The following is a 57,671-nucleotide window of genomic DNA, read 5'->3' as shown; positions in this document are numbered from 1 at the left end:
CACGCCAACGCAGATCATCGCCACGCCAGCCAGTTGCTGGATCAGCAGGGTGATGTTCATCGCCAGGCTCGACAGCACCTTCACCCGCAGCTCAAGGCGGCTGAGGGTGCCGAGGGTCTGTTCCCACATGTACTGGCGTTCGCTTTCGGCATTGTTGACCTTCACCGCGTCCAGGCCGGCCAGAGTCTCGATCAGGCTCGACTGGCGCTCGGAGGCCAGTGCCATGGTTCGCTCCATGGTTGCCATCAGCGGCCGCTGCAGGGCGTAGCCGATGCCCAGGGCCAACGGGAAGGCGAGGATCGGGATCCACACCAGGTGCCCGCCGATGATGGCGATCACCAGCAGGATGATCAGGGTGAACGGCAGGTCGATCAGGCTGGTCAGGGTCAGCGAGGCGAGGAAGTCGCGCAGCCCCTGGAACTCGTGGATGTTCTGGGCAAAGCTGCCGACCCGCGCCGGGCGGTACTTCATCGACATGCCGACGATGCGTTCGAACAGGGTGGCCGAAATGATCAGGTCGGTCTTCTTGCCGGCCAGGTCCAGGCACAGGCCGCGCAGCCCTTTGAGAATCAGGTCGAACACATACGCGCCGGTGATACCGACGGCCAGCACCCAGAGGGTCGAGGTGGCCTGGTTGGGCACCACGCGGTCGTAGACGTTCATCACGAACAGCGGCGCAGCCAGGGCGATCAGGTTGATTACCAGGCTGGCGGCGATGGCGTCGATGTACAGCCACTTGCTGCGCAGCAAGGTGTCGCGGAGCCAGGACTTGGCGCGCGGAATCAGGTTGCCGTGGTTGACGTCGTACTTGTGCTGCGGCTGGGCGAAGAACACCTTGCCGCTGTAATCCCCGATCAGGGCTTCGCGGCTGACCAGCACCTCGCCGCCATCGCTCTCGCTGAGCAGCAGGCGCGCAGTGTCATCATTCTCCCAGCCCAGCAACACCGCGGCGCGGCCTTCCTTGAGCAGCAGCATGGCCGGCATGGCGATGCTCGGGATCTGCTCCAGCTTGCGCTGCAACAGGCGCCCCTGCAGGCCGGCGCGGGCGGCGGCGCGGGGCAGCAACTCGGCGTTCAGGCGCTGGGACGGCAATGGCAGCCCGGTGGTGAGCATCGCCCGGCTGGCAGGCTTTTGATGCAGGACGCACAGCGTCAGCAGGCTATCCAGGAGCGGATCGTCATGCTGACTGCGTGGATCGTGGTTGAGTTGGACTCGACTGACTTCGGATTCCACGCGGTGCTCTCTTCAACCTGGCGGGTAGGTGGATGGGTGCGCCTCAGTTCAAGCCTGGCAGGTTCACCCTGGGTTTCAAATCGTTCTGCACAACGGTGGCCATCGGCGCGACAACGCCCTGGCTCTTGAGCAGCTGGCCAATGGTCGCCTTGATTCGGTACTGAGTAAACAACTGAATATTCTTCACTTCTACCAAGCGGCGCTGGGCGGTGAAGGTTTCGTTCTCGCTGTCGAGCAGGTCGAGCAAGGTCCGCTCACCGAGGCTGAACTGCTGCTGGTAGGCGCTGCGCACGCGGTTGCTGTGGTCGACGTACTGCTGGGCGATCGGCACCTGGGCGTTGGCGTTTTCCTGCGCGTTCCAGGCCAGGCCCAGTTCTTCGTTCAGCTGGCGCAGGGCATTGTTGCGAATGTCCAGGGCCTGGCCGGCCAGGTGCGACTTGGCTTCCAGCTCGGCCTTGTTGCTGCCGCCAGCGTACAGGTTGAAGTTCATTCGCACCATGGCTTCCCAATCGTTGTTGTGACCGGCGACACCGTCGATGTTGTTGTCGGCGGTGCGACCGAGTTCGGCATCGAAGCGCGGGTAGAAGCTGGACTTGGCGGCGTCGTACTGTTTTTCCGCCGCGGCGATGTCTGACTCGGCCGAGCGCAGCACCGGGCTGCTTTCTACCATCTGCGCGCGGGCCTCTTCCAGGCTGGCTGGCAGCAGGTCGATGAATGGCGCCGGGGCGCTCAGCTCATCCGGCATCTGCCCCACCACGCTGAGGAAGTTGGTGTTGGCGTCGGCCAGGTTGGTCTGCTCGGTGATCAGGTTGTTCTGGGCCTGGGCCAGGCGCGCTTCAGCCTGGTCGAGGTCGGCCAGACGGCCGACGCCACGGCTGGTGCGCAGCTTGATCTGGTCGAGGATGCGTTCATGGTTCTGCAGGTTCTCCTGGGCCAGGCGCACCATCTCGCGGCGCGACAGCACATCGAGGTAGACCTTGGCCACGTCCAGGCCAGTGCGCTCGGAGGTGTCCATCAGCGCGTAGGCACGGGCGTTGACGGTAGCCTGCTGGCGGCCAACTTCGCTGGAGGTGGCGAAGCCGTCGAACACCATCTGCCGCAGGCGGATGGCCGATTCGCCGCGGTTCAAAGTTTCCCAGCGGTTACCGGTGCTCGGGCTGTCACTGCCTTCACGGCCGTAACCGGCGGTGACGTTGACCTGCGGCAAATAGCCGCCCTTGGCGGCGCGCAACTGGTAGTCGGCGGCCACGCGCGCATTCACCCCGGCCTGGATCTCGGGATGCACTTCGAGGGCCTGCTGCATGGCTTCTGGCAGCGTTTGGGCGTGGACGAAAGTGGCGGCGAAAGCGAGTGGCAGAGCGATAAACAGTGGCGCACGCATTTTTTACGGATCCCCGAAGGCGCTGTTGTCCTGAATCACGGCGGAAGCTGTGCAGGTTTGGAAAATGGCAACCTGATCTGACCGATGAGCGAGCTTCCAACAGGGCACTTCGAGAGGCACTTCGGGAAGGAAAAGCACACGTTCAAATATCAATGTGACATTACTTCGCCAATTGTTTAGGATGGCACACTTAAGGTCAATAGTTTGGCATAAAGTTAATTCCAAGGAGTTATAGCCAAATAATTGACGTCAAAAGTCCAGACCTATTACCGATACATTTCCGCCTGATGCGGCGCCACAGACGCCGCTATGGGCCGGGACGTCCCATCATCGGATAAGCCGGAGAGTCCAATGAGCAGCGTTGTTGCGATCGTCAAGAGCATTGTTGGCCAAGTCATCGCAGTATCCCCAGAAGGCATCCGGCGCGTACTCATCGAGGGCGATCGCCTGTTCGCGGGCGAGCAGGTGCTCACCGGGGTGGGCGGGGCGGTGACCCTCGAACTGGCCGATGGCCGCCTGCTCGACCTGGGCCGCGACTCCCAATGGAGCGCGGATGCGCCGGATAGCAGCACTGACCTGGGCCAGGCCGCCGCACAAGCCGCCCCGTCGGTTGAAGAACTGCAGCAGGCGATCGCCGCCGGTGTCGACCCGACTACACAACTCGAAGCCACGGCTGCCGGCCCTTCGGCGGCAGGCGGTGGCGGCGCGGCAGGCGGCGGCCACAGCTTCGTAATGCTCGACGCCACGGCCGGCAGCGTGGACCCGACCATCGGCTTCCCTACGGCCCCGATAGGCTTCGCCACCGCAGCGACCACCGAGGAAACCGGGGGGGTCGACACCACCTCCAGTACGGCGGTCACGATGATCGCCACCGACCTCACCCTCAGCGCCACCCCTTCCATCACTGAAGCGGGTGGCGTCATCGTTTATACCGCCACCGTCGGCCAGGCTCCGGCGACCAACCTGACCGTGACCCTTTCGAACGGCGCGGTCATCGTCATTCCGGCTGGCCAGACCACCGGTACCGTCAACGTGCCGGTTGCAGGGAACGACACGCCGTATATCGATGGCGGGCAGATTTCCACCACCGTGACCGGCACCACCGGTGGCGGCAACGTGATCGTGACCCTGCCGCAGACGCCGGCAGTGACCGAAATCACCGACACCATCGATACCACCACCGCTACCCTGACCGCGTCGCCTAGCGTGACCGAGGGTGGCGTGATCACCTACACCGTGACCCTGAGCAACCCTGCCCAGACTCCGGTGACCGTGACCTTGTCGAACGGCCAGACCATCACCGTCGAAGCCGGCAAGAGCACCGGTAGCGTCGATTTCCAGACGCCGGCCAATGATGTCTACAACAATGGTTCGACTGTCAGCACCACCATCACTGGTGCCACTGGCGGCAACTTCGAGCAGCTGACGCCGAACCCGGCGCCTGCCGAGACCGTCATCAGCGACTCGATCGATACCACCACCGCAACCCTGACCGCGTCGCCTAGCGTGACCGAGGGGGGCGTGATCACCTACACCGTGACCCTGAGCAACCCGGCTCAGACTCCGGTGACCGTGACCCTGTCGAACGGCCAGACCATCACCGTCGAAGCCGGCAAGAGCACCGGTAGCGTCGATTTCCAGACGCCGGCCAATGATGTCTACAACAACGGTTCGACTGTCAGCACCACCATCACTGGTGCCACTGGCGGCAACTTCGAGCAGCTGACGCCGAACCCGGCGCCTGCCGAGACCGTCATCAGCGACTCGATCGATACCACCACCGCTACCCTGAGCGCGTCGCCTAGCGTGACCGAGGGGGGCGTGATCACCTACACCGTGACCCTGAGCAACCCGGCTCAGACCGCCGTGACCGTGACCTTGTCGAACGGCAAGACCATTACCGTTGAAGCCGGCAAGACTGTGGGCACTGTCGATGTGCAGACAGCAGCTAACGACGTCTACAACAACGGTTCCACCGTTTCTGTTTCGATCGAGAAGGCCGAAGGCGGCAACTTCGAAGCACTGGACGTCAACAAGACCCCGGTCGAAACCGTTATCAGCGATTCGATCGACACCACCACTGCGACCCTCTCGGCTACTCCGGGTGTCACCGAAGGCGGTGTGATCACTTACACCGTGACCCTGAGCAACCCGGCTCAGACTCCGGTGACCGTGACCTTGTCGAACGGCAAGACCATCACTGTCGATGCTGGCAAAACCGTGGGCTCCGTCGATGTGCCGACGGCCGCTAACGACGTCTACAACAACGGTTCAACTATCAGCGTCAGCATTGAAAAAGCCGAGGGCGGCAACTTCGAAGCCCTGGAGGCCGACAAGACGCCGGTTGAGACCGTGATCAGCGATTCAATCGACGCCACCACCGCCACGTTGACCGCTACCCCAGGCGTCACCGAAGGCGGTGTGATCACTTACACCGTTACCCTGAGCAACCCAGCTCAGACCGCCGTGACCGTGACCCTGTCGAACGGCAAGACCATCACCGTTGAAGCCGGCAAGACTGTGGGCACTGTCGATGTGCAGACAGCGGCCAACGACGTCTACAACAACGGTTCCACCGTTTCTGTTTCGATCGAGAAGGCCGAAGGCGGCAACTTCGAAGCACTGGACGTCAACAAGACCCCGGTCGAAACCGTCATCAGCGATTCGGTCGACACCACCACCGCCACCCTCTCGGCCACCCCAGGTGTCACCGAAGGCGGCGTGATCACCTACACCGTGACGCTGAGCAACCCGGCTCAGACCGCCGTGACTGTCACGCTGAGCAACGGCAAGACCATCACCGTTGAAGCCGGCAAGACCGTGGGCTCCATCGATGTGCCGACGGCCGCTAACGACGTCTACAACAACGGCTCCACCGTTTCGGTTTCGATCGAGAAAGCCGAAGGCGGCAACTTCGAGGCCCTGGACGTCAACAAGACTCCAGTCGAGACCGTTATCAGCGACTCGGTCGACACCACCACTGCGACCCTCTCGGCCACCCCAGGTGTGACCGAAGGTGGCGTGATCACTTACACCGTGACGCTGAGCAACCCAGCTCAGACCGCCGTGACCGTGACCCTGTCGAACGGCAAGACCATCACCGTCGAAGCCGGCAAGACCGTGGGCAGCGTCGATGTGCCGACGGCCGCTAACGACGTCTACAACAATGGTTCCACCGTTTCTGTTTCGATCGAGAAGGCCGAAGGCGGCAACTTCGAAGCACTGGACGTCAACAAGACCCCGGTCGAAACCGTTATCAGCGACTCGGTCGACACCACCACCGCCACCCTCTCGGCCACCCCGGGTGTCACCGAAGGTGGCGTGATCACCTACACCGTCACCCTGAGCAATCCGGCCCAGACCGCCGTGACTGTCACGCTGAGCAATGGCAAGACCATCACCGTTGAAGCCGGCAAGACCGTGGGCTCCGTCGATGTGCCGACGGCCGCTAACGACGTCTATAACAACGGCTCCACCGTTTCGGTTTCGATCGAGAAAGCCGAAGGCGGCAACTTCGAAGCCCTGGACGTCAACAAGACCCCAGTCGAAACCGTGATCAGCGACTCGATCGACACCACCACCGCCACGTTGACCGCTACCCCAGGCGTTACCGAAGGCGGCGTGATCACTTACACCGTGACTCTGAGCAACCCGGCTCAGACCGCCGTGACCGTGACCTTGTCGAACGGCAAGACCATCACTGTCGATGCTGGCAAGACCGTGGGCTCCGTCGATGTGCCGACGGCCGCCAACGACGTCTACAACAACGGTTCCACCGTTTCTGTTTCGATCGAGAAAGCTGAAGGCGGTAACTTCGAAGCACTGGACGTCAACAAGACCCCAGTCGAAACCGTGATCAGCGACTCGATCGACACCACCACTGCGACCCTCTCGGCCACCCCAGGTGTGACCGAAGGTGGCGTGATCACTTACACCGTGACGCTGAGCAACCCAGCTCAGACCGCCGTGACCGTGACCCTGTCGAACGGCAAGACCATCACCGTTGAGGCCGGCAAGACTGTAGGCACTGTCGATGTACAGACAGCAGCTAACGACGTCTACAACAACGGTTCCACGGTCAGCGTCAGCATCGAAAAAGCCGAAGGCGGCAACTTCGAAGCACTGGACGTCAACAAGACCCCGGTCGAGACCGTCATCAGCGACTCCATCGACACCACCACTGCGACCCTCTCGGCTACTCCGGGTGTCACCGAAGGCGGTGTGATCACTTACACCGTGACCCTGAGCAACCCGGCTCAGACTCCGGTGACCGTGACCTTGTCGAACGGCAAGACCATCACTGTCGATGCTGGCAAAACCGTGGGCTCCGTCGATGTGCCGACGGCCGCTAACGACGTCTACAACAACGGTTCAACTATCAGCGTCAGCATTGAAAAAGCCGAGGGCGGCAACTTCGAAGCCCTGGAGGCCGACAAGACGCCGGTTGAGACCGTGATCAGCGATTCAATCGACGCCACCACCGCCACGTTGACCGCTACCCCAGGCGTCACCGAAGGCGGTGTGATCACTTACACCGTTACCCTGAGCAACCCAGCTCAGACCGCCGTGACCGTGACCCTGTCGAACGGCAAGACCATCACCGTTGAAGCCGGCAAGACCGTGGGCAGCGTCGATGTGCCGACGGCCGCCAACGACGTCTACAACAACGGTTCCACGGTCAGCGTCAGCATCGAAAAAGCCGAAGGCGGCAACTTCGAGGCCCTGGAGGCTGACAAGACCCCAGTCGAAACCGTTATCAGCGACTCGGTCGACACCACCACCGCCACCCTCTCGGCCACCCCAGGTGTCACCGAAGGCGGCGTGATCACCTACACCGTGACCCTGAGCAACCCGGCTCAGACCGCCGTGACTGTCACGCTGAGCAACGGCAAGACCATCACCGTTGAAGCCGGCAAGACCGTGGGCTCCATCGATGTGCCGACGGCCGCCAACGACGTCTACAACAACGGCTCCACCGTTTCGGTTTCGATCGAGAAAGCCGAAGGCGGAAACTTCGAAGCCCTGGACGTCAACAAGACTCCAGTCGAAACCGTTATCAGCGACTCGGTCGACACCACTACCGCGACCCTCTCGGCTACCCCGGGCATCACCGAAGGCGGCGTGATCACCTACACCGTGACTCTGAGCAACCCTGCCCAGACTCCGGTGACCGTGACCTTGTCGAACGGCAAGACCATCACCGTAGATGCTGGCAAAACCGTGGGCTCCATCGATGTGCCGACGGCCGCCAACGACGTCTATAACAACGGCTCCACCGTTTCTGTTTCGATCGAGAAAGCCGAAGGCGGCAACTTCGAAGCCCTGGACGTCAACAAGACGCCGGTCGAAACCGTTATCAGCGATTCCGTCGACACCACTACCGCCACGTTGACCGCCACCCCGGGCATCACCGAAGGCGGTGTGATCACCTACACCGTGACCCTGAGCAATCCTGCTCAGAGCACCGTGACCGTGACCTTGTCGAACGGCAAGACCATCACTGTTGATCCTGGCAAAACCGTGGGCTCCGTCGATGTGCCGACGGCCGCTAACGACGTCTACAACAACGGTTCCACCGTTTCTGTTTCGATCGAGAAGGCCGAAGGCGGCAACTTCGAAGCACTGGACGTCAACAAGACCCCAGTCGAAACCGTGATCAGCGACTCGATCGACACCACCACCGCGACCCTCTCGGCTACCCCAGGCATCACCGAAGGCGGTGTGATCACCTACACCGTCACCCTGAGCAACCCGGCTCAGACTCCGGTGACCGTGACCTTGTCGAACGGCAAGACCATTACCGTTGAAGCCGGCAAGACTGTGGGCACTGTCGATGTGCAGACAGCAGCTAACGACGTCTATAACAACGGCTCGACGGTCAGCGTCAGTATCGAAAAAGCCGAAGGCGGCAACTTCGAAGCCCTGGAGGCCGACAAGACCCCAGTCGAAACCGTCATCAGTGACTCGATCGACACCACCACCGCGACCCTCTCGGCTACTCCGGATATCACCGAAGGCGGCGTGATCACCTACACCGTGACGCTGAGCAACCCGGCTCAGACCGCCGTGACTGTCACGCTGAGCAACGGCAAGACCATCACCGTCGAAGCCGGCAAGACCGTGGGCAGCGTCGATGTGCCGACGGCCGCTAACGACGTCTATAACAACGGCTCCACCGTTTCGGTTTCGATCGAGAAAGCCGAAGGCGGAAACTTCGAAGCCCTGGAGGCCGACAAGACCCCAGTCGAAACCGTTATCAGCGACTCGGTCGACACCACTACCGCGACCCTCTCGGCTACCCCGGGCATCACCGAAGGCGGCGTGATCACCTACACCGTGACTCTGAGCAACCCTGCCCAGACTCCGGTGACCGTGACCTTGTCGAACGGCAAGACCATCACCGTAGATGCTGGCAAAACCGTGGGCTCCATCGATGTGCCGACGGCCGCTAACGACGTCTACAACAACGGCTCCACCGTTTCTGTTTCGATCGAGAAAGCCGAAGGCGGCAACTTCGAAGCCCTGGACGTCAACAAGACGCCGGTCGAAACCGTTATCAGCGATTCCGTCGACACCACTACCGCCACGTTGACCGCCACCCCGGGCATCACCGAAGGCGGTGTGATCACTTACACCGTGACCCTGAGCAATCCTGCTCAGAGCGCCGTGACCGTGACCTTGTCGAACGGCAAGACCATCACTGTTGATCCTGGCAAAACCGTGGGCTCCGTCGATGTGCCGACGGCCGCCAACGACGTCTACAACAACGGTTCCACCGTTTCTGTTTCGATCGAGAAGGCCGAAGGCGGTAACTTCGAAGCCCTGGACGTCAACAAGACTCCAGTCGAGACCGTTATCAGCGACTCGGTCGACACCACCACCGCAACCCTCTCGGCCACCCCGGGTGTCACCGAAGGTGGCGTGATCACCTACACCGTCACCCTGAGCAATCCGGCCCAGACCGCCGTGACTGTCACGCTGAGCAACGGCAAGACCATCACCGTTGAAGCCGGCAAGACCGTGGGCTCCGTCGATGTGCCGACGGCCGCCAACGACGTGTACAACAACGGTTCAACTGTCAGCGTCAGCATTGAAAAAGCCGAGGGCGGCAACTTCGAAGCCCTGGAGGCTGACAAGACCCCAGTCGAAACCGTCATCAGCGATTCGATCGACACCACCACTGCGACCCTCTCGGCTACCCCAGGTGTCACCGAAGGTGGCGTAATCACCTACACCGTCACCCTGAGCAATCCGGCCCAGACCGCGGTGACCGTGACCTTGTCGAACGGCAAGACCATCACCGTCGAAGCCGGCAAGACCGTGGGCAGCGTCGATGTGCCGACAGCGGCCAACGACGTCTACAACAACGGTTCCACCGTTTCGGTTTCGATCGAGAAAGCCGAAGGCGGCAACTTCGAAGCCCTGGACGTCAACAAGACCCCAGTCGAAACCGTGATCAGCGACTCGATCGACACCACCACCGCCACGTTGACCGCTACCCCAGGCGTTACCGAAGGCGGCGTGATCATTTACACCGTGACTCTGAGCAACCCGGCTCAGACCGCCGTGACCGTGACCTTGTCGAACGGCAAGACCATCACTGTCGATGCTGGCAAAACCGTGGGCTCCGTCGATGTGCCGACGGCCGCCAACGACGTGTACAACAACGGTTCAACTGTCAGCGTCAGCATTGAAAAAGCCGAAGGCGGCAACTTCGAGGCCCTGGACGTCAACAAGACCCCGGTCGAGACCGTCATCAGCGACTCGGTCGACACCACTACCGCGACCCTCTCGGCCACCCCAGGTGTCACCGAAGGCGGCGTGATCACGTACACCGTGACGCTGAGCAACCCGGCTCAGACCGCCGTGACCGTGACCCTGTCGAACGGCAAGACCATCACCGTTGAGGCCGGCAAGACCGTTGGCAGCGTCGATGTGCCGACGGCCGCCAACGACGTCTACAACAACGGTTCCACCGTTTCTGTTTCGATCGAAAAAGCCGAAGGCGGCAACTTCGAAGCCCTGGACGTCAACAAGACCCCGGTCGAGACCGTCATCAGCGACTCGGTCGACACCACTACCGCGACCCTCTCAGCCACCCCAAGCGTCACCGAAGGCGGTGTGATCACCTACACCGTGACGCTGAGCAACCCGGCTCAGACCGCCGTGACCGTGACCTTGTCGAACGGCAAGACCATCACCGTCGAAGCCAGCAAGACCGTGGGTAGCGTCGATGTACAGACGGCGGCTAACGACGTCTACAACAACGGTTCCACCGTTTCGGTTTCGATCGAGAAAGCCGAAGGCGGCAACTTCGAAGCCCTGGAGGCCGACAAGACCCCAGTCGAAACCGTTATCAGCGACTCGGTCGACACCACTACCGCGACCCTCTCGGCTACCCCGGGCATCACCGAAGGCGGCGTGATCACCTACACCGTGACGCTGAGCAACCCGGCTCAGACCGCCGTGACTGTCACGCTGAGCAACGGCAAGACCATCACCGTCGAAGCCGGCAAGACCGTGGGCAGCGTCGATGTGCCGACGGCCGCTAACGACGTCTATAACAACGGCTCCACCGTTTCGGTTTCGATCGAGAAAGCCGAAGGCGGCAACTTCGAAGCCCTGGAGGCCGACAAGACCCCAGTCGAAACCGTTATCAGCGACTCGGTCGACACCACTACCGCGACCCTCTCGGCTACCCCGGGCATCACCGAAGGCGGCGTGATCACCTACACCGTGACTCTGAGCAACCCTGCCCAGACTCCGGTGACCGTGACCTTGTCGAACGGCAAGACCATCACCGTAGATGCTGGCAAAACCGTGGGCTCCATCGATGTGCCGACGGCCGCTAACGACGTCTACAACAACGGCTCCACCGTTTCGGTTTCGATCGAGAAAGCCGAAGGCGGCAACTTCGAGGCCCTGGACGTCAACAAGACTCCAGTCGAGACCGTTATCAGCGACTCGGTCGACACCACCACCGCCACGTTGACTGCCACCCCGGGCATCACCGAAGGTGGCGTAATCACCTACACCGTCACCCTGAGCAATCCGGCCCAGACCGCGGTGACCGTGACCTTGTCGAACGGCAAGACCATCACCGTCGAAGCCGGCAAGACCGTGGGCAGCGTCGATGTGCCGACAGCGGCCAACGACGTCTACAACAACGGTTCCACGGTCAGCGTCAGTATCGAAAAAGCCGAAGGCGGCAACTTCGAGGCCCTGGACGTCAACAAGACGCCGGTCGAAACCGTTATCAGCGACTCGGTCGACACCACTACCGCGACCCTCTCGGCTACCCCGGGCATCACCGAAGGCGGCGTGATCACCTACACCGTGACGCTGAGCAACCCGGCTCAGACCGCCGTGACTGTCACGCTGAGCAACGGCAAGACCATCACCGTTGAAGCCGGCAAGACCGTGGGCTCCATCGATGTGCCGACGGCCGCCAACGACGTCTACAACAACGGCTCCACCGTTTCGGTTTCGATCGAGAAAGCCGAAGGCGGCAACTTCGAAGCCCTGGACGTCAACAAGACGCCGGTCGAAACCGTTATCAGCGATTCCGTCGACACCACTACCGCCACGTTGACCGCCACCCCGGGCATCACCGAAGGCGGTGTGATCACTTACACCGTGACCCTGAGCAATCCTGCTCAGAGCGCCGTGACCGTGACCTTGTCGAACGGCAAGACCATCACTGTTGATCCTGGCAAAACCGTGGGCTCCGTCGATGTGCCGACGGCCGCTAACGACGTCTATAACAACGGCTCCACCGTTTCGGTTTCGATCGAGAAAGCCGAAGGCGGCAACTTCGAAGCCCTGGAGGCTGACAAGACCCCAGTCGAAACCGTGATCAGCGACTCCATCGACACCACTACCGTCTCTCTGTCGGCATCGGAAACCGTGGTCGAAGGTGGCAAGATCACCTACACCGCCACACTGACCAACCCAGCCCAGACCGCCGTCACCGTCACGCTGAGCAACGGCAAGAGCATCACCATCGAAGCTGGAAAAACCACCGGCAGCATTGAGCTTCAGACCGAGGCCAACGACGTCTATAACAACGCTCACACCGTAGAAGTGACGATCGATAAGGCTCAAGGCGGCAACTTCGAGAAGCTGGACATCGATCCTGCGTCAGCGAAAACATCGATAGTCGATTCGATCGACACCAGCACGGTCACCCTGACAGCCACCCCAAGCGTCAGCGAAGGTGGCGTGGTGACCTATACGGCAACCGTGACAGCGCCAGTAACCGGCTCACCGCTGGTGGTTTCGCTCGCCAACGGTCAGAGCCTCGTCATCAAGGTCAACGAGACCAGTGGCTCGGTAGACTTTGTTGCGCCGAACAATGTCTACACCACCAATGCACCGCTGACCAACAGCATCACCGGCGTCACCGGCGGCAACTACGAGAAACTGGTCACCGCCGGTACCCCAAGTACCACGGTCATCGATAACCCGAGCAACCTGGACACCACCAATGTCAGCCTGAGCGCTACCGGTACCGTTCAGGAAGGCGGCCAGATCACCTATACCGTCAAGCTGAGCAACCCGGCCGGCAGCGCCATGACCATCAACCTGAGCAACGGCTCGGTGGTCACCATTGCCAAGGGCCAGAGCGAAGGCACCGTCACCGTCGACGCGCCAAAGAACACCGTATACGTGGATGCCGGCAACGTCAGCGTGAGCATCACCGGCACCGCCGGCGGTGACTTCGAGAAGCTGAACGTCAGCGCGACCCCCGCGGTCACGGCCGTGACCGATACCCTCGACACCAGCACCGTGACCCTGACCGCGACCCCGAGCGTGACCGAAGGCGGCGTGGTCACCTACACCGCGACCGTAACCTCGCCGGTAACCGAGCATCCGCTGGTGATCAGCCTGGCCAACGGCCAGACCATCACCATCGGCGTCAACGAAACCAGTGGTTCGGTCAACTACACCGCACCCAACAACGTCTACATCACCAACACGCCGTTGACCAACAGCATCACCGGCATGACCGGCGGCAACTACGAGAAACTGGTGGCGGTCGGCACGCCAAGCACCACGGTGAACGATGGTCCGAACACCAAGGACCTGACCAGCCTGAGCCTGACGGCTACCCCGACCGTCGCCGAAGGCGGGCAGATCACCTATACCGCCAAGCTGACCAACCCGGCCGGCACCGAGATGAAGGTCACCCTGAGCAACGGTGAAGTCATCACCATCGCCAAGGGCCAGAGCGAAGGCAGTGTGACGGTCAATGCCCCTGGCGACGATCCTTACATCGACGCCAGCACACAGAAGGTCAACATCACCGGCGCCACCGGTGGCGACTTCGAGGTGCTGATCATCGATGCCGCTTATGCCGAAACCAAGGTCACCGACACCCTCGACAACACCGGCCTGAGCCTCAGCGCCACCCAGACCGTTGCTGAAGGTGGCCAGATCACCTACACCGCCACCTTGACCAACAAGGCCGACACCGCCATGACGGTGACCCTGAGCAACGGTGCGGTGATCCAGATCGATGCTGGCAAGACCACAGGCACCGTCACCGTTGCGGCCCCGGCCAACGACGTGTACATCAGTGCGGCCAACGTCTCGGCAACCATCACCGGCACCACCGGTGGCAACTTCGAGCAGCTGACCGTGAGCGACAAGGCTGCGGTCACCGCCGTGACCGACACCATCCAGACCACCACCCTGAGCATCGACGGCACCACCGCGGTGGCCGAGGGCGGCACGGCCACTTACACCCTGGCGCTGACCAACCCGGCACAGACCGATGTCATCGTGAAGCTGAGCTACAGTGGCACCGCCAGCAACGGCGCCGACTACACCGGCGTGGCCACCGTGGTGATCAAGGCCAACAGCTCGACGGCCACCTTCACTATCCCGACCATCAAGGACAACATCACCGAAGGCACCGAGCAGTTCACCGTCAAGATCGACTCGGCCACCGGTGGCAACTTCGAGAACCTGGCCATCAGCGGCAGCGCCGGTAGCGCCACCACGGTGATCTACGAACCGGCGCCCGTGCTGGACCTGGACGCCAACAATTCCAGCGGCAAGACCGGCGCCGACTACCAGACCACCTTCACCGAAGGCCAGGCAGGCAGCGGTGTGTCGATCGGCGATGTCGACGTGACCATCACCGACTACGACAGCTCGATGCTGACCGGCGCCACCGTCACCCTGACCAATCGTCAGCCAGGCGATGCGCTGAACCTGGGCAACAGCGTCAACGGCATCACCATCAACGCCAACAGCACCGACGGCAAGGTGGTACTGACCCTGAGCGGCACTGCGTCGCTGGCCGACTACATCCAGGCGATCAAGAACATCACTTTCATCAACACCAGCGAAGACCCGAGCACCACGCCGCGGATCATCACGGTGACAGTGACCGATGGTGTCAACACGTCGAACATAGCGACCACCACGGTCAACGTGATTGCCGTGAACGACGCGCCGACCACCACCGGCGGCGCGGTCACCGGCAACGAAGACACCGACCTGGTACTGGCCTGGAGCGACTTCAACGTCAGCGACGTCGATTCGCCGCTGAGCAGCCTGGGCGTGACCATCAATACCCTGCCGGGCGCCGGCAAACTGCAGCTGCTGGTCGGCTCGACCTGGACCGACGTCAAGGCCGGCCAGACCGTCAGCCAGGCCGACATCGCCGCCGGCAAGCTCAAGTTCGTACCGGCCACCAACGAGTCGGGTGTCGACGGCTACGGCGGCACCGGCGTGGGCAACAAGCAGGCCGACTACGCGCAGATCAAGTACACACCTACCGACGGCAAGGACGCGGGCAACCAGGCCACGCTGAAGGTCGACATCAAACCGGTCGCCGACGCCCCGTCGCTGAGCATCGGCAACAACAGCGTCAACTCGCTGGGCCTGACCAAGGAAACCTGGACCAGCCTCACCGGCCTGGGCACCAACGGCAACGGCATTACCGGTGACACGCTGAAGAACGTGTTCGCCAACTCCGGCAAGGCCGGCAAGACCGAAACCGTGACCACGGTCGACACCACGGCCAGCATCACTGCGGGCACGGGTTCGAAGACTTCCGGCCTGATCTACCTGGAAGCCGGCAAGACCTACACCTTCAGCGGCACCGCCGACGACAGCCTGCAGATCGTCATCGGCGGCAAGAACGTCGCCGGCGCCACCTGGGCCAACGCCAGCGGCAGCATCACGGGCAGCTTCACCCCGACCACCAGCGGCTACTACACCTTGGAGATCTACAGCGCCAACCAGGCTGGCCCTGGCAGCCTGGACGTCAACATCCAGGTGGGCAGCGGTGGGGTCACCGACCTCAGCAGCGCCAACATCCCGATGTACCCGAACGTCAGTGCGCTGGCGAATGCCGGTGTAACGGTGTCGGACCTGCATGGCAGCAACGGCGTGGGCTACTACGACGGCTACAAGCTCAACGAAGGCGGCGAGAACGGCGCCCCGATCAAGCTGGTGAGCATCAACACCGCACTGACCGACACCGACGGTTCGGAATCCCTGAGCGTCAAGCTCTCGGGCATCCCGGCAGGCTCGGTGCTGGCTGACAGCGCTGGCCACACCATTACCGTCGGCAGCGGCGCGGTAGATGTCACCGGCTGGAACCTGAGCAGCCTGACCATCAAGCCACCGGCCTACTACCAAGGCCAGTTCGACGTGAAGGTCAGCTCGACTTCGAGTGAAAGCGTCGGCGGCAGTACCGCTACCACCGAGGGCACCATCAAGGTCACGGTCTACCCGCAGGCCTACACCACCAGCAACCTGTCGTCCGACAGCGACTCCATCACCGGTACCGATGGCAACGACATCATCGTCTCGGACGTCAATGGCCTGCACGTGGTGCCGGGGCAGAACTACAACATCGCCTTCATCGTCGACACCTCGGGCTCGATGGGCTCGTCGGGCGTAAGCGCGGCCAAGTCTTCGCTGGAGTCGGTGTTCAAGACCCTGGCGGCCAGCGTCAAAGGCGCCCAGTCGGGTGTGGTCAACATCCTTCTGGTGGACTTCGCCACCCAGGTCAAGAGCACTGTTTCGGTGACCCTCAACGACGCGGGCCTGAAAACCCTGCTCGCGGCGCTGAACAACTTGTCGTCCGGTGGCGGTACCAACTACGAAGATGCCTTCAAGACCACCGCCAACTGGTTCGAGGCGCTCAAGGCAGCGGGCAGCACCGGCAGTAACCAGACGTTCTTCATTACCGACGGGCAGCCAACCTACTACCAGACCAACGAGAAGACCAACCCGACCCTGGGCAACTCCGGCGTCACCATGGACGACTACCTCGCCTCGATCAATTACAAGGCGGGCATGACGGTCAATGCCTACATCAACAACACCAACTACATCAGCATCGACAGCAGCGGCAACCTGCAGGTACAGACGTACAGCAACAGAGGCGGCTGGTCGTACAGTACCAGCGGCCAGTTGCATGCCGAAGGCAACGGCGGCTACGAGCTGTCGTCGCTGGCGGGTACCGGCAACTCCACCAACAGCGCCACCAGCACCAACTCGACCGATAGCTTCAAGATCCTCTCGGCCTTGTCCGACGTCGAAGCGATCGGCCTGAACAGCGGCGTCAACGCCAACGACCTGAAGCCGTACGACACCGATGGCAAGCCGCAGACCAACATCGACCCGAGCAAGCTCGCCGATGCCATCCTCGGTCACACCGAAGCCACCCTGCCGGGCAACGACACGGTCAACGGTGGCGACGGCAACGACATCATCTTCGGCGACCTGGTGACCTTCCCGTCCATCGCCGGCACCGGTGTCGAGGCCATCCAGGCCTATGTCGCCGGCAAGACCGGTGTCGATGTCGGTGACGTGGACGCGCGGGCGATGCACCAGTACGTCAGCGAACACTACACCGAGTTCGACATTTCGGGGGCCAACGACGGTGCCGATACCCTGCTGGGCGGCGCAGGCAATGACATCATCTTCGGCCAGGGTGGCAACGACTACCTCGATGGCGGCAAGGGCAATGACATCCTGCTCGGCGGCAGCGGCAACGACACCCTGATCGGCGGTCAAGGGAATGACATCCTGATCGGTGGCAGCGGTGCCGACCTGTTCGTGTGGAAGGCCGGTGATGTTGGCAACGACGTGATCAAGGACTTCAAGCCCAGCGAGGGTGACCGCCTCGACCTGCACGACCTGCTACAGGGCGAGACCGCCAGCACCATCGACAACTACTTGAAGATCACCACCGCCGCAGATGGCACTTCGACCTTGCAGGTCAGCTCCGAAGGCAAGCTCAACGCCGGTGGCAGCGCCGACGTGACCATCAAGCTCGAAGGCGTGAACTGGTCAAACACCACGGTCAACTCGTTGATCAGCGGTGCCGACCCGACCATCAAGGTCGATCACTGATCCCCGTCCCGCGGTGGCCAGCCCAGGCCACCGCGGGGGCGGCCTTCCCTGCCACCCCTCGCGCAGCGCATACTCACGCGCCGGGTTCACCTGCCTGGTGAACTTTGCCTATGCTGCGGATTACCAACTAAGGAACCATCGTGACGAGGGACGACGCCATGTTCTACGTGCAACGCGACGCCGACGGCCAGTTGCTGCGGGTAGAAGCTGCCCCCTATGCCGAATTCACGGAAATGCTCCCGGCCGACCATGCCGAGATCCAGGAATGGTTTGCCGACGATGTGGTCGAGAACAGCCTGCGCCAGCTCAAGCAGAGCGACCTGGACATGATCCGCGTGCTGGAGGATCTGATCGATGTGCTGACCACCAAGGGTGTGATCAGCATCACCGACCTGCCCGCCGGTGCCCAGGCCAAGCTGCTCAACCGCTCTACCGCGCGCAAGGCGCTGGGCAGCCTGAACAACCTGATTGAGGAAGAAGAAGACACCGGGTTGATCTGAGCGGCACTCTGCAAACCGACTCGGCCCCTGTGGGAGCGGGCTTGCCCGCGAAGCAGGCTCCGCAGTGTATGGCACCGGCTTCGCCGGTGTTCGCGGGCACGCCCGCTCCCACAGGGTACCCTCTACAAGGCCGTAAACCTCATCAGCGCTCGCGCAGGGCTTCGGTACGGGCTTTGATGATCGGCTTGAGCAAGTAGCTCATGATGGTTTTCTTTCCGGTCATGATGTCCACCGTGGCGACCATGCCGGGGATGATTTCCAGCGGCTTGGCGTCACTGCCCAGGTGACTCTTCTCGGTGCGCAGGCGGATCAGGTAGTAGGTGGTCTTCTTGTCTTCGTCGGTGATGGTGTCGGCGCCGATCTGCTCCAGCTTGGCCTCGAGGCCGCCGTAGATGGTGTAGTCATAGGCGGTGAACTTGACCATGGCCTCCTGCCCCGGGTGCAGGAAGGCGATATCCTTGGGCAGGATCTTCGCCTCGATCACCAGCGTATCGTCCAGGGGCACGATCTCGATGATGTCGCTGCCCGGCTGGATCACACCACCAATGGTGTTGACCAACAGCTGCTTGACGATGCCGCGCACCGGCGAAGTGACCAGTGTGCGGTTGACCCGGTCATCCAGCGCCTTGGTGGTGGCAGTCGCCTTGTTCAGGTCGGTGCGCGCCTCGTTAAGCTGGGTCAGGGCATCGCTGCGGAACTTGCCGCGGGTTTCCTCGATTTTGCTCTGCACTTCCTTCACCGCCGCCTCGGCGCGCGGGATAGCCAGTTCGGTGGCGCTCAGTTCGCCGCGTGTTTCCACCTCGGAGCGGCGCAGGCGCAGGATCTCGACCTGGGAAATCGCCCCCCTGGCCACCAGCGGCTCGGACATGCCGATTTCCTGGTTCAGCAACTGCAGGCTGCTGGCGTACTGGGCACGCTTGGAGTTGAACTCACGCAACTCCTGCTGCTTCTGCACCAGCTGCTGTTGCAGGCCATTGATCTCGTCATTCAACTGTTGACGCCGGCTGGCGAACAGCGACTCTTCGCTGGCCGCCTGGCTGGGAGCGGCCTCGCGCAGCTTGTCGTCGATCTTCAGCGGGCTGTCGTCGACCTCGGCACTCAGGCGCTCGACGCGCAGGGCCATGGCCACACGCTCGGCTTCGGTTTCGCCCTTGTTCGAGATAAAGCGGGTTTCGTCCAGGCGCAGCAGCGGCTGGCCGACCTCGACCACCTGCCCTTCCTTGGCGAAGATCTCGGCGACGATGCCGCCTTCGAGGTTCTGCACCTTCTGCACCTTGGACGAGGGAATGGCCTTGCCCTCGCCACGGGTGACTTCGTCGATGGGCGCGAAGCTGGCCCAGACGATCAGGAACAGGAAGAACGCGATCACGCCCCAGATGGTCAGGCGCACGACGCGCGGGGCGTCTTCGATGAGCGCTTTGTTGACCTCGGGCAGCGGCTGCCCGTGCAGCGAGTCGGAGCCCTTGAAGTAGCGGCGCAGGTTGTCTTTGAACTGTCCGATATCGAGCTTATGCAACACTGATCTGCCCCTTCTTCAGCGCATCCATGACGGAAGCTTTGGGGCCATCGGCAACCACCTGGCCGCGGTCGATGACGATCAGCCGGTCGACCAGGGTCAGCAGCGAGGCCCGGTGGGTCACCAGCAGCACAGTCTTGTTCTCGATTACCGCCTGCAGGCGCTGCTTGAGGCGCTCTTCGCCGGTGTTGTCCATGGCCGCAGTTGGCTCGTCGAGCAGCAGGATCTGCGGGTTGAGCAACAGCGCACGGCCCAGCGCGACGTTCTGCCGCTGGCCACCGGAGAGGTTTTGCCCGCGCTCGCCAACCTGCAACTCGTAACCGTCCGGGTGCAGCCGGGCGAACTCGTGCACGCCAGCCAGCTCGGCGGCTTGCAGGATCAGCTCGTCCTCGATGTAGCGGGCACCGCTGACCAGATTGTCGCGCAAGGTACCGGCCAGCAACTGGATATCCTGCGGCACGTAGCCGACGTTGTGACGCAGCTCGCTGACGTCGATCTGGCGAATGTCCACGCCGTCTACCAGCAACGAGCCGTTGTCCGCCTCATACAGCCCGACGATCAGCTTGGCCAGCGAACTCTTGCCCGAGCCACTGCGGCCGATGATGCCGACTTTCTCGCCCGGGCGGATGTTCAGGCTGATGTTCTTCAGGGCCATGTTCTGCTGGTTCGGGTAAGTGAAATCGACCCCGCGGAACTCGATCGCTCCCTGCAGCACCTGGCGGCTCAGTGGGCGTTCCTCGAAGTTGCGCTCTTGCGGCAGTTCCATCATCTGGTTGGTCGAGACCATGGTCACCTTGGCCTGCTGGTAGCGGGCCAGCAACCCGTTCAACTGCCCGAGCGGGCCGAGAGCTCGACCACTGAGCATGTAGCAGGCCACCAGGCCGCCCATGCTCAGGTTGCCATCGATGATCTGATACACGCCGACGCAGATCATCGCCACGCCAGCCAGTTGCTGGATCATCAAGGTGATGTTCATGGCCAGGCCCGACAGCACCTTGACCCGCAGTTCCAGGCGGCTGAGGGTCCCAAGGGTCTGCTCCCAGCGGTACTGGCGCTCGCTCTCGGCGTTGTTGACCTTGACCGCATCCAGGCCGGCCAGGGTTTCGATCAGGCTCGACTGGCGCTCGGAGGCCAGCGCCATGGTCCGCTCCATGGTCGCCATCAGGGGTTTTTGCAGGGCGTAGCCGATGCCCAGCGCCAACGGGAAGGCGAGCACCGGGATCCACACCAGATGGCCGCCGACGATGGCGATGACCATGAGAATGATCAGGGTGAATGGCAGGTCGATCAGGCTGGTCAGGGTCAGCGAGGCGAGGAAGTCACGCAGGCCTTGGAACTCGTGGATGTTCTGAGCAAAGCTGCCGACCCGCGCCGGGCGGTACTTCATCGACATGCCGACGATGCGCTCGAACAATGTGGCCGAGATGATCAGGTCGGTCTTCTTGCCGGCCAGGTCCAGGCACAGACTGCGCAGGCCTTTGAGGATGAGGTCGAACAGGTAGGCACCGGTAATGCCCACCGCCAGCACCCACAGGGTCGAGGTGGCCTGGTTGGGCACCACGCGGTCGTAGACGTTCATCACGAACAGCGGCGCGGCCAGGGCGATCAGGTTGATCACCAGGCTGGCGGCGATGGCATCCATGTACAGCCATTTGCTGCGCAGCAGGGTGTCGCGGAACCAGGACTTGGCGCGCGGAATCAGGTTGCCGTGGTTGACGTCGTACTTGTGCTGCGGCTGGGCGAAGAACACCTTGCCGCTGTAGTCCCCGATCAGCGCTTCGCGGCTGACCAGCACCTCGCCGCCATCGCTTTCGCTGAGCAGCAGGCGTGCAGTGTCGGCGTTTTCCCAACCCAGCAGCACGGCGGCGCGGCCTTCCTTGAGCAGCAGCATGGCCGGCATGGCGATGCTCGGGATCTGCTCCAGCTTGCGCTGCAACAGGCGCCCCTGCAGGCCGGCGCGGGCGGCGGCGCGGGGCAGCAGTTCGGCGTTCAGGCGCTGGGCCGGCAATGGCAGCCCGGTGGTCAGCATCACCCGGCTGGCGGGTTTCTGATGCAGTACACAGAGGGTCAGCAGGCAATCCAGCAGCGGATCGTCGTGCTGACTACGCGGGTCATGACTGAGCTGGGCTCGACGGACTTCGGATTCCACGTGGCGCTCTCTTCCTTGCGATAGTTGGAAGCAGGCCCCATCAACAATGGCCCGGTGTTCTTAAAGCTGACGACATCGCTATTCGAAGGTTTCAAATCGCCAAGAATTTCTGCACGTAGCCAACCTCCGCTGCGATAGGGAAAGACTAACGCGAGATACACAAGTCGCAACCCAGAAATTATACAAAGCCCTCTCCACGCTTGCCGAAGCCAGACAGGACGCGGCCTGTACGCCCGAACGCTGAAAAAGGCAGGTAACAGCGATACAACTAATACGAAAGTAAGAATTGGCAAGCGGCTATTTAACGTTATGACTTTAGATTGGCATCGCTCGCAAAATAGCGATGCAAGTCAATATTTCGACATTCTTTAAACGCGCAAGCGATAAAAGCACGGAAGTTTGACAGACCTATAAGCAGAGGCAATTTAATACTATTCCACTACCCGCCGGTTTTGAGCGCCGAAGGGGCATGGAAGGCACTGGTCGAGTCATCTGGAGAGCCCCATGAGCACCGTAGTCGCCATCGTCAAAAGCATTGTTGGCCAAGTCATCGCAGTATCGCCGGAAGGCATACGGCGCGTGCTCATCGAAGGAGACCGCCTGTTCGCAGGCGAGCAGGTACTGACCGGTGTCGGCGGTGCTGTCACCCTGCAACTGACCGACGGCCGCTATGTAGACCTGGGCCGCGATAGCCAATGGAGCGCCAGCACCGCCGACCACAGCACCGACATGTACCTGGCCACCGCGCAGGCTGCGCCGTCGGTGGAGCAGTTGCAACAGGCGATCCAGGCGGGTGTCGACCCGACCACGGCGCTGGAAGCTACCGCTGCCGGCCCGACCTCCTCGGGCGGCAGCGGCGGCGGTGCGCTTGGCGGCGGGCACAGTTTCGTCCTGCTCGAGGAAACAGCTGCCCGGGTCGACCCGAACGTTGGCTTTCAGACCGGGCCGCTGAACTTCAGCGAAAGCCTTGACTTCGATTTCGCCGCCGGGCGGCAGGCCGCCACCCCAACGGCGGTCGCCGAACTGGCCACCGCCGTGGTGCTGAGTGCAACGCCGTCGGTCAGCGAGGCCGGCGGCAGCATCGTCTATGTCGCCACGGTCGGCCAGGCGCCGCTCAGCGCGCTGACCGTGACCTTGTCCAATGGCGCGGTGATCGTGATCGCCGCCGGACAGACCAGTGGCTCGGTGAGCGTGCCGGTCACGCCAGGCACCACGGTGTACGCGGATGACCGTCACGTCTCGACCAGCATCACCGGCACCAGCGGCGGCGGCATCCTGGTCGCCATCGACGGCACGCCGGCCGAGACCCGCGTGGTTGGCACGGCCGATATCACCACCGCCACCCTCAGCGCCAGCCCGAACGTGACCGAAGGCGGTGCGATCACCTACACCGTGACCCTGAGCAACCCGGCCCAGACGCCAGTCACGGTCACCCTGTCGAACGGCCAGGTCATCAGCATCGGCGCGGGTCAAAGCAGTGGCAGCGTGGTGCTGCAGACGGCCAACGATGTGTACAAGGACGCGACCACCCTTAGCACCCATATCACCTCCGCCATCGGGGGCAACTTCGAGCACCTGGAAGCCAACCCGGCTCCCGTTCTGACCGTGGTCAGCGATTCGACCGATTCCAGTACCGTCACGCTGACCGCCACGCCCTCCGTGGCGGAAGGCGGCGCCATCGTCTACACCGCTAGCCTCTCGGCACCGGTGACTGGCACGCCGGTGGTAGTGACCCTGGCCAACGGCCAGACCATCACTGTGGCGGTCGGCCAGAGCAGTGGCATCGTCAGCGTGCCGGTCAGCAATGATGTTTATCAGGGCCAAGGCCAGGTCAGCACGAGCATCTCCGGGGTTACCGGGGGTAATTTCGAGAATCTGGTCGCTAACCCTGCGCCTGTCAGCACCACCGTCAGTGATATCCGGGACGTCACCACTGTCAGCCTGAGCGCGAGCCCGAGCGTGGCCGAAGGCGGCCAGATCATCTACACCGCAACCCTCAGCAACCCGGGCCAGACCGCCGTCACGGTGACTCTGAGCAACGGCCAGAGCATCACCATCGCGGCGAACCAGACCTCGGGCAGCGTCAGCGTGGCCGCACCTGCCGATAACCACTATGCCGATGCCAGCCTGGTCAGCGCGCGTATCACCAATGCCACGGGCGGCAATTTCGAAAGCCTGGCGGTCAACGGCACGCCAGCGGTGACCGCGATCACCGATACCCTCGACACCACGACTGTGACCCTGACCGCCACGCCGTCGGTGGCCGAAGGCGGCACCATTGTCTACACCGCCACCGTCAATGCCCCAGTCACAGGCTCACCTGTGGTGGTGAGCCTGGCCAATGGGCAGACCATCACCATCCCGGTCGGGCAAAGCACGGGAACGACGACTGCCTCTGTGGATAACGATGCCTACCAGGGGCATGCGCCGGTCAGCAACAGCATCACCGGGGTCACGGGCGGCAATTACGAAAATCTGGTGGCCAATACCGCGACCGTCAGCACTGCGGTGACCGATGTTCAGGACACCACCACCGTCTCGCTGTCGGCGACGCCGAGCGTGGCTGAGGGTGGACAGATCGTGTACACGGCGACGCTGACCAATGCTGCGCAGTCGCCAGTGACCGTGACCCTGAGCAATGGCCAGGCCATTACCATTGCTACCAACCAGACCACTGGCAGCGTCGCGGTCGCCACGCATGGCGATAACCCCTATCTCGATGCCGGCCAGGTCAGCGCCAGCATCACCACTGCCAGCGGGGGTAACTTCGAAAACATTGCCATCAACGGCACGCCAGCGGTGACCACCGTCACCGATACCGTCGACACCGCGACCGTGAGCTTGACCGCCACGCCTTCGGTGTCCGAGGGTGGGACCATCGTCTACACCGCCACGGTGACCGCACCGGTCACTGGCTCCGCCGTCGTGGTAACTCTGGCAAATGGGCAAACCATCACCATCCCGGTCGGGCAAAGCTCCGGTACCGCCACGGGCGCCGTGACCAATGACGTCTATCAAGGCCACGCGGCTGTTACCAACAGCATTACCAACGTCAGCGGCGGCAACTACGAGAATCTGGTGGCTGACAATACCCCGGTCAGCACCACCGTCAATGATGTGCAGGACACCACCTCGGTCTCGCTGTCAGCAACGCCGAGCGTTGCCGAAGGTGGCCAGATCGTGTACACCGCGACCCTGACCAATGCTGCACAGTCGCCAGTGACCGTGACCCTGAGCAATGGCCAGACCATCACCATCGGTGCCAACCAGACCACTGGCAGCGTTGCGTTCGCCACGCACGGCGACAACCCGTACCTCGATGCCGGACAGGTCAGTGCCAGCATTACCAATGTATCGGGCGGCAACTTCGAAAATCTGGTAGTCAACAGCACGCCAGCGGTGACCAACGTCACCGACACCGTCGACACTTCGACCGTGAGCCTGACCGCCACGCCATCGGTGGCAGAGGGCGGCACCATCGTCTACACCCGCCAGCGTGACCGCGCCGGTTACTGAATCTGCGGTAGTGGTGACCCTGGCCAATGGGCAAACCATCACCATCCCGGTCGGCCAAAGCTCCGGTACCGCCACGGGTGCCGTGACTAACGACGTCTATCAAGGCCACGCGGCGGTCACCAACAGCATCACCAGCGTCAGCGGCGGAAACTACGAAAACCTGATTGCCAACCAGGCGCCTGTCAGCACCGCCGTTACCGATGTCCAGGACACCACGACCGTCTCGCTGACGGCGACGCCCAGCGTGGCCGAGGGTGGGCTGATCGTTTACACCGCCACCCTGACCAATGCTGCGCAGTCGGCGGTTACAGTCGCGCTGAGCAATGGCCAGACCATCACCATCGGCGCCAATCAGACCTCTGGGAGCGTCGCCGTTGCCGCGCCAGCCGATGATCCGTACCTCGACGCCGGACAGGTCAGCGCACGGATCACCAATGTCTCGGGTGGCAACTTCGAAAACCTGGCGATCAACAGCACGGCGGCAGTCACCACTGTCAGTGATACCATCGACACCTCTACCGTTACGCTAACCGCGACCCCATCTGTGACCGAAGGCGGCACCATCGTCTACACCGCCACGGTGAATGCGCCGGTCACCGGTAGCCCGGTCGTAGTCGGCTTGGCCAATGGGCAAACCATCACCATCCCAGTCGGGCAGTCCTCCGGTACCGCCACGGGTGCCGTCACCAACGATGTCTACCAAGGCCACGCGGCAGTTACCAACAGCATTACCAGCGTCAGCGGCGGCAATTACGAGAACCTGGTCGCCAACCAGGCACCGGTCAGCACCTCCGTTACCGATGCCCAGGACACCACTAGCGTCACCCTGACCGCCACGCCGACCGTGGCGGAAGGCGGCACCATTATCTACACGGCAACAGTGGGCGCCCCTGTCACCGGCAGTCCGGTCGTAGTCAGCCTGGCCAACGGCCAGAGCATCACCATCCCGGTCGGCCAAAGCTCCGGTACCGCCACGGGTGCCGTGACTAACGACGTCTACCAAGGCCACGCGGCGGTCACCAACAGCATCACCAGCGTCAGCGGCGGCAACTACGAAAACCTGGTTGCCAACCAGGCGCCTGTCAGCACCACCGTTACCGATGTCCAAGACACCACCACCGTCTCGCTAACGGCAACGTCATCCGTGGCGGAAGGCGGGACCATTATTTATACGGCGTCAGTTGGAGCCCCTGTTACTGGCAGTCCGGTCGTAGTCAGCCTGGCCAACGGCCAGACCATCACCATCCCGGTCGGCCAGAGCTCCGGTACCGCCACGGGTGCGGTGAGCAATGACGTCTATCAAGGCCACGCAGCGGTCACCAACAGCATCACCAGCGTCAGCGGTGGCAATTACGAAAACCTGATTGCCGACCCGGCACCGGTCTCTACCACCGTCACCGACGTACAAGACACCACTACGGTGTCGCTGACGGCGACGCCCAGCGTGGCCGAAGGCGGCACTATCGTTTACACCGCTACAGTAGGTGCGCCCGTCACCGGCAGCCCGGTCGTAGTCAGCCTGGCTAACGGTCAGACCATCACCATTCCGGTCGGCCAAAGCTCCGGTACCGCCACCGGCGCCGTGACCAACGACGTCTACCAAGGCCATGCCGCGGTCACCAACAGCATCACCAGCGTCAGCGGCGGCAATTACGAGAACCTGGTCGCAAACCAAGCGCCTGTCAGTACCACCGTAACAGATGTCCAGGACACCACCACGGTGTCGCTGTCGGCAACGCCAAGCGTGGCCGAGGGTGGGGAGATCGTTTACACCGCCACTCTGAGCAATGCTGCGCAGTCGGCGGTAACCGTCACGCTAAGCAACGGCCAGACCATCACCATCGGTGCCAATCAGACCTCCGGAAGCGTCGCCGTTGCCGCGCCCGCTGATGATCCATATATCGATGCCGGCCAGGTGAGCGCCCACATCACCAATGCCTCGGGTGGCAACTTCGAGATCCTGGCGATCAACAGCACGGCGGCAGTCACCACCGTCAGTGACACCATCGACACCTCAACCGTCACGCTAACCGCCACCCCATCTGTGACCGAAGGCGGCACCATCGTTTACACCGCAACAGTGAATGCGCCGGTTACCGGAAGCCCTGTTGTAGTCAGCCTGGCCAACGGCCAGACCATCACCATCCCGGTCGGCCAAAGCTCCGGCACCGCCACCGGCGCCGTGAGCAATGACGTCTATCAAGGCCACGCGGCGGTCACCAACAGCATCACCAGCGTCAGCGGTGGCAATTACGAGAACCTGGTCGCAAACCAAGCGCCTGTCAGTACCACCGTAACAGATGTCCAGGACACCACCACGGTGTCGCTGTCGGCAACGCCAAGCGTGGCCGAGGGTGGGCAGATCGTTTACACCGCCACTCTGACCAATGCTGCGCAGTCGGCGGTAACCGTCACGCTAAGCAACGGCCAGACCATCACCATCGGTGCCAATCAGACCTCCGGAAGCGTCGCCGTTGCCGCGCCCGCTGATGATCCGTATATCGATGCCGGTCAGGTGAGCGCCCACATAACCAATGCCACGGGTGGCAACTTCGAGATCCTGGCGATCAACAGCACGGCGGCAGTCACCACCGTCAGTGACACCATCGACACCTCAACCGTCACGCTAACCGCCACCCCATCTGTGACCGAAGGCGGCACCATCGTTTACACCGCAACAGTGAATGCGCCGGTTACCGGAAGCCCTGTTGTAGTCAGCCTGGCCAACGGCCAGACCATCACCATCCCGGTCGGCCAAAGCTCCGGCACCGCCACCGGCGCCGTGAGCAATGACGTCTATCAAGGCCACGCGGCGGTCACCAACAGCATCACCAGCGTCAGCGGTGGCAATTACGAGAACCTGGTCGCAAACCAAGCGCCTGTCAGTACCACCGTAACAGATGTCCAGGACACCACCACGGTGTCGCTGTCGGCAACGCCAAGCGTGGCCGAGGGTGGGCAGATCGTTTACACCGCCACTCTGAGCAATGCTGCGCAGTCGGCGGTAACCGTCACACTAAGCAATGGCCAGACCATCACCATCGGTGCCAATCAGACCTCCGGAAGCGTCGCCGTTGCCGCGCCCGCTGATGATCCATATATCGATGCCGGTCAGGTGAGCGCCCACATCACCAATGCCTCGGGTGGCAACTTCGAGAACCTGGCGATCAACAGCACGGCGGCAGCCACCACCGTCACTGACACCATCGACACCTCAACCGTCACGCTAACCGCCACCCCATCTGTGACCGAAGGCGGCACCATCATCTACACCGCCACGGTGAATGCGCCGGTCACCGGCAGCCCGGTCGTGGTCAGCCTGGCCAACGGCCAGACCATCACCATCCCGGTCGGCCAAAGCTCCGGTACCGCCACGGGTGTGGTGACCAATGACGTCTATCAAGGCCACGCGGCCGTCAGTAACCAAATCACTGCGGTCAGCGGCGGCAATTATGAGAACCTGGTCGCCAATCAGGCGCCTGTCAGCACCACCGTTATCGATGTGCAGGACACCACCACGGTTTCGCTGTCGGCGACGCCAAGCGTGGCCGAAGGTGGGCAGATCGTTTACACCGCCACAGTAGATGCGCCCGTCACTGGCAGCCCGGTCGTAGTCAGCCTGGCTAACGGCCAGACCATCACCATTCCGGTCGGTCAAACCTCCGGTACCGCCACCGGCGCCGTGAGCAATGACGTCTATCAAGGCCACACGGCGGTAACCAACAACATCACCAGCATCAGCGGCGGCAACTACGAAAACCTGGTTGCGAACCAGGCACCGGTCAGCACTGCGGTCACCGATGTTCAGGACACCACCACCGTCACCCTGACCGCCACGCCGTCCGTGGCGGAAGGCGGCACTATCATTTACACCGCCACAGTAGGTGCGCCGGTCATCGGCAGCCCGGTCGTAGTCGGCTTGGCCAATGGGCAAACCATCACCATCCCAGTCGGGCAGTCCTCGGGTACCACCACGGGTGCCGTCACCAACGATGTCTACCAAGGCCACGCAACGGTCACCAACAGCATTACCAGCGTCAGCGGCGGCAACTACGAAAACCTGGTTGCAAACCAAGCGCCTGTCAGCACCGCCGTTACCGATGTCCAGGACACCACGACCGTCTCGCTGACGGCGACGCCAAGCGTGGCCGAAGGTGGGCAGATCGTTTACACCGCCACTCTGACCAATGCTGCGCAGTCGGCGGTAACCGTCACGCTAAGCAATGGCCAGACCATCACCATCGGGGCCAATCAGACCTCCGGAAGCGTCGCCGTTGCCGCGCCCGCTGATGATCCGTATATCGATGCCAGTCAGGTGAGCGCCCACATCACCAATGCGTCGGGTGGCAACTTCGAGAACCTGGCGATCAACAGCACGGCGGCAGTCACCACCGTCAGTGACACCATCGACACCTCAACCGTCACGCTAACCGCCACCCCATCTGTGACCGAAGGCGGCACCATCATCTACACCGCCACGGTGAATGCGCCGGTCACCGGCAGCCCGGTCGTGGTCAGCCTGGCCAACGGCCAGACCATCACCATCCCGGTCGGCCAAAGCTCCGGCACCGCCACCGGCGCCGTGAGCAATGACGTCTATCAAGGCCACGCGGCCGTCACCAACAGCATTACCAGCGTCAACGGCGGAAACTACGAAAACCTGGTCGCCAACCAGGCGCCAGTCAGCACTGCGGTCACCGATGTACAAGACACCACCACTGTCACCCTGACCGCCACGCCTTCCGTGGCCGAGGGTGGCACCATCATTTACACCGCCACTGTAGGGGCGCCGGTCACCGGCAGCCCGGTCGTAGTCAGCCTGGCTAACGGCCAGACCATCACCATTCCGGTCGGCCAGAGCTCCGGGACTGCCACAGGTGCGGTGACCAATGACGTCTACCAAGGCCACGCGGCCGTCACCAACAGCATCACCAGCGTCAGCGGCGGCAATTACGAAAACCTGGTTGCCAATCAAGCGCCAGTCAGCAGCAGCGTCACAGATGTGCAGGACACCACCACCGTCACCCTGACCGCAACGCCGTCCGTGGCCGAAGGCGGGACCATTATTTATACGGCGTCAGTCGAAGCCCCTGTTACTGGCAGTCCGGTTGTAGTCGGCTTGGCCAACGGCCAGACCATCACCATCCCGGTCGGCCAAAGCTCCGGTACCGCCACGGGTGCGGTGACCAATGACGTCTATCAAGGCCACGCGGCAGTTACCAACAGCATCACCAGCGTCAGCGGTGGCAACTACGAAAACCTGGTCGCCAATCAAGCGCCTGTCAGCACCACCGTTACCGATGTGCAGGACACCACCACGGTGTCGCTGTCGGCGACGCCAAGCGTGGCCGAAGGCGGGCAGATCGTTTACACCGCCACCTTGAGCAACGCCGCGCAGTCTGCAGTGACGCTCACCTTGAGCAATGGCCAGACCATCACCATCGGTGCCAATCAGACCTCCGGCAGCGTCGCCGTTGCCGCGCCAGCTGATGATCCGTACCTCGATGCCGGTCAGGTCAGCGCACACATCACCAATGCCTCGGGTGGCAACTTCGAAAGCCTGGCGATCAACAGCACGGCAGCCGTGACCAGCGTCAGCGACACCATCGATACCTCTACCGTCACGCTAACCGCGACGCCATCTGTGGCCGAAGGCGGCACCATTATCTATACGGCAACAGTGGGCGCCCCTGTCACCGGCAGCCCGGTCGTAGTCAGCCTGGCCAACGGCCAGACCATCACCATTCCGGTCGGCCAGAGCTCCGGGACTGCCACGGGTGCGGTGACCAATGACGTCTACCAAGGCCACGCGGCCGTCACCAACAGCATTACCAGCGTCAGCGGTGGCAATTACGAAAATCTGGTCGCCAATCAAGCGCCAGTCAGCACCAGCGTCACAGATGTCCAGGACACCACCACGGTGTCGCTGTCGGCAACGCCAAGCGTGGCCGAGGGTGGCACCATCGTCTACACCGCCACAGTAGATGCGCCCGTCACCGGCAGCCCGGTCGTAGTCAGCCTTGCCAATGGACAGACCATCACCATTCCGGTTGGCCAAAGCTACGGTACCGCCACGGGTGCCGTGACTAACGACGTCTACCAAGGCCACGCGGCGGTCACCAACAGCATCGCCAGCGTCAGCGGCGGCAACTACGAAAACCTGGTCGCCAACCAGGCGCCAGTCAGTACCACCGTGACCGATGTGCAAGACACCACGACGGTATCGCTGACGGCGACGCCAAGCGTGGCCGAAGGCGGCACTATCATTTACATCGCGACTGTAGGGGCTCCAGTCACCGGCAGCCCAGTGGTAGTCAGCCTTGCCAATGGACAGACCATCACCATTCCAGTTGGACAGAGCTCCGGTACCGCCACCGGCGCCGTGAGCAATGACGTCTATCAAGGCCATGCGGCAGTTACCAACAGCATCACCAGCGTCAGCGGCGGCAATTACGAGAACTTGGTCGCCAACCAGGCACCGGTCAGCACCTCCGTTACCGATGCCCAGGACACCACTAGCGTCACCCTGACCGCCACGCCGACCGTGGCGGAAGGCGGCACCATTATTTATACGGCTACAGTGGGCGCCCCTGTCACCGGCAGCCCGGTCGTAGTCAGCCTGGCCAACGGCCAGACCATCACCATTCCGGTCGGCCAGAGTTCCGGCACTGCCACGGGTGCCGTGACTAACGACGTCTACCAAGGCCACGCGGCGGTCACAGACAGCATCACCAGCGTCAGCGGCGGCAACTACGAAAACCTGGTTGCCAACCAGGCGCCCGTCAGCACCACCGTGACCGATGTGCAAGACACCACCACCGTCTCGCTAACGGCAACGTCATCCGTGGCGGAAGGCGGGACCATTATTTATACGGCGTCAGTTGGAGCCCCTGTTACTGGCAGTCCGGTCGTAGTCAGCCTGGCCAACGGCCAGACCATCACCATCCCGATCGGCCAGAGCTCCGGTACCGCCACGGGTGCGGTGACCAATGACGTCTATCAAGGCCACGCGGCAGTTACCAACAGCATCACCAGCGTCAGCGGTGGCAATTACGAAAATCTGGTCGCCAATCAGGCGCCCGTCAGTACCACCGTTACCGATGTGCAAGACACCACCACCGTCACCCTGACCGCCACGCCCTCCGTGGCGGAAGGCGGGACCATTATTTATACGGCGTCAGTCGAAGCCCCTGTTACTGGCAGTCCGGTTGTAGTCGGCTTGGCCAACGGCCAGACCATCACCATCCCGGTCGGCCAAAGCTCCGGTACCGCCACGGGTGCGGTGACCAATGACGTCTATCAAGGCCACGCGGCCGTCACCAACAGCATTACCAGCGTCAGCGGCGGCAACTACGAAAACCTGGTTGCAAACCAGGCGCCTGTCAGCACCGCCGTTACCGATGTCCAGGACACCACGACCGTCTCGCTGACGGCGACGCCCAGCGTGGCCGAAGGTGGGCAGATCGTTTACACCGCCACCCTGACCAATGCTGCGCAGTCGGCGGTAACCGTCACGCTAAGCAATGGCCAGACCATCACCATCGGGGCCAATCAGACCTCCGGAAGCGTCGCCGTTGCCGCGCCCGCTGATGATCCGTATATCGATGCCAGTCAGGTGAGCGCCCACATCACCAATGCGTCGGGTGGCAACTTCGAGAACCTGGCGATCAACAGCACGCCAGCGGTGACCAACGTTACCGATACTGTAGATACCTCGACAGTGAGCCTGACCGCCACGCCGTCGGTGGCCGAAGGCGGCACGATCATCTACACCGCCACGGTGACGGCGCCAGTCACCGGCTCCTCCGTCGTGGTAACTCTGGCAAACGGCCAGACCATCACCATTCCGGTTGGCCAGAGCTCCGGTACCGTCACGGGTGCGGTGACCAATGACGTCTATCAAGGCCACGCAGCGGTCACCAACAGCATCACCAGCGTCAGCGGTGGCAATTACGAAAACCTGATTGCCGACCCGGCACCGGTCTCTACCACCGTCACCGACGTACAAGACACCACTACGGTGTCGCTGACGGCGACGCCCAGCGTGGCCGAAGGCGGCACTATCGTTTACACCGCTACAGTAGGTGCGCCCGTCACCGGCAGCCCGGTCGTAGTCAGCCTGGCTAACGGCCAGACCATTACCATTCCGGTCGGCCAAAGCTCCGGTACCGCCACCGGCGCCGTGACCAACGACGTCTACCAAGGCCATGCCGCGGTCACCAACAGCATCACCAGCGTCAGCGGCGGCAATTACGAGAACCTGGTCGCAAACCAAGCGCCTGTCAGCACCACCGTTACCGATGTGCAGGACACCACCACGGTGGCGCTGTCGGCGACGCCAAGCGTGGCCGAAGGCGGGCAGATCGTTTACACCGCCACTCTAAGCAATGCTGCGCAGTCGGCGGTAACCGTCACGCTAAGCAATGGCCAGACCATCACCATCGGTGCCAATCAGACCTCCGGCAGCGTCGCCGTTGCCGCGCCAGCTGATGATCCGTACCTCGATGCCGGTCAGGTCAGCGCACACATCACCAATGCCTCGGGTGGCAACTTCGAAAGCCTGGCGATCAACAGCACGGCAGCCGTGACCAGCGTCAGCGACACCATCGATACCTCTACCGTCACGCTAACCGCGACGCCATCTGTGGCCGAAGGCGGCACCATTATCTATACGGCAACAGTGGGCGCCCCTGTCACCGGCAGCCCGGTCGTAGTCAGCCTGGCCAACGGCCAGACCATCACCATTCCGGTCGGCCAGAGCTCCGGGACTGCCACGGGTGCGGTGACCAATGACGTCTACCAAGGCCACGCGGCCGTCACCAACAGCATTACCAGCGTCAGCGGTGGCAATTACGAAAATCTGGTCGCCAATCAAGCGCCAGTCAGCACCAGCGTCACAGATGTCCAGGACACCACCACGGTGTCGCTGTCGGCAACGCCAAGCGTGGCCGAGGGTGGCACCATCGTCTACACCGCCACAGTAGATGCGCCCGTCACCGGCAGCCCGGTCGTAGTCAGCCTTGCCAATGGGCAGACCATCACCATTCCGGTTGGCCAAAGCTCCGGTATCGCCACGGGTGCTGTCACCAACGACGTCTATCAAGGCCACGCGGCAGTTACCAACAGCATCACCAGCGTCAGCGGCGGCAATTACGAAAACCTGGTCGCCAATCAGGCGCCCGTCAGTACCACCGTTACCGATGTGCAAGACACCACCACCGTCACCTTGACCGCCGCGCCTTCCGTGGCCGAGGGTGGCACCATCATTTACACCGCCACAGTAGGTGCTCCGGTCACCGGTAGCCCGGTCCTGGTCAACCTGGCTAACGGCCAGACCATCACCATTCCAGTTGGACAGAGCTCCGGTATCGCCACCGGCGCCGTGAGCAATGACGTCTATCAAGGCCATGCGGCAGTTACCAACAGCATCACCAGCGTCAGCGGCGGCAACTACGAAAACCTGGTTGCCAATCAAGCGCCAGTCAGCACCAGCGTCACCGATGTACAAGACACCACCACTGTCACCCTGACCGCCACGCCTTCCGTAGCTGAGGGCGGCACCATCATTTACACCGCCACTGTAGGGGCTCCGGTCACCGGCAGCCCAGTGGTAGTCAGCCTTGCCAATGGACAGACCATCACCATTCCAGTTGGACAGAGCTCCGGTACCGCCACGGGTGCCGTGACTAATGACGTCTATCAAGGCCACGCGGCAGTTACCAACAGCATTACCAGCGTCAGCGGTGGCAACTACGAAAACCTGGTCGCCAACCAGGCGCCCGTCAGTACCACCGTGACCGATGTGCAAGACACCACGACGGTGTCGCTGACGGCGACTCCCAGCGTGGCGGAAGGTGGCACTATCGTTTACACCGCCACAGTAGGTGCGCCGGTCACCGGCAGCCCAGTCGTAGTCAGCCTTGCCAACGGGCAGACCATCACCATTCCGGTTGGCCAAAGCTCCGGTACCGCCACGGGTGCTGTCACCAACGACGTCTATCAAGGCCACGAGTCAGTCACCAACAGCATCACCAGCATCAGCGGTGGCAACTACGAAAACCTGGTCGCCAATCAGGCACCGGTCAGCACCTCCGTGACCGATGTCCAAGACACCACCAGCGTTACCCTGACTGCCACGCCGTCCGTGGCGGAAGGCGGCACCATCGTCTACACCGCCACAGTTGATGCGCCCGTCACTGGCAGCCCAGTCGTAGTAAGCCTGGCCAACGGCCAGACCATCACCATTCCAGTTGGACAGAGCTCCGGTACCGCCACGGGTGCCGTGACTAATGACGTCTATCAAGGCCACGCGGCAGTTACCAACAGCATTACCAGCGTCAGCGGTGGCAACTACGAAAACCTGATCGCCAACCAGGCGCCCGTCAGTACCACCGTGACCGATGTGCAAGACACCACGACGGTATCGCTGACGGCGACTCCCAGCGTGGCGGAAGGTGGCACTATCGTTTACACCGCCACAGTAGGTGCGCCGGTCACCGGCAGCCCAGTCGTAGTCAGCCTGGCTAACGGCCAGAGCATCACCATCCCGGTCGGTCAAACCTCCGGTACCGCCACCGGCGCCGTGAGCAATGACGTCTATCAAGGCCACGCGGCAGTTACCAACAGCATCACCAGCGTCAGCGGCGGCAACTACGAAAACCTGGTCGCCAACCAGGCGCCAGTCAGCACTGCGGTCACCGATGTACAAGACACCACCACTGTCACCCTGACCGCCACGCCTTCCGTAGCTGAGGGCGGCACCATCATTTACACCGCCACTGTAGGGGCTCCGGTCACCGGCAGCCCAGTCGTAGTCAGCCTCGCAAACGGGCAGACCATCTCCATTCCGGTTGGCCAGAGCTCCGGTACCGCCACCGGTGCCGTAACCAACGACGTCTACCAAGGCCACGCGGCGGTCACCAACAGCATCACCAGCGTCAGCGGCGGAAACTACGAAAACCTGGTCCCCAACCAGGCGCCCGTCAGCACCACCGTGACCGATGTGCAAGACACCACGACGGTGTCGCTGTCAGCGACGCCAAGCGTGGCCGAAGGTGGGCAGATCGTTTACACCGCCACAGTAGATGCGCCCGTCACTGGCAGCCCGGTCGTAGTCAGCCTGGCTAACGGCCAGACCATCACCATTCCGGTCGGTCAAACCTCCGGTACCGCCACCGGCGCCGTGAGCAATGACGTCTATCAAGGCCATGCGGCAGTTACCAACAGCATCACCAGCGTCAGCGGCGGCAACTACGAAAACCTGGTTGCCAATCAAGCGCCAGTCAGCACCAGCGTCACAGATGTGCAGGACACTACCACCGTCACCCTGACCGCCACGCCCTCCGTGGCGGAAGGCGGGACCATTATTTATACGGCGTCAGTCGAAGCCCCTGTTACTGGCAGTCCGGTTGTAGTCGGCTTGGCCAACGGCCAGACCATCACCATCCCGGTCGGCCAAAGCTCCGGTACCGCCACGGGTGTGGTGACCAATGACGTCTATCAAGGCCACGCGGCCGTCAGTAACCAAATCACTGCGGTCAGCGGCGGCAACTACGAAAATCTGGTCGCCAACCAGGCACCGGTCAGCACATCCGTTACCGATGTCCAGGACACCACTAGCGTCACCCTGACCGCCCCGCCGTCCGTGGCGGAAGGCGGCACCATTATTTATACGGCAACAGTGGGCGCCCCTGTCACCGGCAGCCCGGTCGTAGTCAGCCTGGCCAACGGCCAGACCATCACCATTCCGGTCGGCCAGAGTTCCGGCACTGCCACGGGTGCCGTGACTAACGACGTCTATCAAGGCCACGCGGCGGTCACCAACAGCATCACCAGCGTCAGCGGCGGAACCTACGAAAACCTGGTTGCAAACCAGGCGCCTGTCAGCACCGCCGTTACCGATGTCCAAGACACCACGACCGTCTCGCTGACGGCGACGCCCAGCGTGGCCGAAGGTGGGCAGATCGTTTACACCGCCACCCTGACCAATGCTGCGCAGTCGGCGGTAACCGTCACGCTAAGCAATGGCCAGACCATCACCATCGGTGCCAATCAGACCTCCGGAAGCGTCGCCGTTGCCGCGCCCGCTGATGATCCGTATATCGATGCCGGTCAGGTGAGCGCCCACATCACCAATGCCTCGGGTGGCAACTTCGAGAACCTGGCGATCAACAGCACGCCAGCGGTGACCAACGTTACCGATACTGTCGATACCTCGTCAGTGAGTCTGACCGCCACGCCGTCGGTGGCCGAAGGCGGCACGATCATCTACACCGCCACGGTGACGGCGCCAGTCACCGGCTCCGCCGTCGTGGTAACTCTGGCCAACGGCCAGACCATCACTATTCCGGTTGGCCAGAGCTCCGGTACTGCCACGGGTGCGGTGACCAATGACGTCTACCAAGGCCACGCGGCCGTCACCAACAGCATTACCAGCGTCAGCGGCGGAAACTACGAAAACCTGGTCGCCAATCAAGCGCCAGTCAGCACCAGCGTCACAGATGTGCAGGACACCACCACCGTCACCCTGACCGCCACGCCCTCCGTGGCGGAAGGCGGGACCATTATTTATACGGCGTCAGTCGAAGCCCCTGTTACTGGCAGTCCGGTTGTAGTCGGCTTGGCCAACGGCCAGACCATCACCATCCCGGTCGGCCAAAGCTCCGGTACCGCCACGGCTGCCGTAACCAACGACGTCTATCAAGGCCACGCGGCAGTCACCAATAGCATCACCAGCGTCAGCGGCGGCAACTACGAAAACCTGGTTGCCAATCAAGCGCCAGTCAGCACCAGCGTCACAGATGTGCAGGACACCACCACCGTCACCCTGACCGCAACGCCGTCCTTGGCCGAAGGCGGCACCATTATCTATACGGCGTCAGTGGGTGCGCCTGTTACTGGCAGTCCAGTCGTAGTCAGCCTGGCCAACGGCCAGACCATCACCATTCCGGTCGGCCAGAGTTCCGGCACCGCCACTGGCGCCGTCACCAACGACGTCTACCAAGGCCACGCAGCGGTCACCAACAGCATCACCAGCGTCAGCGGCGGCAATTACGAGAACCTGGTCGCCAACCAGGCGCCAGTCAGCACCACCGTGACCGATGTGCAAGACACCACGACGGTGTCGCTGACGGCGACGCCGACCGTGGCGGAAGGCGGCACCATTATCTACACGGCAACAGTGGGCGCCCCTGTCACCGGCAGTCCGGTCGTAGTCAGCCTGGCCAACGGCCAGACCATCACCATCCCGGTCGGCCAAAGCTCCGGTACCGCCACCGGCGCCGTAACCAACGACGTCTACCAAGGCCACGCGGCGGTCACCAACAGCATCACCAGCGTCAGCGGCGGCAATTACGAGAACCTGGTCGCCAACCAGGCGCCAGTCAGCACCACCGTGACCGACGTACAAGACACCACGACGGTGTCGCTGACGGCGACGCCGACCGTGGCGGAAGGCGGCACCATTATCTACACGGCAACAGTGGGCGCCCCTGTCACCGGCAGTCCGGTCGTAGTCAGCCTGGCCAATGGCCAGAGCATCACCATCCCGGTCGGCCAAAGCTCCGGTACCGCCACCGGCGCCGTGAGCAATGACGTCTACCAAGGCCACGCGGCGGTCACCAACAGCATCACCAACGTCAGCGGCGGCAATTACGAAAACCTGGTCGCCAATCAGGCGCCCGTCAGTACCACCGTTACCGATGTGCAAGACACCACTACCGTCACCTTGACCGCCTCGTCCTCCGTGGCCGAGGGTGGCACTATCATTTACACCGCCACAGTAGGGGCTCCGGTCACCGGTAGCCCGGTCATAGTCAGCTTGGCTAACGGCCAGACCATCACCATTCCGGTCGGCCAGAGTTCCGGTATCGCCACCGGCGCCGTGAGCAATGACGTCTATCAAGGCCACGCGGCGGTCACCAACAGCATCACCAGCGTCAGCGGCGGCAATTACGAAAACCTGGTCGCCAACCAGGCGCCCGTCAGCACCAGCGTCACAGATGTGCAGGACACCACCACCGTCACCTTGACCGCCTCGTCCTCCGTGGCCGAGGGTGGCACTATCATTTACACCGCCACAGTAGGTGCGCCGGTCACCGGCAGCCCGGTCGTAGTCAGCCTGGCCAACGGCCAGAGCATCACCATTCCGGTTGGCCAGAGCTTCGGTACCGCCACCGGTGCCGTGACTAACGACGTCTATCAAGGCCACGCGGCAGTTACCAACAGCATCACCAGCGTCAGCGGCGGCAATTACGAAAACCTGGTCGCCAATCAGGCGCCCGTCAGTACCACCGTTACCGATGTGCAAGACACCACCACCGTCACCTTGACCGCCACGCCTTCCGTGGCCGAGGGTGGCACCATCATTTACACCGCCACAGTAGGTGCTCCGGTCACCGGTAGCCCGGTCGTAGTCAGCCTGGCTAACGGCCAGACCATCACCATTCCGGTCGGTCAAACCTCCGGTACCGCCACCGGCGCCGTGAGCAATGACGTCTATCAAGGCCACGCGGCAGTTACCAACAGCATCACCAGCGTCAGCGGCGGCAACTACGAAAACCTGGTCGCCAACCAAGCGCCAGTCAGCACTACGGTCACCGATGTACAAGACACCACCACTGTCACCCTGACCGCCACGCCTTCCGTAGCTGAGGGCGGCACCATCATTTACACCGCCACTGTAGGGGCTCCGGTCACCGGCAGCCCAGTCGTAGTCAGCCTCGCAAACGGGCAGACCATCTCCATTCCGGTTGGCCAGAGCTCCGGTACCGCCACCGGTGCCGTAACCAACGACGTCTACCAAGGCCACGCGGCGGTCACCAACAGCATCACCAGCGTCAGCGGTGGCAACTACGAAAACCTGGTCGCAAACCAGGCGCCAGTCAGCACTGCGGTCACCGATGTACAAGACACCACCACCGTCACCCTGACCGCCACGCCGTCCGTGGCCGAAGGCGGCACTATCATTTACACCGCCACTGTAGGGGCTCCGGTCACCGGCAGCCCAGTCGTAGTCAGCCTTGCCAATGGACAGACCATCACCATTCCGGTTGGCCAGAGCTTCGGTACCGCTACGGGTGCCGTGACCAATGACGTCTATCAAGGCCACGCGGCCGTCACCAACAGCATCACCAGCGTCAGCGGCGGCAATTACGAAAACCTTGTCGCCAACCAGGCGCCAGTCAGCACCAGCATCACGGATGTCCTGGACACCACGACGGTGTCGCTTTCGGCTACACCAAGCGTGGCCGAAGGTGGACAGATCGTTTACACCGCTACCCTGAGCAACGCCGCACAAACGGCGGTGACGGTCACGCTGAGCAATGGCCAGACCATCACCATCGGTGCCAATCAGACCTCCGGCAGCGTCGCCGTTGCCGCGCCAGTTGATGATCCGTATATCGATGCCGGTCAGGTGAGCGCCCGTATCACCAATGCCTCGGGTGGCAATTTCGAGAACCTGGCGATCAACAGTACGGCGGCAGTCACCACCGTCAGTGACACCATCGACACCTCTACCGTCACGCTAACCGCGACGCCATCTGTGGCCGAAGGCAGCACTATCGTCTACACCGCAACCGTCACTGCCCCAGTTACAGGCTCGGCTGTCGTGGTGGCCTTGGCCAGCGGCCAGACCATCACCATCCCGGTCGGCCAAAGCTCCGGTACCACCACCGGCGCCGTAACCAACGACGTCTATCAAGGCCACGCGGCAGTTACCAATAGCATTACCAGCGTCAGCGGCGGCAACTACGAAAATCTGATGGCGAACAAGGCGACGGTCAGCACGACGGTCACCGATGTGCGGGACACCACCACCGTCACCCTGACCGCCACGCCCTCCGTGGCCGAGGGGGGCACCATCGTCTACACCGCCACAGTGGATGCGCCCGTCACCGGCAGCCCGGTCCTGGTCAGCCTGGCCAACGGCCAGACCATCACCATTCCCATCGGCCAGAGCTCCGGCACCGCCACGGGCGCCGTGACCAACGACGTTTACCAAGGCCACGCGCCGGTCGCCAACAACATCACCAGCGTCAGCGGCGGCAATTACGAAAATCTGGTCGCCAACCAGGCGCCAGTCAGCACCACCGTCACCGATGTGCAGGACACCACGACGGTGTCGCTGACGGCGACGCCAAGCGTGGCCGAGGGTGGCCAGATCGTTTACACCGCAACCCTGACCAGCCCGGCGCAAACAGCGGTCACCGTGACCTTGAGCAACGGCCAGACCATCACCATCGGCGCTAGCCAGTCTTCCGGCAGCATCACCGTGGCGGCGCCAGCCGACGACGTCTACATCGGCGCGTCCACGGTCAGCACCACGATCACCAACGCCACCGGCGGCAACTTCGAAAGCCTGGTAGTGAACCCGGCGCCAGCGGTCACCGCCGTGACAGACACGCTGAACACCACCACCCTTGGCATCATCGGCTCAGCCACCGTGGCTGAGGGCAACAACGCAACCTACACGCTGACCCTGAGCAATGCGCCGCAGACCGACGTGGTAGTCAAGCTGAGCTACAGCGGCACCGCCAGCAACGGCGCCGACTACATCGGTGTGGCAACGGTGACGATAAAAGCCAACAGCAACCAGGCCACGTTCACCATCCCAACCTTGAAGGACAACATCGCCGAGGGCACCGAGCAATTCACCATCAAGATCGACTCGGCCACCGGCGGCAACTTCGAGGGGCTTGCGATCAGCCCTACCGCAGGCAGCATCACTACCCAACTCTACGAGCCAGCCCCGGTGCTGGACCTCGACGCCAACGACTCCAGCGGCAAGACGGGCGCCGACTTCCAGACCACCTTCACCGAAAACGGCAGCGGCAACTCGATCAGTGACCTGGATATTTCCATCACCGACTTCGACAGCTCGCAGATGGCCGGTGCCACCGTGACTCTGACCAATGCCCAGGCCGGCGATGCCTTGAACCTGGGCAGCAGCGTCAGCGGCATCACCGTCACCTCCAGCGTGGCCGCCGGCAAGGTAGTCCTGACCTTGACAGGCAACGCCTCGCTGGCCGACTACATGCAGGCGATCAAGAACATCACCTTCGTCAACACCAGCGAGGACCCGAGCACCACGCCGCGGATCATCACAGTCACGGTCACCGACGGGGTCAACGTGTCCAACACCGCCACCACCACAGTCAACGTGGTGGCGGTCAATGACGCGCCAGTGTCCGCCGGCGGCGCCGTCACCGGGGTCGAGGACACTGCGGTAGTGCTGACCTGGAGCAACTTCAACGTCACTGACGTCGACAGCCCAGTCACGAGCCTGGGTGTGACCATCACCCAGCTACCGGCCCTCGGCACCCTGCAGTACAACAACGGCACGAGCTGGGTGAACGTGGCCCTCAACCAGACCATCAGCCAGGCCGACATTACCGCTGGCAAGCTCAAGTTCGTGCCGCTGGCCAACCAGTCGGGCGTCAACGGCTATGGCGGCACCGGGATGGGCAACAACCAGGCTGACTATGCGCAGATCAAGTTCAAGCCCACTGACGGCGTCACCCCCGGCAGCGAAACCATTCTGAAGGTGGACATCACTCCGGTCGCCGACGCACCGACCCTGTCGATCGGCAGCAACAGCGTCAACTCGCTGGGCCTGACCAAGGAAACCTGGACCACCCTCACCGGCCTGGGCACCAACGGCAACGGCATTACCGGTGATGCACTGAAGACGGTGTTCACCAACTCTGGCACCGCTACCTCGTCCACGACCATCACCAACGTGCAATCCGATTCCAGCGTAGCGGCGCAGAGCGGCTCGAAGACCTCCGGCCTGGTGTACCTGGAGGCCGGCAAGACCTACACCTTCAGCGGCAACGCCGACGACAGCCTGCTGGTGAACATCGGCGGCAAGAACGTCGTCACCGCCACCTGGGGCTCGGGCTCGGGGACCGTCTCGGGCACCTACACGCCGACCACCAGCGGCTACTACACCCTGGAGATCTACCACGCCAACCAGTCCGGCCCGGGTAGCTACGATGTCAACATCTCGGTCAACGGCAGCGCTGCCGGCGACTTCAACAGCACCACCATCCCGATGTACCAGAACGTCACCGCCCTGACCAACGCCGGGGTCACCGTGTCCGACCTGCACGGCAGCAACGGCACCCAGGGTTACTACGATGGCTACAAGCTCAACGAAGGGCCGGAAAACGGCAGCGTCAAGCTGGTGGGTATCGGCAGCAACCTGACCGATACCGACGGCTCCGAGACCCTCAGCGTGAAGCTGAGCGGTATTCCGGCAGGCTCGGTGATCAGTGACACTGCCGGGCACACCGCCACCGTGGGCGCCACCGCAGTCGATGTCAGTGGCTGGACGTTGAGCAGCCTGACGATCAAGCCACCGGCCTACTACAGCGGCCAGTTCGACGTGAAGGTCAGCTCGACCTCCACCGAGTCGGTCGGCGGCAGCTTCGCCATCACCGAAGGCACCCTCAAGGTCACGGTCTACCCGGACACCTACACCACCAGCCAGCTGACCACCGCCAATGACAGCACCACCGGTACCTACGGCGATGACATCATCATCGCCGACAGCGCCGGCCTGCACATGACCGCCGGCACCAACTACAACCTCGCCTTCATCGTCGACACCTCGGGCAGCATGAGCACCACCGGCATCGACGCGACCAAGGCGTCGCTGGCCACCACGTTCCAGACGCTGCTGGCGGATGCCAAGGCCACCGGGGTCGGCACGGTCAACGTGCTGCTGGTGGACTTTGCCACCCAGGTCAAGAGCACCGTCTCAGTCACCCTCAACGACGCTGGCCTCAAGACGCTGCTGAACGCCCTGAGCGGCATGAGCGCGGACGGCGGTACCAACTACGAGGATGCCTTCAAGACCACCGCCAACTGGTTCCAGAACCTGAAAAATGCCGGCGTCACCGGCACCAACCAGACCTACTTCCTCACCGACGGCCAGCCGACCTACTACCAGACTGGCGAGCAGACCAACCCGACCCTGGCCAACAGCTCGGTCAAGCTCGACACCCTGCTCAGCAACGTCAGTTACAAGATGGGTGACACCCTGACCAACTACCAGCTGGACACCAGCAACCGGGTGTCGATCGACACCACCGGCAAGCTCACCGCCGAAACCCGCAGCTTCGACCTGCTGAGCCTGAGCTACAAGTGGAGTGCAGTCACCACCGGCCTGATCCACGCCGAAGGCAACGGCGGCTACGAGCTGTCGAAACTGGCCGGCACCGGCAGCACCACCACCAGCGACACCCTGACCAACGCCACCTCAAGCTTCGCGCTGCTCTCGGCGCTGTCATCGGTCGAAGCCGTCGGCGTCGGCACAGGCATCGCCGCCACCGACCTGAAACCGTTCGACAGCGACGGCGTACCCCAGGTCAACGTCGACCCAAGCAAGATCTCCGATGCGATCCTCGGCCACACCGTCCAGACCATCGCCGGCGCCGACACCATCAGTGGTGGCGACGGACACGACATCATCTTTGGCGACCTGGTGAGTTTCGACTCGATCCCCGGCAGCGGCATCGAGGCAGTCCAGGCCTTCGTCGCGACGAAGCTAGGCGTGGACACAAGCTTGGTGGATGCCAAGGTGATGCATCAATACATCAGCGAGCATTACACCGACTTCGACCTGTCGCGTACCAACGACGGTGCCGACACCCTGCTGGGGGGCGGTGGCAACGACATCATCTTTGGTCAGGGCGGCAACGATTACCTCGATGGCGGCAAAGGCAACGACATCTTGCTCGGCGGCACCGGCAACGACACCTTGCTCGGTGGTGAAGGCAACGATCTGCTGTTCGGCGGGGCCGGCAACGACATGCTGACCGGTGGCAAGGGCAATGACATCCTCAGCGGTGGCGCCGGTGCAGATACCTTCGTGTGGAAAGCCGGCGACATCGGCCAGGATGTGATCAAGGACTTCAAGCTGAGCGAAGGCGACCGCCTCGACCTGACCGACCTGCTGCAGGGGGAACGTGGCACGACCATCGACAACTACCTGAAAATCACCACCGTGGGCGGCGAATCGACCCTGCAGATCAGCACGGAAGGCAAGCTCAATGCAGCCGGCGGGCTGGCCAATGCTGACGTGTCGATCAAGCTGGAAGGGGTGAACTGGTCGAACACCAGCATCAACTCGCTGATCAGCGGCGCAGACCCAACCATCAAGATCGATAACAACAACAGCTGACTGGCAGGCGCAGCAGGTCAAAGTTGCCTATGCTGCGCCAGGAGCCACCATGAAGGAACCGGGGTGACGAGGATGGAAGCACTGTTCTATGTGCAACGCGACCAGAAAGGGCAACTGCAGCGGGTCGAACCCGTGCCGTACGCCGACCACACGGAAGTCCTGCCGGCCGACCATGCCGAGATTCAGGGGTGGTTTGCCGACGATGTCGTCGAAAACAGCCTCAAGCAGCTCAAGCAGAGCGACCTGGATATGATCCGTGTGCTCGAGGACCTGATCGAAGTACTCACGGCCAAGGGCGTGTTCAGCATCACCGACCTGCCGGCGGGGGCGCAGGCCAAGTTGCTCAACCGCTCCACCGCGCGCAAGGCGCTGGGGAGCTTGAACAACCTGATCGAGGAAGAAGAGGAAGGCGGCTTGATCTGAAATCACCGGGTGCGCCTTGCGCCCCGGTATTCTTCGATCAACGCCAGGGCGCCGGCTCGCCGACCAGCTGCCCCTGGATGCCACCGACACCCATCTCCACCAGCACCAACCGCTCGCCTTCGGTTTCCACCCGCTCGGCAATCAGCGGCAGATCGATGCTGTGCGCCGCGCGCTGGATAGCCTCGATGAACAGCCGCTTGTGCTGTTCCTGGTCAATGTTGCGGATGTAGCTGCCGTCGATCTTCAGGTAGGCAAGGCCCAGGTGTGCCAGGTTGCCGATCATGCTGAAGCGCCCGCCGAAGCGCTGCAGCGCCAGGCCGAAGCCCAGCCCGTGCAGACGGCGGGTGAGTGTTTCCAGCGCGGCCTGCTCGGGCAGTTGCTCCTCGCCGATCTCGAAGGTCAGGCGCGAACCCAGCGCGGTGTTCTGCCCCAGCAGCTCGTACACCCTTTGCAGGGCCGTGGGGTCGGCCAGGGTCGTCGCCGACAGGTTCAGCGCCACCATCTGGTCATGGTTGCGCAAGTGCGTCAACACCTTCTCCAGCACCAGCTCGTCCAGCCGTGACATCCAGCCGAAGCGCTCCAGCCAGGGCAGGAAGCGGCCGGCCGGCAGGGCGTTGCCCTGGTCGTCCAGCAGGCGCGAAATCACCTTATGATGCAAGACGCGCTGGGTATCCCTGGCCTCCACCACCGGCTGGAAGAACAGCGCAAACTGGCCGTTTACGAACGCTTCATCCAACCGCGTGTGCCAAGCGTGCTGGGTATCGCCAGCCACATCTGCCACACCCTGCTCCAGGCACACCCATCCCGGCAGGGGCTGGTTCTCGGCCCGCGCCAACGCTTCGTCGGCCAACTTGAGCAAGGCTTGGGGCTCATCGCCCGGGTGGAATGGAGCAAGGCCAATGCAGGCCACCGGCTGGATATCGCTGGCCCCGGTCTCGTGCAGGCTCTGCAACGCGATTTCCAGGGCTTGGGCGAGCTGGATGGCCTCCTCATGCACCATGCCCGGCGCCAACACCGCGAACTCACCGCCACGGCTGCGGGAAATCAGGTCGTTGGTTTCCGGGTAATGCGCACAGGCGCGGCGCAGTTGCTCGCCCACCGCCTGCAGCAGCTGGTCGGTGCGCTGGCCACCCAAGCGCGCGTTGAGCCCTGCCAGGCCCTGCACACGCAACAGCAGCAGGTAGCCGGAACGCGCTTCTTCCAGGTTACTGACCCGGGCATTGAGCTGCATCTCGAAATAACGGCGGTTGGACAGCCCGGTCAAGCTGTCCTGATAGGACTCGGCGCGCAGCCGTTCACTGCGTTCTGCCTGCTCGGAGAACAGCGCCTTGAGCTTCTCGACCATCTGGTTCATCGCCTGCACCACGCGACGCAGCTCCGGTGTGCGCGGCAGGTCCGGCAGGCTGAGGAATTCGCGGCGGGCAATGGCGTGGGACTGCTCGACCATGTACTCCAGCGGACGCAGTTGACGGCGCAGCAGCAAGGCACCGAGCACGGCGCTGGCGGCGCCGCACAGCAGCAGCCAGCCCAGGCTGCCCAGGGCACTCTGCCAGAGCTTGCCGATGGCGAACATCGGGTGGCTGATGACCTCGACCCGTGCCGCCTGCTGCCAGCCACGGCTGACGAGGGCGTCGCCGCCGGCCGCTTCCAGGCCGATCAGGTTGATGAACCAGCCAGGTACACCGCCAGGGTCCGGCTCTGCATGGCGCTCGACCAGCACGGCATTGGAGCTCAGGTCGACCACCTTGATGCTGGCGTAGTAGCCACTGTCGAAGATCGAGCTGACCATGAGTTCGACCATTGCCTGGTCATCGATATTCGGCGTCAGCGACAGTGCCAGCGCAGTGGCCGCATCCTGGGCATGCGAGCGCAACTGGTTGACGTACTGGCTGCGCGAGCTTTCCAGGCTGACCATGAAGCTGCCGCTGAACGCGACGACCAGGAACAGACAAATGGCCAACAGCAATTGTTTGAACAGTGACATCAGTGCTCCTTCAGTAAACCGGTTCGGCCGGGAACCCTTCTGCCTGCATTTTCTTCAACAAGTCCTGCCAACGGGACAGGCGCTTGGTATCACCGACCTTCTTGTTGCCCGCAGCGCCGGTCAGCCACAGACCTTCACCATTGAAGGCGTACACCGGCAGCAGGTCAGTGCGCTGGCTGGCCGGCTTGATTGCGTCCATCAGGCTGTCGAGCACCAACGGCTGCGCCTGTGGGCTTGAATAGTAGGTCAGCACCATGTGCGCGCGGTTCTGGCGCAAAGCCTTGACGTAGGTGATGCGCAGCTTCTCGCTGGGGATCCCCATGCGCCGCAGGCTGAAATACTTGGCGATTGCGTAGTCCTCGCAGTCGCCGGCGCCTTTTACAAGGGCCTGGATCGGCGTGGCCCAGTAGTCGACCTCATGCCACAGGTCGATATCTTCGACGTAACGCAGTTGCTGGTTGAAGAACTGGTTGACCACCTGCAAGCGCTGCATCTCGCTGCCCTGGCTCTGTGTGGCCATCAACCGCTGCCAGGCATCGATGCGGCCCTTGCCGTTACCCAGTGGGCCATACAGGGCCTCGGACTTGCGGCTGATCTCGGCAAAATCCCAATCCGCATGCAAACCGCCCAGCAGCAAGCTACCTAGCAGCAGGGCAAGGCCGAAACGTCGCACGGCGGTTTTGAGCAGCCAGGTAATCGCCACTGCGAGGCCCTGTTCAGGTCATTCCAAAGCAGCGATGGTGCGGCCTGGCCACCTAAAAGACAATGGCACCGCGCAATCATCTAGCCGATAGTCGGCCAGGTACGACTTTATAGTTAATGCTTAGGGGGTGTCGCTTCCTTTGCCAGAAGAACTCATCCACCATAATTGTGAACCTAAGCCGCTCGCTTCTTCGCCAGCGCAGGTTTGACAGGCCCCCTACCTATCACTAGGGTCATTGGATCCAACTTTTTTGTCGTCGAGGCACACTTCGCTTGGCCGAGAAAATCAAACTTACTAACGTGCTGGCCTGCGAACAACTGCCAGCACACCTGGCGCGTAGCGTTATTGAAGAACGCCTGCGCAGCGCCATTCTCGATGGCCGCCTGCCACCTGGCACCGCCGTGCGCCAACAGGAAGTTGCCGACCTGTACGGTGTCAGCCGCATGCCGGTGCGCGAGGCGCTGCGCCAGCTGGAAGCGCAATCGTTGCTGAAGGTGGAAATGCACAAGGGTGCAGTGGTCGCCCCCCTGATAGGCGAGGACGCAGTCGACACCTATGCATTGCGCGTGCTCCTGGAGAGCGAAGCGCTGCGCCAATCTATTCCGTTACTCGATGCCAATGATATCGCCAGTGCCCGTGGTTACATTCAGCAACTGGAGAACGAAACTAGCCATGCGGAAATCGGCCGTCTCAATCGACTTTTTCACATGGCGCTCTATGGCAAGGCATCCAACCAGAAACTGCTGCGTCTGATCGAGAACGAGCTGAACGAGGAAGAACGCTTCTTGCGCTTTCACCTGTCATCCATGGGGCTGGGCAAGCTGACCCAGGACGACCATAACGCCTTGGTGGATGCTGCCGCTGACAAATTGGTCGACGAGGCGGTAAGGGTGCTGGAGCAGCATCTGAACAATGGATCGCGGGTGATCAGAAACTACCTGGACAAACAACTCGCCCGCTAGCGCGCACGTCAGGGTACTGTAGGCCGGAAAAGAAAAAGCCCCTGTCTGCAATGCAGACAGGGGCTTTTGTTTGAATCTTGACGATGACCTACTCTCACATGGGGAAACCCCACACTACCATCGGCGATGCATCGTTTCACTGCTGAGTTCGGGATGGGATCAGGTGGTTCCAATGCTCTATGGTCGTCAAGAAATTCTGTATGCCGGTCCGTCCCGAGGACGTACCCGCGAATCTCTGTAGTTCCTACTTAAAGACCAAACCCCTACCTGCACGCGCAGATAGGGGTTTTGCGAAATGAATCTTGACGATGACCTACTCTCACATGGGGAAACCCCACACTACCATCGGCGATGCATCGTTTCACTACTGAGTTCGGGATGGGATCAGGTGGTTCCAATGCTCTATGGTCGTCAAGAAATTCTGTTGCCAGAATGTCTTTTGAACACTCTTGGCTAATTCGGATATGTGAATTTGTGATCTTGCGAACTTTCGGTTCGTGTCATCTTCACCACCGCAATCTGCGCTAGCAAATTGCTTGGGTGTTATATGGTCAAGCCTCACGGGCAATTAGTATTGGTTAGCTCAACGCCTCACAGCGCTTACACACCCAACCTATCAACGTCGTAGTCTTCGACGGCCCTTCAGGGAACTCAAGGTTCCAGTGAGATCTCATCTTGAGGCAAGTTTCCCGCTTAGATGCTTTCAGCGGTTATCTCTTCCGAACATAGCTACCCGGCAATGCCACTGGCGTGACAACCGGAACACCAGAGGTTCGTCCACTCCGGTCCTCTCGTACTAGGAGCAGCCCCTCTCAAATCTCAAACGTCCACGGCAGATAGGGACCGAACTGTCTCACGACGTTCTAAACCCAGCTCGCGTACCACTTTAAATGGCGAACAGCCATACCCTTGGGACCGGCTTCAGCCCCAGGATGTGATGAGCCGACATCGAGGTGCCAAACACCGCCGTCGATATGAACTCTTGGGCGGTATCAGCCTGTTATCCCCGGAGTACCTTTTATCCGTTGAGCGATGGCCCTTCCATACAGAACCACCGGATCACTAAGACCTACTTTCGTACCTGCTCGACGTGTTTGTCTCGCAGTCAAGCGCGCTTTTGCCTTTATACTCTACGACCGATTTCCGACCGGTCTGAGCGCACCTTCGTACTCCTCCGTTACTCTTTGGGAGGAGACCGCCCCAGTCAAACTACCCACCATACACTGTCCTCGATCCGGATAACGGACCTGAGTTAGAACCTCAAAGTTGCCAGGGTGGTATTTCAAGGATGGCTCCATGAGAACTGGCGTCCCCACTTCAAAGCCTCCCACCTATCCTACACAAGCAAATTCAAAGTCCAGTGCAAAGCTATAGTAAAGGTTCACGGGGTCTTTCCGTCTAGCCGCGGATACACTGCATCTTCACAGCGATTTCAATTTCACTGAGTCTCGGGTGGAGACAGCGCCGCCATCGTTACGCCATTCGTGCAGGTCGGAACTTACCCGACAAGGAATTTCGCTACCTTAGGACCGTTATAGTTACGGCCGCCGTTTACCGGGGCTTCGATCAAGAGCTTCGCTTGCGCTAACCCCATCAATTAACCTTCCGGCACCGGGCAGGCGTCACACCCTATACGTCCACTTTCGTGTTTGCAGAGTGCTGTGTTTTTAATAAACAGTCGCAGCGGCCTGGTATCTTCGACCGGCATGGGCTTACGGAGCAAGTCCTTCACCCTCGCCGGCGCACCTTCTCCCGAAGTTACGGTGCCATTTTGCCTAGTTCCTTCACCCGAGTTCTCTCAAGCGCCTTGGTATTCTCTACCTAACCACCTGTGTCGGTTTGGGGTACGGTTCCCAGTTATCTGAAGCTTAGGAGCTTTTCTTGGAAGCATGGCATCAACCACTTCGCGCTCTAATGAGCACTCGTCATCAGCTCTCGGCCTTGAAATCCCGGATTTGCCTAAGATCTCAGCCTACCACCTTAAACTTGGACAACCAACGCCAAGCTGGCCTAGCCTTCTCCGTCCCTCCATCGCAATAACTGGAAGTACAGGAATATTAACCTGTTTTCCATCGACTACGCTTTTCAGCCTCGCCTTAGGGACCGACTAACCCTGCGTCGATTAACGTTGCGCAGGAAACCTTGGTCTTTCGGCGTGCGAGTTTTTCACTCGCATTGTCGTTACTCATGTCAGCATTCGCACTTCTGATACCTCCAGCAAGCTTCTCAACTCACCTTCACAGGCTTACAGAACGCTCCTCTACCGCATCACCAGAAGGTGATACCCGTAGCTTCGGTGCATGGTTTGAGCCCCGTTACATCTTCCGCGCAGGCCGACTCGACTAGTGAGCTATTACGCTTTCTTTAAAGGGTGGCTGCTTCTAAGCCAACCTCCTAGCTGTCTAAGCCTTCCCACATCGTTTCCCACTTAACCATGACTTTGGGACCTTAGCTGACGGTCTGGGTTGTTTCCCTTTTCACGACGGACGTTAGCACCCGCCGTGTGTCTCCCATGCTCGGCACTTGTAGGTATTCGGAGTTTGCATCGGTTTGGTAAGTCGGGATGACCCCCTAGCCGAAACAGTGCTCTACCCCCTACAGTGATACATGAGGCGCTACCTAAATAGCTTTCGAGGAGAACCAGCTATCTCCGAGCTTGATTAGCCTTTCACTCCGATCCACAGGTCATCCGCTAACTTTTCAACGGTAGTCGGTTCGGTCCTCCAGTCAGTGTTACCTAACCTTCAACCTGCCCATGGATAGATCGCCCGGTTTCGGGTCTATACCCAGCGACTAAACGCCCTATTAAGACTCGCTTTCGCTACGCCTCCCCTATTCGGTTAAGCTCGCCACTGAATATAAGTCGCTGACCCATTATACAAAAGGTACGCAGTCACCTAACAAAGTAGGCTCCCACTGCTTGTACGCATACGGTTTCAGGTTCTATTTCACTCCCCTCTCCGGGGTTCTTTTCGCCTTTCCCTCACGGTACTGGTTCACTATCGGTCAGTCAGTAGTATTTAGCCTTGGAGGATGGTCCCCCCATGTTCAGACAAAGTTTCTCGTGCTCCGTCCTACTCGATTTCATTGACAAGAGATTTTCGTGTACGGGGCTATCACCCACTATGGCCGCACTTTCCAGAGCGTTCCACTAATCTCAAATCAACTTAAGGGCTGGTCCCCGTTCGCTCGCCACTACTAAGGGAATCTCGGTTGATTTCTTTTCCTCAGGGTACTTAGATGTTTCAGTTCCCCTGGTTCGCCTCTTGTACCTATGTATTCAGTACAAGATACTCAGCTTGTGCTGAGTGGGTTCCCCCATTCAGAGATCTCTGGATCACAGTCTGTTTGCCGACTCCCCAAAGCTTATCGCAGGCTACCACGTCTTTCATCGCCTCTGACTGCCAAGGCATCCACCGTATGCGCTTCTTCACTTGACCATATAACCCCAAGCAATCTGGTTATACTGTGAAGACGACATTCGCCGAAAATTCGCATGTTGCGCTTTCGCGCAGAACTCACAAATTTTACCTTAGCCTGATCCACCAGCAGTGAAACTGGTGTTCAGTCTATATCTATCACATATCCGAATTTTTAAAGAACGATCTGACAAAAGCCAGAAATCAACATTCGATGCGAATGCTCATTTCTGAATTTGATCAAGCAAGTAAGGTGTAAGTGGTGGAGCCAAGCGGGATCGAACCGCTGACCTCCTGCGTGCAAGGCAGGCGCTCTCCCAGCTGAGCTATGGCCCCGTGTACGGCTTAACTCTGTAATGGTAGGTCTGGGCAGATTTGAACTGCCGACCTCACCCTTATCAGGGGTGCGCTCTAACCAACTGAGCTACAGACCTATAACAGGGTCACTTTGCAACATCGTCTTTTACAATGAATCAAGCAATTCGTGTGGGAGCTCATCAGCAGGCTGATGTCGTCGATTAAGGAGGTGATCCAGCCGCAGGTTCCCCTACGGCTACCTTGTTACGACTTCACCCCAGTCATGAATCACACCGTGGTAACCGTCCTCCCGAAGGTTAGACTAGCTACTTCTGGTGCAACCCACTCCCATGGTGTGACGGGCGGTGTGTACAAGGCCCGGGAACGTATTCACCGCGACATTCTGATTCGCGATTACTAGCGATTCCGACTTCACGCAGTCGAGTTGCAGACTGCGATCCGGACTACGATCGGTTTTGTGAGATTAGCTCCACCTCGCGGCTTGGCAACCCTCTGTACCGACCATTGTAGCACGTGTGTAGCCCAGGCCGTAAGGGCCATGATGACTTGACGTCATCCCCACCTTCCTCCGGTTTGTCACCGGCAGTCTCCTTAGAGTGCCCACCATAACGTGCTGGTAACTAAGGACAAGGGTTGCGCTCGTTACGGGACTTAACCCAACATCTCACGACACGAGCTGACGACAGCCATGCAGCACCTGTGTCAGAGTTCCCGAAGGCACCAATCCATCTCTGGAAAGTTCTCTGCATGTCAAGGCCTGGTAAGGTTCTTCGCGTTGCTTCGAATTAAACCACATGCTCCACCGCTTGTGCGGGCCCCCGTCAATTCATTTGAGTTTTAACCTTGCGGCCGTACTCCCCAGGCGGTCAACTTAATGCGTTAGCTGCGCCACTAAAATCTCAAGGATTCCAACGGCTAGTTGACATCGTTTACGGCGTGGACTACCAGGGTATCTAATCCTGTTTGCTCCCCACGCTTTCGCACCTCAGTGTCAGTATCAGTCCAGGTGGTCGCCTTCGCCACTGGTGTTCCTTCCTATATCTACGCATTTCACCGCTACACAGGAAATTCCACCACCCTCTACCGTACTCTAGCCTGCCAGTTTTGGATGCAGTTCCCAGGTTGAGCCCGGGGCTTTCACATCCAACTTAACAAACCACCTACGCGCGCTTTACGCCCAGTAATTCCGATTAACGCTTGCACCCTCTGTATTACCGCGGCTGCTGGCACAGAGTTAGCCGGTGCTTATTCTGTCGGTAACGTCAAAACAGCAAGGTATTAACTTACTGCCCTTCCTCCCAACTTAAAGTGCTTTACAATCCGAAGACCTTCTTCACACACGCGGCATGGCTGGATCAGGCTTTCGCCCATTGTCCAATATTCCCCACTGCTGCCTCCCGTAGGAGTCTGGACCGTGTCTCAGTTCCAGTGTGACTGATCATCCTCTCAGACCAGTTACGGATCGTCGCCTTGGTGAGCCATTACCCCACCAACTAGCTAATCCGACCTAGGCTCATCTGATAGCGCAAGGCCCGAAGGTCCCCTGCTTTCTCCCGTAGGACGTATGCGGTATTAGCGTTCCTTTCGAAACGTTGTCCCCCACTACCAGGCAGATTCCTAGGCATTACTCACCCGTCCGCCGCTGAATCAAGGAGCAAGCTCCCGTCATCCGCTCGACTTGCATGTGTTAGGCCTGCCGCCAGCGTTCAATCTGAGCCATGATCAAACTCTTCAGTTCAATACTGCTTGGGTTTTTAAGAAACCCTAAACTTGGCTCAGCAATCTCAAATGACTATGTGATTTCTCGCATGGCCACTTGTGATGCTGATAATCTTTGTGACTATCAGTCCGTACTCACAAGCACCCACACGAATTGCTTGATTCGATTTGTTAAAGAGCGTTTGGTCAAGAGCGTTTCATCTCAACCGAGGCGCGCATTCTACGCTTTCCTCAGAGCCTGTCAAGCGTTTATTTTGAAGTTTTTTGCGAGAAACTCGTTTAGCTTCAAACACTTGGCTCGCTGCGATCTCTCGTAGCGGGAGGCGAATAATACAGCATTCAGTAACGCTGTCAACCACCTTTTTACCACCACCGGTTGGCTATTCACCTACCAGGAGAAGCGATAGCTTCTACTTAAAGACCAAACCCCTACCTGCACGCGCAGATAGGGGTTTTGCGAAATGAATCTTGACGATGACCTACTCTCACATGGGGAAACCCCACACTACCATCGGCGATGCATCGTTTCACTACTGAGTTCGGGATGGGATCAGGTGGTTCCAATGCTCTATGGTCGTCAAGAAATTCTGTTGCCAGAATGTCTTTTGAACACTCTTGGCTAATTCGGATATGTGAATTTGTGATCTTGCGAACTTTCGGTTCGTGTCATCTTCACCACCGCAATCTGCGCTAGCAAATTGCTTGGGTGTTATATGGTCAAGCCTCACGGGCAATTAGTATTGGTTAGCTCAACGCCTCACAGCGCTTACACACCCAACCTATCAACGTCGTAGTCTTCGACGGCCCTTCAGGGAACTCAAGGTTCCAGTGAGATCTCATCTTGAGGCAAGTTTCCCGCTTAGATGCTTTCAGCGGTTATCTCTTCCGAACATAGCTACCCGGCAATGCCACTGGCGTGACAACCGGAACACCAGAGGTTCGTCCACTCCGGTCCTCTCGTACTAGGAGCAGCCCCTCTCAAATCTCAAACGTCCACGGCAGATAGGGACCGAACTGTCTCACGACGTTCTAAACCCAGCTCGCGTACCACTTTAAATGGCGAACAGCCATACCCTTGGGACCGGCTTCAGCCCCAGGATGTGATGAGCCGACATCGAGGTGCCAAACACCGCCGTCGATATGAACTCTTGGGCGGTATCAGCCTGTTATCCCCGGAGTACCTTTTATCCGTTGAGCGATGGCCCTTCCATACAGAACCACCGGATCACTAAGACCTACTTTCGTACCTGCTCGACGTGTTTGTCTCGCAGTCAAGCGCGCTTTTGCCTTTATACTCTACGACCGATTTCCGACCGGTCTGAGCGCACCTTCGTACTCCTCCGTTACTCTTTGGGAGGAGACCGCCCCAGTCAAACTACCCACCATACACTGTCCTCGATCCGGATAACGGACCTGAGTTAGAACCTCAAAGTTGCCAGGGTGGTATTTCAAGGATGGCTCCATGAGAACTGGCGTCCCCACTTCAAAGCCTCCCACCTATCCTACACAAGCAAATTCAAAGTCCAGTGCAAAGCTATAGTAAAGGTTCACGGGGTCTTTCCGTCTAGCCGCGGATACACTGCATCTTCACAGCGATTTCAATTTCACTGAGTCTCGGGTGGAGACAGCGCCGCCATCGTTACGCCATTCGTGCAGGTCGGAACTTACCCGACAAGGAATTTCGCTACCTTAGGACCGTTATAGTTACGGCCGCCGTTTACCGGGGCTTCGATCAAGAGCTTCGCTTGCGCTAACCCCATCAATTAACCTTCCGGCACCGGGCAGGCGTCACACCCTATACGTCCACTTTCGTGTTTGCAGAGTGCTGTGTTTTTAATAAACAGTCGCAGCGGCCTGGTATCTTCGACCGGCATGGGCTTACGGAGCAAGTCCTTCACCCTCGCCGGCGCACCTTCTCCCGAAGTTACGGTGCCATTTTGCCTAGTTCCTTCACCCGAGTTCTCTCAAGCGCCTTGGTATTCTCTACCTAACCACCTGTGTCGGTTTGGGGTACGGTTCCCAGTTATCTGAAGCTTAGGAGCTTTTCTTGGAAGCATGGCATCAACCACTTCGCGCTCTAATGAGCACTCGTCATCAGCTCTCGGCCTTGAAATCCCGGATTTGCCTAAGATCTCAGCCTACCACCTTAAACTTGGACAACCAACGCCAAGCTGGCCTAGCCTTCTCCGTCCCTCCATCGCAATAACTGGAAGTACAGGAATATTAACCTGTTTTCCATCGACTACGCTTTTCAGCCTCGCCTTAGGGACCGACTAACC

General features: G+C 61.1%; 12 protein-coding genes, 2 tRNA genes and 6 rRNA genes (2 of these 20 cut by a window edge). 6 read left to right on the top strand and 14 right to left on the bottom strand.

The genetic code is table 11. The features are described from left to right. On the bottom strand, nt 1-1,233 hold the 5' portion of the coding sequence (locus ACTORR_RS15135) for a type I secretion system permease/ATPase (protein WP_441343704.1). It extends 924 nt beyond the left edge of the window; the window shows 1,233 of its 2,157 coding nt (coding positions 1-1,233); it begins with the start codon at nt 1,231-1,233; the stop codon falls past the left edge of the window. Nucleotides 1,234-1,276: 43 nt separating this feature from the next. Beyond that, nucleotides 1,277-2,614, bottom strand: coding sequence for a TolC family outer membrane protein (locus tag ACTORR_RS15130; RefSeq protein ID WP_099816025.1), 1,338 nt, complete (start codon nt 2,612-2,614; stop codon nt 1,277-1,279). A 351-nt stretch (nt 2,615-2,965) separates the two neighbouring features. On the opposite strand from ACTORR_RS15130, the gene ACTORR_RS15125 reads away from it, so the two are divergent. Beyond that, nucleotides 2,966-17,995 (top strand): retention module-containing protein, encoded by a 15,030-nt coding sequence (locus ACTORR_RS15125; RefSeq protein WP_441343703.1) that lies wholly within the window; start codon nt 2,966-2,968, stop codon nt 17,993-17,995. Between the two features lie 158 nt (nt 17,996-18,153). Then, complete coding sequence (locus tag ACTORR_RS15120) at nt 18,154-18,495, top strand: hypothetical protein (RefSeq protein WP_054883982.1); 342 nt, start codon at nt 18,154-18,156, stop codon at nt 18,493-18,495. 142 nt (nt 18,496-18,637) lie between these two features. Here the strand turns inward: ACTORR_RS15120 and ACTORR_RS15115 are convergent, their stop codons facing one another. Next, on the bottom strand, nt 18,638-20,014 hold the full coding sequence (locus ACTORR_RS15115) for an HlyD family type I secretion periplasmic adaptor subunit (protein ID WP_054883981.1): 1,377 nt from the start codon (nt 20,012-20,014) through the stop codon (nt 18,638-18,640). Then, nucleotides 20,004-22,160, bottom strand: a complete 2,157-nt coding sequence (locus tag ACTORR_RS15110; RefSeq protein WP_441343702.1) for a type I secretion system permease/ATPase — start codon at nt 22,158-22,160, stop codon at nt 20,004-20,006. Before ACTORR_RS15110 ends, ACTORR_RS15115 begins: the two co-directional genes overlap by 11 nt. A 504-nt stretch (nt 22,161-22,664) precedes the next feature. Here ACTORR_RS15110 and ACTORR_RS15105 point away from each other — a divergent pair. The 3 genes from ACTORR_RS15105 (at nt 22,665) to ACTORR_RS15095 (ending at nt 46,287) form a co-directional block, all read left to right on the top strand. Then, on the top strand, nt 22,665-25,676 hold the full coding sequence (locus tag ACTORR_RS15105; RefSeq protein WP_441343701.1) for a retention module-containing protein: 3,012 nt from the start codon (nt 22,665-22,667) through the stop codon (nt 25,674-25,676). Next, a complete protein-coding gene (locus ACTORR_RS15100; protein WP_441343700.1) occupies nt 25,657-45,864 on the top strand; it encodes an immunoglobulin-like domain-containing protein in 20,208 nt (6,735 codons plus the stop codon). The genes ACTORR_RS15105 and ACTORR_RS15100 overlap by 20 nt, the downstream gene beginning before the upstream one ends. A gap of 81 nt (nt 45,865-45,945) precedes the next feature. Then, nucleotides 45,946-46,287, top strand: a complete 342-nt coding sequence (locus tag ACTORR_RS15095) for a hypothetical protein (protein WP_054887217.1) — start codon at nt 45,946-45,948, stop codon at nt 46,285-46,287. A 37-nt stretch (nt 46,288-46,324) separates the two neighbouring features. Here ACTORR_RS15095 and lapD read toward each other — a convergent pair whose 3' ends face one another. Both lapD and lapG read right to left on the bottom strand, forming a co-directional pair. After that, on the bottom strand, nt 46,325-48,271 hold the full coding sequence (gene lapD, locus ACTORR_RS15090) for a cyclic di-GMP receptor LapD (RefSeq protein WP_054887216.1): 1,947 nt from the start codon (nt 48,269-48,271) through the stop codon (nt 46,325-46,327). A gap of 10 nt (nt 48,272-48,281) precedes the next feature. Beyond that, nucleotides 48,282-48,974 carry a cysteine protease LapG gene (lapG, locus tag ACTORR_RS15085; RefSeq protein WP_054887215.1) on the bottom strand — a complete coding sequence of 231 codons (693 nt, stop codon included), beginning with the start codon at nt 48,972-48,974 and terminating at the stop codon, nt 48,282-48,284. Between the two features lie 272 nt (nt 48,975-49,246). Here lapG and ACTORR_RS15080 point away from each other — a divergent pair, with 272 nt between their 5' ends. Then, nucleotides 49,247-49,936 (top strand): GntR family transcriptional regulator, encoded by a 690-nt coding sequence (locus ACTORR_RS15080; protein ID WP_054887214.1) that lies wholly within the window; start codon nt 49,247-49,249, stop codon nt 49,934-49,936. 75 nt (nt 49,937-50,011) lie between these two features. Here ACTORR_RS15080 and rrf (ACTORR_RS15075) read toward each other — a convergent pair. The 8 genes from rrf (ACTORR_RS15075) to ACTORR_RS15040 form a co-directional block, all read right to left on the bottom strand. Then, nucleotides 50,012-50,127 (bottom strand): 5S ribosomal RNA (gene rrf / locus ACTORR_RS15075). A gap of 109 nt (nt 50,128-50,236) precedes the next feature. Beyond that, a 5S ribosomal RNA gene (gene rrf / locus ACTORR_RS15070) occupies nt 50,237-50,352 on the bottom strand. 131 nt (nt 50,353-50,483) lie between these two features. After that, nucleotides 50,484-53,376: ribosomal RNA gene (locus ACTORR_RS15065) — 23S ribosomal RNA — on the bottom strand. A gap of 239 nt (nt 53,377-53,615) precedes the next feature. Beyond that, a tRNA-Ala gene (locus tag ACTORR_RS15060) sits at nt 53,616-53,691 on the bottom strand. Nucleotides 53,692-53,712: 21 nt separating this feature from the next. Further along, nucleotides 53,713-53,789, bottom strand: a tRNA-Ile gene (locus tag ACTORR_RS15055). Between the two features lie 85 nt (nt 53,790-53,874). Continuing rightward, a 16S ribosomal RNA gene (locus ACTORR_RS15050) occupies nt 53,875-55,411 on the bottom strand. Nucleotides 55,412-55,858: 447 nt separating this feature from the next. Further along, a 5S ribosomal RNA gene (gene rrf, locus ACTORR_RS15045) occupies nt 55,859-55,974 on the bottom strand. Between the two features lie 131 nt (nt 55,975-56,105). Beyond that, nucleotides 56,106-57,671: ribosomal RNA gene (locus ACTORR_RS15040) — 23S ribosomal RNA — on the bottom strand; it runs 1,327 nt beyond the window's last position. Together the 16S, 23S and 5S rRNA genes with 2 tRNA genes alongside form the textbook arrangement of a ribosomal RNA operon.

Source organism: Pseudomonas sp. SAR267, assembly GCF_052077595.1.
In the GTDB taxonomy this organism is placed as follows: domain Bacteria; phylum Pseudomonadota; class Gammaproteobacteria; order Pseudomonadales; family Pseudomonadaceae; genus Aquipseudomonas; species Aquipseudomonas vlassakiae.
Note: the sequence above shows the minus strand (reverse complement) of the source record. Positions and strands in the feature narration are given on the sequence as shown.

Coding starts and splice junctions, on each gene's coding strand:
- ACTORR_RS15120 (WP_054883982.1), top strand. CDS start 18,154: ATGTTCTACGTGCAACGCGACGCCGACGGCCAGTTGCTGCGGGTAGAA.
- lapD (WP_054887216.1), bottom strand. CDS start 48,271: ATGTCACTGTTCAAACAATTGCTGTTGGCCATTTGTCTGTTCCTGGTC.
- ACTORR_RS15125 (WP_441343703.1), top strand. CDS start 2,966: ATGAGCAGCGTTGTTGCGATCGTCAAGAGCATTGTTGGCCAAGTCATC.
- ACTORR_RS15105 (WP_441343701.1), top strand. CDS start 22,665: ATGAGCACCGTAGTCGCCATCGTCAAAAGCATTGTTGGCCAAGTCATC.
- ACTORR_RS15130 (WP_099816025.1), bottom strand. CDS start 2,614: ATGCGTGCGCCACTGTTTATCGCTCTGCCACTCGCTTTCGCCGCCACT.